We start from the raw sequence: 56,887 nt of genomic DNA, 5'->3' as shown, positions 1-56,887 counted from the left end.
CATCAAACTGAAACTGAAAGGTCTCAGCCCGATAAAGTACCGGGAGCAGGCCCAATCGGCCGCCTGACCCCGTCCAAGTCTCGGGGGTCACTTCATCCCTGGGGGCTTGGCCGCGGCATCCATGCCGCGGACACCCCCGCCCCGCCTACCCACCCGGCCTTGGACAAGTTCCTGTCTCCGTTCCACCACGGGAAGATCAAGAAAAAAAGCAAAAGCAAAAGCAAAAGCAAAAGCAAAAGCAACGGCGGTTGGCTGGCGGCCTCGGCTTTGCGAGCGAAGCGACCCGCTTTCGCTCTTGTTGTTGATTTCCCGTGGTGGTTCGGCGACCGGAATCTGTCAGGGGTCGGGCGGGTGGGATTGGCGGGGTATCCGCGCCATGGATGGCGCGGCTAAGCCTCCAGGGACGGATTCACGGCGTCCCCGCCAATCCCACCCGCCCGCCCCCCCCTCTGAAACCCAGCTTTCAGCGACCAACCCAACCCCACCACGGAGGGGCTCCGCCATTCGCCGATCGCCCGCCGCAGGCGGCTTTTCGCGCTGCAGCATGCCGGCAGGCAAACCTGCGCCATCATGGACACCCCGCCCCCGCCTGGACCGTCCCATGCAGCAGTACCTGCTTCTGATCTACATCGAGCCTGCCTTGCTGCAGGCGCTGCCCACCGAGGAATTCAACGCGCTGATGCGCGATTGCCTCGCCCACGCCGACAAGCTGCAGGCCGAGGGCACGCTATTGGCCGCGCAGAAACTGCAGCCGGTCGACACCGCGCAGACCCTGCGCGTGCGCGATGGCCACAGCCGCGTACTGGATGGCCCGTTCGCAGAAACCCGCGAACTGCTGGCCGGTTTCAACCTGATCGTCGCCCGCGACCGCGACGAAGCCATGCGCATCGCCCGCGACTTCCCGTGGGCGCGCTTCGGCAGCATCGAGGTGCGGCCACTGGAAGACATGGACGCCGAGCGCGAACGCTGCGGCGCCCCGGCTGCGGCTATGGCAGCAGCCGTACTCTGATCTCGCGCGGGCCCACGCCTTCGTTACCGCTGTAGTCGCGCACGCTGGCGCGCACGATGTACTCGCCCGGCGGCAGCGCCGCCGGCTGCCAGCGCCCGGTTTCCATCAGGCCATCACGCACGGTGTTGGTGGCCAGGTAACGGAACCGGGTCACCGCACTGCCATGCACCGTGATACCGCTGTCCGGTGCGTAGGCCACGCGCACCGCTTCCATCTGCGGCGGCATGCGGTTGAACACGATGTTCCAGCGCGGCTGCTCGTAACCCTGCAGCGGCTGTCCCCCAGCATCGAGGATCTGGTAGCCCACCTGGTACATGCCCAGCCGGCGCCGCGGCAGGTTGTTGTCGACCTGGTCCCAGGCCTCGACCACGATCTGCACGCCACGTCCCTGCCGCGCCAGCATCACCACGCCGTCGCTGCCCGCCGCCAGCGGCTGGTCGTTGTCGTCCAGCAGCGCCACATCGGTGATGCGCGGTGCGAAGTGGTCGGCGTAGTTATGGAAACCCAGCGCCACGGCGTTGGTTTCGAAGCCGCCGGTGCCCACCGCCAGGTGCACGTGCGCCTGGTTGTTGATGCTGCCCAGGCGATCGCCAACGTGGATGCGCGTGCCGCGACGCACGCGCATCCGCTCCAGCTTGCCCTGCTCGTCGTACAGCGCCTGCCAGCGCGCATCGAACGGCTGGTCACGCGGGGTGCGGCCGACCCGCATGTGGATGTACTTGAGGCGGTCCACTGCCAGGCCCTCGGCCTGCCCACCCAGGCTCCACGCCGCTACCGGGCTGCTGATCTTGCCATCGGCGATCGCCAACACGGTCTGGCCGACATCGCCGCGCACATCGAAACCACCGTGCAGGTGGTGGCGGCTCTCGCCCTTGAAGTTGCCGCGCACCTCGCCCAGCGTGCCCACCACTTCATGCCAGCCGTCCTGGGGTGCCAACGGCCAGCGCCCACCGGTGTCCGGCAACGCTGCATCGGCAGCGGGCCCGACCAGCGCCGGTGCCGGCAAATCACCCACCGGCAGCGGGCGCAGGCGGTGCAGGCGATAGCTGGCGGAATCGGCGACCAGCACGCTGCCATCGGCATCCATCGCCAGACCACTGGGGCGGGCCAGGCGTGGCAGGCGGCCGTTGCCCACCAGCGCGATCTGGTGGCCCTGCGGTGTTACCTGCACGATGCGGCCATCAAGGTCACCCACGTACAGCACGCCGTCGTGCGTGGTGGCCAGCGACAACGGCCCATTGATCACGCCGCCATCGCCCAGCAGCGTGCTGACCATGCCGTCGGCACCGACCCGACGCACCGCATTGTTGAACAGGCCGGCCACCAGCAGCGCGCCATGGGCATCGAAGGCCAGCGCCACCGGCGTATCGAAGCGCGCCGCGACGCCCAGGCCATCGGCCAGCCCCGGGCGCTCGCCGCCGGCCAGGGTACGCACGTTGCCGTCGGTGCCGATCACCCGGATGCGGTCGTTGAAGGTGTCGGCCACATAGACCTGGCCCTGCGCGTCCACCGCGATGCCCATCGGTGCATCGAAGCGCGCTTGCGCGGCCGGTCCATCGGCGTACCCCTGCTCGCCACCGGCCAGCGTGGTCACCTGGCCATCGGTGCCGATGCGGCGGATGGCATGGTTGCCGGTGTCGGCCACGTACAGGTTGCCCTGCGCATCGGCGGCGATGCCCGACGGCGTATTGAAGCTGGCCTGCAGCGCCGGGCCATCGATGCGCCCCTCGCCCTGCCCGGCCACGGTCTCGATGCGGCCATCCGGCTGGCGGCGGCGGATGCGGTTGTTGTCGCCGGCATCGGTGAAGTAGATGCTGCCATCGGCACTGCGCAGCAACGCATAGGGATCGGCGAAGCGGGCCTGCGCGGACGCACCATCGCGGTCACCGGGATGACCGTCGCCGGCCAGCATCTCGATCTGCGCGGTCCAGGCCAGTGGCGTGGGCGCCGGGCCTGCCGGTTCAGCCAAGGTCTGCAGCGGTGAATCCCACCAGGTCGCGGCCAATGCCACCGCCGTTGCCAACGCGACCCCTGCCGCCATCCATTGCCACCGTGCCATCGTGCTGCGTTGCCTCTGCCTGCAATCTGAAGAGGCACCGACGATAGACGCTGCGCGCGCGATCCGCCATGGCCAAACGTACTCCTGATCGCCAGAGTTCCATCCATCGCGCTTGTCCTCGCTGGCTGCAGCAGGTTCAATGCTCTTCCCACGGATGGAGAATCTCCATGCCCCGCGTTCTCCCCCTCACTGCCCTGCTGCTGGCCGCACTGGCGGGCAGCCCCGCCTCCGCCTCCATCGCGGTGGCACCACAGAAGCCGTCCGTCACCAGCGACGCGGTGCATACGGCCTATGCCACCCGTTGGGACGAAGCGATCCAGCAGTCACGCAGCGGTAACACGCTGGGCGCGTTGATCGCCATGGAACAGCTGATGGAAGATCCGCTGCTGGACGATTTCGATGCCGAGCATCGCGGTCGCGCCGCGCAGGTGGCGGGCTGGACCGCATTGATGCAGAAGAAGCCGGCGCAGGCCCGGCGCTATCTGCAGCGGGCGCAGGAGTCGTTGCCGGACGATGCACAGATCCTGCTGACCCTGGTGTCGCTGGAACTTTCCGAAAACCAGCCGGCTCCGGCTACCCGGTACCTGGTGCAGGCGCTGAAGCACGCCGAGGGCCCGCTGCCGATCGAGCGCCAGCCGATCAACTACCTGCAGTACCGCCTGCGCGACCAGCCACAACGACGCATGGAACTGCTGCAGGCGCTGTTCGACAACGGCTGGAAGGGCGGTGGCGTGGAGCCGACCGGGCTGTGGCTGGCGTTGGCCACGCTGCAGGCCGACAACGGCCGCGGCGACGACATCCCGACCACGCTGGCACGCATCAATGGCCCGGCCGAAATCATCCGCCTGCGCAGTGACAAGCGCTTTGATCGCTATGTCGACCGCGGCGATGCACGCTTCGATCCGGTGCAGGCCGCACAGAAGCATCTCGATGAGCTGCGTGTGTCTGGCCTGCTCGACCGCGCCCTGGACGCGCGCATGGCCGAGTTCAGCAATACGCTGCTGATGCTCGACCGCAACGAGGAAGTCCTGGCCCTGACCGATGGCATGGCCCGCGCAGCGGCCGAAGGCGAATCCCCGTCGGCGGCCGAAGCCGAATGGGTCGCGTGGCTGCTCAACAGCCGGCTCACCGCGCTGCGTCGGTTGGGGCGCACCGACGATGCGCTGGCCACCGCCAAGCTGGCTGCGCGCATCGGTGCGCTGGGCCCGGATGGCGCCGAGCACCAGTTCAACGTCGGCTTCGTGCTCAGTTCGCTGGGCCGCCTGCAGGACGCCACCGCAGCGGTGAATGACATGCAGGGCCTCGGCGGCTACGGCAAGGCAGCACAGGCGTTGCTGCAGTTTGCCGCCGCGCGCGAACGTGGCGATGCCAAGGCCATGGACGCTGCTCGCGCGGCGATCCTCGCCGAGGGCGACGACGCCCGCCTGTTCCATCGCGAAATGCTGCTGGACGAGGGCAATCTCGATGGCGCGGCCGCCGTGCTGATCGAGCAACTGCGCTCCCCCGTCGAGCGAGGCGAGACACTGGCCTCCCTGCAGGACATGCGTACCTATCCGTCGCTGCCCGGTGACGTGAAGATCGATGCGGCCTGGCGTGCGCTGAAGCAGCGCGCCGACGTGCAGGCAGAAGTCACCCGCGTTGGCCGCATCGAACGCTACGAACTGGTCGGCAGCGCGACCTCACGCTGAGCAGGCCCCCTGTAGAGCCGAGCCCATGCTCGGCTGCCGGCACCATGAGCCGAGCATGCGCTCGGCTCTACACGACACATCCAGCACCGCCAGCCTATCGCGCGGGCACTTCGGTACGGATGCCCATCGCTTCGCGGTAGCGCGCATACAGGGCCATCACCTTGTCCACGTAGGCCAGGGTCTCGGCATAGGGCGGCACGCCCTTGTAACGGGTGACCGCTCCGATGCCGGCGTTGTAGGCGGCGGCGGCCAGTGGCCGATCACCGTTGTAGCGGCGCAGCAGCGCGCGCATGTAGCGGGCGCCGCCATCGATGGACTGCTGCGGCGAGAACGGATCGCTCACCCCGTACTCCTGCGCGGTATCCGGCATCAGCTGCATCACGCCCTGTGCGCCCTTGGTCGAGACCGCCAGCGCGTCGAAATTGCTTTCGGCGTGGGCGATCGCGCGCAACCATGCGTCATCCACGCCGGTGGCCTTGGCCGCGGCCTTGAACTGCTTGGCATGCTGCGCCAGCTGCGGCTTGCCGACCTTGCCCAGGCCTTCGTGCGCGGGCTCACCCGGTGGCGTGGCCACGGTGAACTTCAGGAATACCCGCGATCCGGGCAGGTTGCGGGTGGAATAGACCAGCGCGCCGTCCTGCTCGCGTTCGTACAGCACGCCACTGAACACGCCCATGTTGCCCCACAGATTCGGGGCCTGGACGGCGTTGTCGTCGATCTCCTTCGGCGTGCAGCGCGAGCCGGGTTCGGGAGCGGTGGCCAGGCTGACAGTATTGCCCTGCACGCAGCGGTAGACCGTGCGCGCGGCGGCCAGCCCGGGCCACAGGCTGGGCAGCAGCAACAGCGCGAGCAGGAGGGGGTGGCGGGACATGGCGGCCGGATGATCCGGCCGCGCCCGCTAACACCAAGTGAATGGGGGATTTGGCAGGGCTGCGCCCTGCACCTGCAGAGGCCAGATCACACGCAACGGCAAAGGCCGATCTCCTGCGGGGAGGCGGGGTGGGTCCACTGGCGGGAGACGCCGTAAACCCATCCCTGGGGGCTTGGCCGCGGCATCCATGCCGCGGACACTCCCGCCAGCGGACCCACCCCGCCTTCGATAGTTCCCTGCGGCTGATAGCAGATCCACGCCATGCGTGGATGACACGTCTGGAGACGATGGATCAATCGATGGAACGAAGACGTTGGATCACTTCGCGGTCCTGCGTCGCACCCAGTACCCCACGCCCAGCAGCACGAACCACGCCGGGCTGGCGATCAGGGCTTGGCGGGTATCGGCCTGCAGGCTCAGGAGAACCAGCACGCCTGCGAAGAACACCAGGCACGCCCAGCACATGGCAACGCCACCGGGCATCTTGAAGATCGAGGCGGCGTGGCGCTCCGGGTAGCGGCGGCGGTAGACCATGTAGGCCACCAGGATCAGCGACCAGACGAAGATGAAGAGCACCGTCGCCAGCGTGGTGACCAGGGTGAAGGCGGTCACCAGGTTGGGGATCAGGTAGATCAGCAGCGTGCCGCCGAGCAGGCACAGGCAGGAGAACAGCAGGCCGCGTGCCGGCACTGCGGCGCGCGAGAGCTTCGACAACCCGCGCGGCGCGTGGCCCTCTTCGGCCAGGCCGTACAGCATGCGGCTGGTGGAGAAGATGCCGCTGTTGGCCGAGGAGGTGGCCGAGGTCAGCACCACGAAGTTGATCAGGCTGGCCGCGGCGGGGATACCGGCCAGCACGAACAGTTGCACGAACGGGCTCTTGTCCGGCACCACCTGGCGCCACGGGGTGACGGCCATGATCGCGATCAGCGCCAGCACGTAGAAGATGATGATGCGCACCGGGATCGAGTTGATCGCCTTGGGCAGGTTGCGCTCGGGGTTGGCGGTCTCGGCGGCGGTGGTGCCGACCAGCTCGATGCCGACGAAGGCGAACACCGCGATCTGGAAACCGGCGAAGAAGCCGACCAGGCCCATCGGGAACATGCCGCCGTCATTCCACAGGTTGGACAGCGCGGCGGTATGGCCGCTGGGCGAAGTGAAGCCCCACGCCACCAGGCCCGCACCGGTGATGATCAGCGCACAGATCGCCACGATCTTGATCAGCGCGAACCAGAATTCCATCTCACCGAACAGCTTCACCGTCACCAGGTTCAGCGCCAGCAACAGCATCACGCAGGCCAGTGCCGGTATCCAGGCATCCAGCCCCGGGAACCAGAACTGCGCATAGGCGGCGATGGCGATCACATCGGCGATGGCGGTGACGATCCAGCAGAACCAGTACGTCCATCCACAGAAGAAGCCGGCCCAGGGACCAAGCAGGTCGGTGGAAAAGTCGATGAAGGATTTGTACTGCAGGTTGGACAGCAGCAGCTCGCCCATCGCGCGCATCACGAAGAACAACATCGCACCGATGATCAGGTAGACGAAGACGATGGACGGACCGGCCAGGCTGATGGTCTTGCCCGAGCCCATGAACAGGCCGGTGCCGATGGCACCGCCGATGGCGATCAGCTGCAGGTGGCGGTTGGACAGGCTGCGGCGCAGGTGCTCGGGGGGCGTTGCGGGCTCGGTCATGGGCGTGCACTGAGGCGGGCGAAGCGTTCGACGTTAGTCCTCCCCGGCCCGGAGCGCCAGCGCCGGACGGCCCGATCACGTCAATCGCGGTCGCTTTCATCACATTGTGACCGAATACCGGATTCGTCCCATTCCGCCCGGCCCGGCGCCATGCTCAGATAGCCGCACCTGCCCAAGGACCGGCCCCGACCATGCGCCCTGACCTGCCTGCCCCGCCGGAGCTCCAGCCATGAGCCGCCTGCGCATCATCATTGGTGGCACCGCGCTGGCGCTGCTGGCCGCAGCGGTGCCGATCGCGGTGATGGCCTATGCCACCTGGGACCGTGCGGTCAGTGTCGAGCAGCAGCGCCTGCGCGACATCGCCGGCCGCGCGCTGCGCCGTTCCGACCAGTCCTACCATGACGCGCTGGCCGCGCTGAAGTCGGCGGAGGCGGGCGCCCATGTGCCGTGCAGCCCGGACCATATCCAGCGCATGCAGACCCTGGTGATGACCACGCCGTCGATCGACCAGATGGGCTATTTCGAAGGCGGCACGCTGCGGTGCACGTCGTGGGGCCCGTTCCTGGCCGATGTGAAGCAGCCCAAGGCCGACCATGTGACCAGCGAAGGGGCCGGCATCGCGGTGGACGTGCGCCCCGAAGCCAGCGGCCGCCGCCAGGTGCTGTCGATCCTGTACGGCGCCTACGACGTACTGGTCGACCCGCGCCGTTTCGTCGATGTCATCGCAGACCCCAACGTGCGCCTGGCCCTGGCCAGCCCGGACGGCCGCCTGCTGGCCAAGCAGGACGGCATGGATCCGGCGCTGCTGGAGACCCTGCTGCGCAACCCGGGCGAAGGGCTGGACCACAACACCCTCTACGCCACCGCCCGCAATGGCGAATGGCTGGCGATCGCCACCACGCCACGCACGGCACTGGCCGCCACCTTCCGCCAGCAGGCATGGCTGTACGTACCGCTCGGGTTGCTGATGGCTGCCGTGGGTGCCGGCCTGGTGATCTGGCTGTCGCGCCGCCGGCTGTCGCTGCGCGGCGAACTGGCCACGGCGATCCGCCGCCGCGAGCTGTACCTGCACTACCAGCCGATCATCGAACTGGATACCGGCATCTGCGTCGGCGCCGAAGCATTGATTCGCTGGCAGCGTCAGGATGGCACCCAGGTCCGCCCCGACCTGTTCATTCCCCTGGCCGAAGAGACCGGCATGATCGGCGCGATCACCGACCTGGTGATCGAGAACGTGGTGCGCGACATGCGCGAGCTGCTGGTGGCCGACCGCAGCGCGCACATCGCGATCAATCTCGCCGCCGAGGACATCAGCAGTGGTCGTGCATTGAAGTTGATCGCCAAGCACATGGCCGGCAGCGGCATCCTGCCGCAGCAGATCTGGATGGAAGCGACCGAGCACGGCTTCCTCGACCTGGACCGCGCACGCACGATGCTGGCGCAGGCTCGCCGGGCCGGCCACAGCGTGGCGATCGATGACTTCGGCGTGGGCTTTTCCAGCCTGCAGTACCTGGAGCAGCTGCCACTGGATGCACTGAAGATCGACAAGTCGTTCATCGATGCGATCGGCACCGAGAGCGCCACCAGCCCGGTCACGCCGCACATCATCGACATGGCCAAGGAGCTGGGCCTGTGGGTGGTCGCCGAGGGCGTGGAGACCGAGGCACAGCTGGCGTATCTGCATACCCGGAAGGTCGAGTTCGCGCAGGGTTGGCTGTTCTCGCGGCCGCTGCCCCGCGATGAGTTCGTGGTGTTTCATCAGAAACGGCAGCAGCGCTATGGCGCGGCGCGGGAGCACATGCAGAACCCGCGGAGCGTGCCGATCGAGCGTGAGGGGATCGAGTAGGACGGCCAACGGCGGAGCCCCTCGTGGTGGGTCGCACTCGGCGGAACCGTCGGGGTGGGCCGGGTGGGTGGGCTGCGCAGGGGGCGCTGCAAGTACGTCCATGTAAGCTCGGTCGCCGCATCCATGCGGCTCACGCCCCTGCGCAGCCCACCCACCCGGCCACGGACACATTGCGGTGGCGTCCCACCACGGAATCAACAGAAGAGAGCAAAAGCAAACGCGGGTCGCTGCGCTCGGTGGATCCACGCCATGCGTGGATGACGTGGACCACGGTAGTGCCGGCCGCTGGCCGGCACCTCGGTAACGTCTGGTCTGCGCCTACGCCCAGGCCTTCGGCCGTGCCAGCAGCCACGCCGCGCTCACCGCCAGCAACAGCAACGGCAGCCAGCCCAGCTGGCTCGGGCCGCTGGCCTGCAACAGCACGCCACCGGCGACGCCACCGCCGGCAATCGCCAGGTTCCAGCCGGTCACCAGCATCGACTGCGCCAGATCCGCGGCAGCACCCGCGCGACGTGCCAGTGCGGTCTGGAACAGGGTTGGCACGGCGCCGAACGCCACGCCCCACAGGATCGTCGCCAGCAGCAGCGCCGTTGCCTGTCCCGGCCACAGCAGCAGGGCCAGCACCGGCAGCAGGAAGCCGATCACCGCCGCCCACACCAGCGCACGCAAGTGGCGATCCACGCCCCAACCGGCAATGCCGATACCGACGATGGCAGCCACACCGAAGGCCAGCAGCAGGCGGTCCAGCCATGGGCCGGCTCCGGCGTCCACCGCCAGCGGTTCGATGTAGGTGTACAGCACGTTGTGCGCCAGCACGTACAGCACCATCACCAGCAACGCGCTGCGTACACCGGGCATGCGCCACACCGTGCCCAATGACGTGCGCTGGCCGGCACCGGCGGCGGGCAACGCCGGCAGTGTCCAGCGCGCGTACGCCAGCAGCCCGACACCCAGTACGCTCATCAACACGAACGCCCAGCGCCAGCCGATCTGTTGGCCCAGCAGCGTGCCCGCCGGTACGCCCAGCGACAGCGCCAGCGGTGAACCGACCATCGCCACTGCAATCGCGCGGCCCTGCAGTGACGGCACCACCATGCGTGCGGCGTAGCCGGCCACCAGCGACCACAGCAGGCCACCACAGACGCCAGCAAGGAAGCGCGCGGCAAGGATCAGCGGATAGCTGCTGCTCACGGCGGTCAGCGTGTTGACCACCACGAAGCCGGCAATGGCGGCCAGCAACAAGGGGCGCCGCGGCAGGCGCTGGGTCAGCGCGGTCATCGGCAGTGCGGCCATCACCGAACCCAGTGCATACACGCTGACCAGCTGGCCCACCCCCGCATCACTCACACCCAGGCTCTCGCCCATCGGTCGCAGCACACCGGCCGGCAGGGTCTCGGTCAGCAGGGTGATGAAGCCGCCACCCGCAAGCGCCAGCAGGCCGGCCCACGGCAGGCGTGTGGCTTCGCCGGCGGGACTCGCCGCATCAATGGCATGACCGCTCATCGCGCAGCCTCCAGATCAGCATAGACGGCGTCACGCAGTTCATCGACGAAGGCGCCATCCATGCCTTCGTACAGGGTGTTGGTCAGCGCCACCACGCTCAGCCCGCGCGCGGGATCAACGAACCAGCTGTGGCCATAGGCACCGCCCCAGCGCCAGCTGCCTTCGCTTTGTGGCGTGCCACTGGCGGCGGCATCGCGCAGCACCGCAAAGCCCAGCCCGAAGCCCCAGCCGGCCGGCTCCGGCGGCCCCTGCTCGCCCACCTGCGGAGTGGCCATCTCGGCCACCAGCGCGGGCGGCAACAGATTCGAGGCCTGTACGTCGCGCAGTGCTTCCAGCACCGCCATCACCTCGTCGGCGCTGCCAATCAGTCCAGCACCGGCCGAAGGGAAACGGCTGGCATCGGTAGCACGGGCGAGGCTGTATTCGATGCCGACCGTACCCTCGAACGGTGCGACCACTTCGCCTTCCTGCAGGCGATGCGGCTGCGGCGTGTCACTCACATACGGCGTGGCCAGCCGTGCAGCATCGGTGGTCGCGAATGCGGTGTCGCGCAGGCCCAAGCGTGCGGCCAGCAAGCGCTCGAACAGTGCCTGCAGCGTTTCACCGGTCGCGGCTTCGGCCACGGCACCGGCCACATCCACGCCCAACGAGTACAACCATTGGCTCCCCGGCTCGAACAGCAGCGGCGCCTGCGCGATGCGATGCACGTTGTCGGCCAATGTCAGCGGATTCGCATCCATGCCATCGCTGACGCCGGCCCGGGCGTACGGGCCATCCGCATCGGCTTCGAGGAAGCGGTAACCCAGCCCGCTGCTATGGCTGAGCAGTTGGCGCAGGCTGATCGGCGGCGTACTGCCATCGGCCAGCGCCGGGCGGAAGTCCGGTAACCAGCGCTGTACCGGCGCATCCAGGTCCAGCACGCTATCGGCCACCAGACGCAGGATCACCGTGGTCAGCAGCGGCTTGCTGACCGATGCCAGCCGGAACAACTGCTCGCGCTGCATCGCGGCGCCCGATTCACGATCGGCCAGGCCGGTGGCGCTGGCATGACGCAGCACGCCGTGCTCGCGCACCAGCACCACCGCGCCGACCAGGCGTTGCGGGTGGACCTGCTGCAGCAACCGCTGTACCGACGGCAGGGCCGGCGCGGGGTCAAGGGAAAGGGCGGCGTTCATCGCGGTGATCCGTGGGGAGAGGCCGCCACGTTAGGCAGCATGTCACCGTGCAAAAAGCCGGTTGCCGCTCCGGGCATCATGGACCGTGCAGTCCGCAATCGGCATGATGGCCGGAACTGCAAGGCCGCAACGGTCGCCGCATCGTCCCGCACCACAGTGTTGCGGTGGCGGCGCCTGCCTCCGCGATCGCCGCCACCTACCCTGCCGCTTTCATTACCCACACGCCCATGTCAGTCCTGGACAACCTCGCCAACCTGCAGACCTTCGTGCATGCCGCCGACACCCGCAGCTTCGTCGAGACGGGGCGCCTGCAGGGCATCTCGGCCTCGGCCGCCGGCAAGTGCGTTGCACGGTTGGAGCACGCACTCGGCGTGCGCCTGTTCCACCGCAGCACGCGCAGCATCACCCTCACCGCCGAGGGCCAGCTGTTCCTGGCACGCTGCCGGCGCATCCTCGACGAGCGCGATGCCGCGCGCACCGAGCTGGCGCAGCCGCATGCCGCACCGAGCGGCACGCTGCGCATCGGCCTGCCGCTGGTGGGTGATCTCACTCTGCCGCTGATGGCCGAGTTCATGGCCGCCTACCCGGACATCCGTCTGGACCTGGATTTCAGCGACCGGCTGGTCGATGTCATCGAGGAAGGCTTCGACGCTGTGCTACGCGTCGGCGAACCCAGCGACTCACGCATGAACGCCCGACGCCTGGGCGTGTTCCCGCGCCGCATCGTCGCCTCGCCGGCGTACCTGCAGCGCCGCGGCGTTCCGCGTGCGCCGGCCGATCTGCTGCAGCACACCCTGCTGCACTACCGCTTCCCCAGCACCGGCAAGCTGGAGCTGTGGCCGATCCAGTGGCCCGGCAATGAAGCACCGCAGGAACTACCCGTGCACATGGTGGCCAACACCATCGAAGCACGCGTGGCGCTGGCACTGCGCGATATTGGACTGGCCTTCGTGCCAGTGCACTCGGTACGCGATGCGCTGGCCGATGGCCGGCTGCTGACCGTGCTGGACGAACACGTGCACTCCTGCGGCATCTTCCACCTGCTGTGGCCCTCGGGCCGCCACGTGCTTCCGAAGCTTCGGGTGTTCATCGACTTTGTCAGCGCACGCCTGGAAACCGTGCCGTAGGCCGGTAGATCCGCGCTCGATGGCCGTGCCACGTAGAGTCGAGCTTGCTCGACTGCTCCTCAAAAGCAGTCGAGCAAGCTCGACTCTAAAATTCGCACGCCCTGCGGGCGGTATAATCTCCCCTCATTCCTCCCAGAGGCTCGCGACCAATGCGCCATTGATGCCGCCGTCTTCCCACTAGACGGCCTGACTCTTCCCGCCCCTGCGCGCAGGGGAGAACCCGGCATCCATGGAGGTCGCATGACCCCGCATTCCCTCACGCTCGATCGCGTGTCGTATCGATTGGCCGACGGCCGAGTGCTGTTTTCCGATCTGTCGTTTTCCTTCGAACCGGTCGCCACCGGCCTGGTCGGTGCCAATGGCACCGGCAAAAGCGTGCTCGCACGCCTGCTGGCCGGGCGGCTGTCGCCCGACAGTGGCCAGGTGCGTGGCAGTGACCGCGTGTTCCTGTTGCCCACACCGGGCTATCCACCAGCCGGCACCGTGGGCGAGTTGGCCGGTGTGGGTGAAGCGCTGTCCGCGCTGGCACGCATCGAAGCCGGCAGCGTCGATGAGGCCGACTTCACCTGCGTAGGCGAGCGCTGGGACCTGCGCGAACGCCTGCAGCAGCAATGGCAGGCGCTAGGACTGCCCGACGATCTCGATCACGCCCAGCCTGCCGCACGCCTCAGTGGCGGCCAGGCGATGCAGGTGGCGCTGTCCGGCGCGTGGGCCAGCGGCGCCGACTGGTTGATCCTGGACGAACCCAGCAATCACCTTGATGCGCGTCATCGCCAGCAGCTGTACAAGCAGTTGCAGCAATGGCGCGGCGGCCTGCTGGCAATCAGCCATGATCGCGAACTGCTGGGCCGCATGCAGCAGATTGTCGAACTTGATGCGCGTGGCCTGCATCGCTATGGCGGCGCGTGGCAGCACTATGCCGAAGTGCGCGCCGCCGAACGCGAAGCCGCCGCCGCCCAGCTCGACCATGCGCGCGCCCAGCACCGACAGCAGCAACGCAGCGCGCGCGAGCAGAACGAACGCCAGCAGCAACGTCAGGCACGTGGCAATCGCGAAGCAAAGCAGGCCAACCAGGCACCGATCCTGCTCGGCCGCCAGAAGCAGCGTGCCGAAGCCAGCCTTGGTCGCGCGCAGCAGGTGCAGTCAGAACGCCTGCAGGCCAGTGCAGAGCAGCTGCGTGCAGCGATATCCGCGGTTCACACCGCGCCGGAACTGGCGCTGTTTGCCGGTGCGGGGGAACGTGGCAGCACGCGCCTGCTGCAGGCCGAGGCCTTGGTGCTGCCGCATGGCTGCAGTGCCCCGTTGCAGCTGGAGATCCGTCGCGGCCAGCGCATCGCCGTGGTCGGTGACAACGGCAGTGGCAAATCCACCCTGCTGCGTGTGCTGGCCGGCCAGCTGCGAGCGCGCGATGGCACTGTGCAACGCCACGCGCCACTGGCGCTGCTTGACCAGCAACTGCTGGGATTGTCCGGCGAGCACAGCATCCTCGATAGCGTACAGGCCGCCAATCCGGGGGCGGACCCGGGCGAACTGCGCACTCGGCTCGCACTACTGGGTCTGGACGCACAGCGCATCCAGCGCCCCGCCAGCAGCCTCAGCGATGGCGAACGGGTGAAGGGGGCGTTGGCAAGCGTGCTCTACGCCGATCCCGCGCCGCAGCTGTTGCTGCTGGACGAGCCCGGCAATGCACTGGACCTAAGCGCATTGCAGGCACTGGAGGAACTGCTGGCGGCATGGCCGGGTGCCTTGATGATGGTCAGCCACGACCTGCATCTGCTGCAGGCATTGCGGCCGACGCAGGTATTGCAGGTCACCGCCAACAGCTGGCAATGGCGCGACAGTCTGTAGAGTCGAGCCATGCTCGACTCCGCCATGCATCCATCCACGCATGACGTATCAACCAGGGGTAGTGCCGGCCGCTGGCCGGCAACCCATGGATCATCAATGCACCGTCAACGCTTCCACACAGGGAACGCCTGCGGCAACTGGTGCCACAACAATGGCCCCGCACGCAGCTCCTGGTCGTTGAGAAGGCACGCATCCAGCTCCGCACGCACCGCGCGCTCGTCCATGTGCACACCAATCACCACTAGCTCCTGGCGGCGATCACCCCACAATGGGTGCCACAGCCGCTGCATCGCCGTGTGCGCGGCCGAATCCGGGAATTCCTCAAGCCCCGGCAGCGGCGCGCTCCAGCAATCGGCCTGCTGCCGCGCCCATCCCAGGTCGCTGTAAGGCAACGGCGTCGGCGGCAACAACGGTGTGGTGTCTTCCAGCCTAGCCCGCACGCGGTCGCGCGCGGCATACCAGAAACCCGCCGCCTGCGTCCGCGTCGCCGCGCCCACGGTGTTCAACTCGCCTACCCAATCCATGCGGTTGGCCAGCCAGAACCAGCCCTTGCTGCGGATCACGCCGGGCATGCCGGACTGCAGCGCGCGGGCGAATCGCGCGGGGTGGAACGGACGCCGCGAACGGTAGACGAAGCTGCCGATGCCGTACTCTTCGGTTTCCGGTGTGTGCTCGCCACGCAGCTCCTTCACCCAACCCGGCGCGCGTTGCGCACGCTCCATGTCGAAGCGACCGGTATCCAGCAGCTCGGCCAACGGCACATCACCGAAGCTGGACAGCAGCAGCTTCGCATCCCGGTTCAAGCCACGCAGTACCGCCAGCGTGTCCTGCAACACTTCGTCATCCACCTGGTCCACCTTGCTGACCACGATCACGTCGGCGAACTCGACCTGTTCGCACAGCAGGTCGACCACACCGCGATCATCGTCCGGCCCGGCCTGCTGGCCGCGCTCGGCCAGGCGCAGGGTCGAACCGAAGTCGGCAAGGAATGCGCTGCCGTCGACCACCGTCACCATCGTGTCCAGCCGCGCGATATCACTCAGGCTGAAACCGTGCTCGTCGCGCACCGCGAACGTGGCCGCCACCGGCATCGGTTCACCGATGCCCGTCGATTCGATCAGCAGGTAGTCGTAGCGATCCGCATCAGCCAGGCGCCGCACTTCCTGCAGCAGGTCGTCGCGTAGCGTGCAGCAGATGCAGCCGTTGCTGAACTCCACCAGCGTCTCTTCGGTGCGGCGCAGTTCGGCGCCACCCTCGCGCACCAGCTGCGCATCGATGTTGACCTCGCTCATGTCGTTGACGATGACCGCCACGCGCAGGCCCTCGCGGTTGCGCAGGATCTGGTTGAGCAGGGTGGTCTTGCCGGCCCCGAGGAAGCCGGACAGCACGGTGACCGGAAGGCGACGGTCGGCGCGGGAAACAGTGTTCATGTCGGAGCGGGTTGGCTGCGGAACGGAAATGTTACTGTATAACAATTGTTGCGCAAGGAACCTCCCCCGATGAAGTCGCCTTCTGCCGTCCTGCTTGATGCCGGCGCGGTCGCCCTGTCCAGCCTGTGCCTGCTGCACTGCCTGGCGCTGCCCCTGCTGGCCGCCGCGCTCCCCCTGTTCGGCGCGTGGGCCGAAGCGGAATGGGTGCACCTGCTGTTCGTGGCCATCGCCCTGCCGCTGACCGGCTACGCGCTGTGGCGGGCCGAGCGCCGTCACCCGCTGCCGGTACTGGCCTGGGCCACCGCCGGCGTGGGTCTTGGCCTGCTGCTGGCCGGCGCACTGGCGCTGCCGACGCATGCATGGGAAACACCGATGACCGTCACCGGCAGCCTGCTGCTGGCCGCCACGCATATCTGGAACGCGCGGCACCGGCACGCGGGGTAGTGCCGGCCGCTGCCCGGCAACCGCATGAGCTTCGGACGCCACGGGTAGTGCCGGCCGCTGGCCGGCAACCGCGTGAGCTTCGGACGCCACGGGTAGTGCCGGTCGCTGGCCGGCAACCGCATGAGCTTCGGACGCCGCGGGTAGTGCCGGCCGCTGGCCGGCAACCGCATGAGCTTCGGACGCCGCGGGTAGTGCCGGTCGCTGGCCGGCAACCGCATGAGCTTCGGACGCAACCTGCAGTTGCCGGCCAGCGGCCGGCACTACCCCTGCTATTTGCCGTAGCGGCGCAGCAGCTCCACCAGTACTTCGGCCTCAGCCGCCCGCTGCTGCGGGTCCTCGGCGCCGACCACGTGCTCCTGCAGATGTTCGTGCAGCAGCTCCATCAGCAGGCTGTGGGCCGCACCGCGCACGGCGGCCACCTGCACCAGCACGTCCGCGCAGTCGCCAGCCTCACCCTCGGGCCTGTCCAGCGCCTGCTCCAATGCCGCCACCTGACCCGCGATACGGCGCACCCGGGTCAGCAGCTGCTTTCGATTCTTGTGTACATGAGCCATGGCGCGATCATATACCCTATGGGGGTATCCACTCCAGCTCCCGCCCCCATGCAATTGGACGCCCTAGCCGCCGCCCGCCGCCACGAACACCGCTTCGACGACGGCAACCCGCTGGCCGAACGCAATACCCGCCGCGCCCTGTGGCTCACCGTCGCCATGATGCTGGTAGAGATCGTCGGCGGCTGGTGGTTCAACTCCATGGCCGTGCTCGCCGACGGCTGGCACATGAGTTCGCACGCGCTGGCGCTGGGCCTGTCGGTGTTCGCCTACCGCTGTGCGCGGCGCTATGCACACGATCCGCGCTTCGCCTTCGGCACCTGGAAGATCGAGATCCTTGCCGGCTATACCAGCGCCATCGCACTGCTTGGTGTTGCCGCGCTGATGGCCGTGCAATCACTGGAGCGGCTGTGGGTACCGGCGCCGATCCACTACAACGAAGCCATCGCCATCGCGGCGGTAGGGCTGGGCGTGAACCTGCTCTGCGCCTGGTGGCTGCACGACAGCCCGGGCCACGCGCATCACCATCATGGGCATGGGCACAACCATCACCATGGGCATGATCACGATCACCACGACCACAGCCATGCGCACGGTCACGACCTCAATCTGCGCTCGGCCTACGTGCACGTGCTGGCCGACGCCGCCACCTCGGTGCTGGCCATCGTCGCCCTGCTTGGCGGCAAGCTGCTGGGCCTGACCTGGCTGGACCCGGTGATGGGCCTCGTCGGCGCCGTGCTGGTGACGGTCTGGGCGATCGGCCTGCTGCGCGACAGCGGCCGCATCCTGCTCGACGCGCAGATGGATGCACCGGTGGTGGCCGAAGTGCGCGAAGTGATCGAACAGGGCCCGTGGCCGGCACGCCTGGCCGACCTGCACGTCTGGCAGGTGGGTCGCGGCAAGTACGCGGTCAGCGCTAGTGTGGTCACCAGCGACGCCAGTCTGGATGCCGATACCGTGCGCAACGCGCTGGCGATTCATGAGGAGCTGGTGCACGTGACGGTGGAGATTCACCGCAGCGCCTGACCCGCATCCGGTAGTGCCGGCCGCTGGCCGGCAACCCCATGAACGCCGCACACAACCTGCAGGTGCCGGCCAGCGGTCGGCACTACCGCTAGAGCTTCAACATCATCCGCAGCAGGTACATCAGCAGCGGCAGCGCGCTCAGCACTGCACCACCGATGCCGATCCACGGCCAGCGCTCGCCGCGCACGCGCGAAGCCACCGCCAGACCGCAGCCCACCAGCGCCGCGCCCAGCACCCCCACGCCCAATCCCGCAGCCATGCCATTGCCGCCTGCGGCCACCGCCGCCTGCGCAGCGAGGCTGCCCGCGCCCCAGCCCACCACGATCCCCAGCCAACTGGCCACGCCGCACCACGGTGCCTTGCCCTTCGCCATCCGAAAACCCCTGTGTCCTTGCCGAATTTCTGTACGGACCACGCCCGTGCGCTGCCTACACTAGCCGCACCTGCCCCGTCGGGACATCCCATGCGCACGCTCCGCCTGCTGCTGCCCGGTGCACTCCTGCTGCTCACCGCCTGCAGCGGTGATGCCGGGCTTCCTTTCAGCGCCGACCCATTGCAAGGCTGCTTCGCCACCGGCGCGCGCAAACCGGCCGACTTCCGCATCGAGAAGGAAGGCGGCCAGTACTTCGTCTCCTTCAGCCGTGGCGAGCAGTGGCAGCGCGAGCCGAATGCCCTGCACAAGGCCACCCGCAGCGAGATCAGCCGCTACTTCCGCGACGACGCCGAGCAGATCGACAGCGCCTTGATCCGCATGGCCGGTGGCTTCGGCATCTTCCACTTCAACAAGGGCGCGACGCTGAAGGGCAAGGCCAGCGACAGTGACTACATGGCGTTGATGCTGATCGGGGCCGGGCCGGTGTATGCGGTGAAGTGCCAATAGCGACAGACAGAATTGAGAAATGTTTGAAATCCGAAGAACTGCCTGATGCGCCCCAAAATGCAATGGGGCAAGTAATGAAGATGGAGCCTCACTCAGATCTGAGAGGCTCAAATGAAACTGCAGATAGCGATTCTCACGTTCATTGTCTCTGCATCCGTTCAGGCAGGAGACGGAGCTCCAGCTGATGGACAAATCGCTGACGAAGCAAAGACCCCATCAAGAATCGTCCGCAGCGCGGAATGGCCTGACTTCATTGGGGGAACGATCAGTGTGGAGCAGTCCCTCAATCGCAACTCGAAGGGACAGTATGTATATCGCTACGACGATCAAACGGAAGCGACGAAGCAGTATCACGAGGCTTCCTGCGCGGATATCGGGATGAACCCCGCCAAGGGCGAGTCCATCACAGTGGGGCCAGGAAGCGCCGCGTGGCATTGCTCAAGCATCGAGTCGAACAGTGCTAGCGACGCAAAGAGTACTGACTATGTAATCGCCTATGCACCCAATGGACAGGTATCAGCTGGCCAGAACTTCATTTCCTACGGAACCGTAAGATTCAACAGCTCAGTCAGCGGGAACATCCAGGGTAGCGCGCAAATAGACAACGGGAGGTGCCATACCTTCTATAACGAGTATTACCCACCAAACACAGTGGGTAGCCATACCGCAAGAGTACTCTGCTTCGCTCATGCCCCACAGACAATGAATACGTTGATGGAAGGCTGTGTACCGCGTGCCTGTGCAAGCAATCGCGGCTCCATCAGAGCCAACTGACATCCAAACCCTTTGACGAAGCAGTGAGGGTGACGAAGTCGCCCTCGTTGCTCAGGCTCATGATCCCATCCCGATGATCGCCGCCATCTTTCAATCCCTGACTTTCCTATCAGGATCGTGCCTTCCAGGCCAACTGAGTGCCGACTACAGTCTGTCCGGGACGCCTATCGTCATCCGTAGCACATCGGCCCCTGACAGTTCTGGAAACATGATATGCATGCAGCAACTTCTCATCAGAAATGAAGAAGGAATACTGACCTATCACTACGCTCTTCAACCCTCAGCGGCACGAGCCTTCCACGAAGAATTCTGCGCCGCCATGGGCATGACGCCCTCATTGGGTACTGCATCTCTACCAAGTCCCTCATCCGGTTGGGCCTGTACTACGGAATCTCAGTAACCCTGCCAAGCCCTGCGGTACCATGCCCTCCCCCGAACCGCCCCGGTACCCGCCGTGCCCCATTACACCGGCCCCCTGCTGACCCGCGACAGCGCTGACAACCTGCGCCGTGCCCATGACAAGGGCGCTGCTGAATGGCAGGGCTCGCTCGACCTGGGCCGGAGCCAGGACAGCGTGGCCCTGAACGCCGACGGCTTCCACTTCCGTGGCCAGGCCTACCCGTGGCCGGGCAAGCTGAAGGACCGCACGCTGTACTACTGGGACGGCGAGGACTTCGCACCGATCTCGCGCTACAGCGGCTCGCTGATCAAGCTGGTGCCGACCGAATGGGGCGCACCGACCTTCGAGATCGACGGCATCAAGATGCTGCCGACCTCCAAGCTGTCACCGTTCGAGGACGCGCGCCGCAAGGTCGAGCTGGTTGCCCCGGCCGGCAAGGTCATCCTCGATACCTGCGGTGGCCTGGGCTACTTCGCCGCCTGCGCGCTGGAAGCCGGTGTCGGCCAGATCCGCTCGTTCGAGAAGAACGCCGATGTGATGTGGCTGCGCACGCTCAACCCGTGGTCTCCAGATCCGGAATCGGCTGCGGCCGGTGGCCGCCTGCGGTTCAGCCACGGGGACGTCTCGCAGCAGATCGAACAGGTGGCCAGCAACAGTGTCGACGCGATCCTGCACGACCCGCCGCGCTTCGGCATCGCCGGCGAGCTGTACTCGCAGGTGTTCTACGACCACCTCGCCCGCGTCATCCGCAAGGGCGGACGCCTGTTCCATTACACCGGCGCGCCGAACAAGTTGACCAGCGGCCGCGACGTGCCGCGTGAAGTAGCCAAGCGCCTGGAAAAGGCCGGCTTCAAGGCCGAACTGGCGCTGGACGGTGTGCTGGCCGTCAAGCGCTGAGCCTCACTCCGAATCCACCTTGGCCAGCTTCATCACCCACGCCGGCACCACCGGTTCTCCGGCGTAGAAGTCTTTCGGCTTCTTCTCGGCCATCGCCCAGCGGTGCAGCCAGCTCGGGCCATAGCGTCCGCTGTAGCCCTCGGCACCACGCGCATAGGCCGGGTCACGCATCGCCTCGTCCAGTGAAATGAAGCGATAGCCGCGCCGCTTCGTCGCCGCCACCAGTTCGGCGAACGTGGCTGCATTGAGCTCGTTCGCGTGCATCAACCACACCTGCGGCAGCGTATAGCCCAGCAGCGCCTGCGACTGCTTCTCGTAGTAGTCCAGCTTGTTCAGCATGTAGGGCACATAGCCCTTGCGCAGCTGTGCCAGCGTCGCCTCGCGCTCGGGTGAGTCAGGCTGTTCGTTCATAACATTGGCATAGGCGAACGCCCACACCCACTCACTGTTGTCGACCGTCACCGGCGCCACGCGGTAGCCGTGCGCCTTGAAGAACACGTCCATCTCCGCGCGTTCTTCCGGCGTGCGCCCGGCACGCAGATAGGGATGGCGCATCCATTGCGGCTTCAGTCCGCGCTCGGCCAGCAAGGGCCGCAGCACCGTTTCACCACGCAGGAAATCCCGCTGGAACGCAGGCACGCCCTTGGCATTCAGATCCATGTGCGAATACGTGTGGTTGCCCAGCACGTAGCCGCCGTCCAGCCAGTCGCGCAGCATCTGCACCCGCGCCGGCTGCACCTGCCCGTCGATTTCGAGTTTGTTCTCGTTGACGAAGCCCACCACCGGCACACCCGCCTGGCGGAGTTGTGCCATCAGCGCCTCATGGCGTGCCTGCAGATCCGGCGGCACGATCTCATCCACCCGTGCCCAGGGCAGATCGTCGATGGTCACCGCAATCCGGCGGTCCACTTCGGCGGCATGTACCGCCAACGAACACAGCAGCAACGGCACAGCACGCAGCAACCAACGCATCAGCACTTCCTTGCAGGGGCGAGGCATGGACTGTAGCGCGATTGCGGGCCCATGGCAGGAAGAGTGCTCAGCCGGCAATGCACTGCGGCGGCACGTGCGCGATCAGCCATACGCCATTGGCCCAGCCAAGCCAGCTACGCCGCAGGCAACTCCGCCTCGCGTATCCGCACGATCGCCCGCCACAGCATGAATCCCGCAGTCATCGCCGTCAGCATCAGCGCGACCAGCACCAGGGCAAGATCATCGGGGTTGCGCAGCAGCGGCGCATGCTCATGGGTGAGGATCTCGAACACCACCTGCTGCGCCTGCGCCAGCGGCAACCTGCCCTGCTCGCCCAGTTCCACCAGGCACGCCGCAGGAGACAGCGTCGCCACGCTGGTCCACGCCGTGTCGTACAGACGCAGCGCCCAACTGGCCAATGCCAGTATCGCGCCATGCAGTGCCATCATTCCCCAGTTGGCCAAACGCAGTCTCCCCGGCAGGCGCCCGAGCCTATAGAGACTGATCGACATCGCGCCCAGCATGGCCAGTGTCACGCCGGCCAGCGGAATCCAATGCAACGGCTGCCAAGGCTCAAGCGCGAGCGAACGGGCCATCAACTGCTCCGCCACCTGCATGCGTGCCACCGGATCCGGGCCGCCGCAGGTTTCATCCACCGGCTCAAGCAGCAGATCCACGCGGTAGTGGAAGAAGCCGGCTGCCAGCGCCATCGACAGCAGCGCCACCACCTGCAGCACCATCAGGATCGGGCCGGGACCACAGATGCGGCAGAAGCGCGAAGCGGCAGAGACCATCGGTTCATCCATGACAACAAAGGACCATCCTAACCAAGCGCCCTGTGCTTGTCGGCTGGCGGATGCGACAACGAAACCCGCTCATCTGTTTCATCCTGCCTTCTCAGATCAGATAGCGCTCTTCGTGCGCCGATCAATGTCAGGAACGACCAGAAGCTCAGTGCACCCAATGCAATCAACGGGCCCGCAGCCACAATCCCCCTCTCCCCCCCTTTGTCGATAACCAATAGGCCCAGAACAACGAAACCAAAATAGACCAGAGGGAGCATCGCCAGCTCAACCCAGAGAAGAATCGGGTGGTTCCTGCTGGCGCCACGCCAGCGCAATGTAGGCAGGGAATTTCCCTGGAAGAATCGCCAGTTCATGACAAGATCCCTCATCATCGTTGTCGAATTACCTGCCTCTAGGCACGCTCGAACCAGATCCGCCGGGGGAGAACGCACGTTGTATCGATGGTTGATATATGACTCCAGCCAGAACGCATCATCTACCTTTGAGCGATCCCACAGCTCCAGACACTCCTTTCGCCCCTGACGAAGGTACGCGCATAGCGCCTGTACTACTTTCGCGCCGAGCACTACGCCACTGATCACCGCGACGACAGCTACGGGAAGCCCAGCATCCAACAACATCGCCACGTCACTCATATGATCTCCCGGTACGGCTCACAATCCCTATGCGGCATCCTACTGCCCGAACGTGGCAAGGCTCGATTCGGACGCAGGACAATCTCGCGAATGAAGCGGCAATCATGACGCTGGTTTGAAGTCACTGCGCTCAATTTGCGGACATCTGCCCGCCAGCGAGACTCACGTATCACGAATCCGGCCGGCGGGACATTGGAACGCCAAGGCTGGCGTCCCCTTGGTCCTACTGATGGGCCAAAGCTACTCAGTCTTGGGGACGTCGGATCCTGTCAAAGATATCGGTACCCTGCACATCAACAAGATCCAAGCTCTTCACGTCGAAGTTCAGATAGGTCCGTGAGTGCTTCTCCTGCAGCGCGGGAGTCCCATAGAGGAATACCACGCAGGGTGCTTCGCTTTCCGCGAAGCGCTGAAGACGCCTGGCATGCAGGGATTTCATCTCCGATGCCGCCAAGACGCTGTTCCACACCATCGCAGAGGGACGCAAAGGTTCCGCCAGCATTTCGCCGACAAGGGCCGTGATCGGTTCACAGAAAATGATCTTGAAGCCATCGTCTGTCTTCCGGATCCATGCCTTACTCCAGTACACGCGCGTGTTCCCAGAAAGGTAAGGACGCTTCTCGAAGAAATTCTCGAACAGCTCCCGATAGGTCATTGGTTCCTGTGTACCTGCGCTGACAATCATCGTGTCATCCATGTTGTCCTGCCTGGCCTTGAGCCAGCGCGATACCAGCGCGGCGAGCGAGTAGAACTGGGTGCGACGGCTGCGCGTTCCGCTTGCTTCCCCGCTGCCGCTGCGGCCGCCGGCACCAAAGTCAGTCTCACTCGCTGTACCCTGGCGAACATCGAAATGTCCCACAGGGCGCGTCAGAAGAAATCGGTCTGGCGCCGGCTGTCCCACTTCGCTGGGACGGCTTTCTCCGCTACATCCCCGCACGTCGAGCTCAGCGACGTGGGGGCAGCCCTCCATGTGCAGCTCGCTATCGTGCTGATTGCGGAAGTGGGGCACCTGCTTCAATTGAAGCTGCTCGGTATCCATGTTCGCGCAGGTGTACTTTGCTGGACAGCCACTCTCGTGCTCGGGGCAAAGAAACGCGCGCTTGTCCGTAATCACGTCCGCCCAGTACAGCTCGTAGGCGCGCTCTGCGTTGATGGTGTCGTTAAATTCAATGCTGAAAGCTAGTTCCGTTGCCATTTTCATCTCGCTGGAGTACCGGCAACGGTATCGACCCGAACGTATCAGTCTTCATTAACTCCAGCCAAATGTGATGAGAATTATCGATCCAGTCACAAAGATAATGGGAATCACGTCACTCAACGTAGGAAGTTCAGCAGTGCCAGATTGAAGTGATCAGCATGGCTGGTGTTGCAGCCATGCGGCGCACCGTCCAGGATCACCACTTCGCTGCCGACAATCGCCTGATGGGTGCGTTCGCCAGAGCGCTCGAAGGGCACGATGGCATCACTGTCGCCGTGCAGGATCAGGGTGGGCACGGTGGTCTTCTTCAGGTCTTCGCGGAAGTCGGTGGTGGCGAAGGAATGCATGCAGCCCAGCGCCGCAGTCTGATCAGACTGATGGCACAGCGCGATCGCCGCCTGACGCGTCTCTTCGGTCACCATCAACTGGCCATTGGCGCTGAAGAAGTCGCGGGTGAAGCCATCGAAGAAGGCCTCGCGATCCTTCTCCAGACCGCTGCGCATTTCATCGGCCTTTTCCTGGGTGAGCGGCCCTTCCGGATTGTCGTCACTGCGCAGCAGATACGGCGGCACCGCAGCAGCAAACACCACGCTGTGCAGGCGATCCTGCCCGTGATTGGCCACATAGCGCGCCACCTCACCGCCGCCCATCGAGAAGCCGACCAAGGTGACGTCACGCAGGTCACGCTCCTCGATCAACCCGGCCAGATCGGCCGCCAGCGTGTCGTAGTCATAGCCCTCGGCCGGCTTGTCGGAACGGCCGAAACCACGGCGGTCGTAGCTGATCACGCGGTACTGGGCATCGCGCAGGATCGACACCTGCGTCTTCCAGGCATCGGCGGACAGCGGCCAGCCGTGGATCAGGATGACCGGGCGACCGTCGCCACCGGTGTCTTCAACGTGCAGGCGGATGCGGGAAGCAGGCATGGGAGCTCCTGTGGAAGGGGAGGCTTTCAGGCTAGTGGCGGGCCCCTATCGCGACCGTGATGGAATCGCCGGTCGCCATGACATCGCCTGCACAGGCGACGCCGCCTGGGTCGGGCCGCCAATGCGGGCATTCGCTCCGCGGAAAGCTCGTTTCGTCGCAGGTCGGCTGCAGCGGCCCAGATGCCATGCGAGCCTGCGTGAACCATCCCCGGGAGTTTCGCCATGTTGCTGCTCACCCTGCCCCTGCTCGCCGCCGGTCTCGCTGCCGCACCGTCGCCCGCCGAAGACCTGCGCCAACAGATCCGCCAGGCCGACACCCAGCTGTTCGCCGTCGCCTTCGAGGCCTGCGATGCCGACCGGGCCGCCGCGATGACCACCGAAGACATGGAGTTCTTCCATGACAAGGACGGCAAGTCTGCCAGCAGCCGCGAGGACTTCCGCCGCAGCGTGGCCAACATGTGCAGCAATGCGCGCAAGGGCGGCTGGAGCCTGCGTCGTGAACTGGTGGAACCTTCGCTGCAGGTGTTCCCCTTGCACGACGAGCGGGCGCTGGAGATCGGCGACCACCGCTTCCATGAACGCGGCAAGGACGGCGTGGAGCGCTGGGTAGGCCAGGCCCGCTTCATCCAGGTCTGGCGCCGCGTAGACGGGCGCTGGTTGGCCGAACGGGTAATCAGCTACGACCATCGTGCGGCGGATTGACCCCTCGGGCGTGCTTCACGGGCCGGATCTATACTGACCGGGCCCACCACGACCCACCGCTACCGTTCGATCGCCATGGCAGACATCACCCCCAACCACCCCGAGTACGGCCTCAACCAGCAGATCCGTCAGGGCGTGGCCGCACTGGACGCCCAGCATGGCCGTCCGTTCGACCAGACCAGCGAGCGCCTGACCGCCAGCCTGACCGTTCTCGCCCGCGAACAGGGCCTGCAGCAGGTCGACCATGTGCTGGTCAGCAACGCCACGGGCAATCATCCAGCTGGGCACAACATCTTCGTGGTGCAGGGCGACCCGGCCAATCCCGCGCACCTGCGCGCGATGATGCCGACCGCTGTGGCGGCGCAGACGCCGGTGGAGCAATCGATGCAGAAGCTGGGCATTGCCCCGCAGCAGCCCGCCATGGGGCAGCTGCCCGAACAGCAGGCCCGTGAGCAGGAACAGCAGCAGAACCCGGCACACCGCCTGGGTTGAACCGCCTCCAGCGTTGCTGGCGGCCCAGCGCGAGAATGCCGGCTCGCCGTGGCGCTTGCCGCCCTAGGCCATACGCGGCCCGGACTGCTCCTGCACCTGGCGCTGCTGCAGCTCATCCTGCGTGCGCGACTGCGCAGACTGCGACAGCTGCTCGGCACGCTCGAACGAGGTTTCCGCCGGTGTCTGCGCGGCCACCGCAGTTGGCATGCTGGCGCGCAGCTGTGCCGGGTCGTCGCGCTCGCCCTGCACGATGAAGATGTTCTGCGCCACATCGGCCTGCGCCGTGCGATCGCTCACCAGCACGTGGTCGACCTGGGTCAGGCCGTTCGCTTTGGCCAGGGCGTACAGGCTGGCGCTGATGTTCTCGCTGGTGGCATCGAAGGCGCGGCCCCGCTCTGCATCGAGCAGGGCCACGCCCTGGTGGATCTGCGAGAGCAGCAAATCGTTGCCGTGCCTGGCGAGATGATCACCGCTTCGTTCGCCCACGCCCTCAGCGTCGCTCAGGATGCGTTGCTGGAAGCTGCGCGCGGGCAAGGGATTGGTTTTCTTCTGATTGAGCTCGCTGTCCGGAAACGGCGGATCAATGCTGTCCACACCATGGATGTTGCGCAGCGGTCGGAATCCATCCTTGCCTGCGCCCTTGCTCTCCAAGGGAATACGGACATCGGGAAGCAATTGGCCAATACCGCCTCCCAGCGCGTTCACGTCGATGCTTCTTTTCCGCTCGATGCCTGCATGGTTAAGCGCTTCCCAGGTGAAGTCCACGCAGTTGTGCCGCACGTCCTTGTATTGCAGATCGAAGCCGTACTTACTTGGGTACGTGCCGAACGCTTCAAGCTTCCTGTACTGCTCCTCGCTGATTTCGAGAGTGCGGCTGTAATGGGGGTCCTTGTAGATCGTCGCATCATCATTCATGACCTTGCCTTGGCCGTTCACGCTTCCGTGTTCTATGGGTGCAAACCCATAGCTCTGAGGCTGCTGACCGGGCGCACGAAGCACGTAGAACATGTGGCCTGGCCCGGAAGTCTGCGGCACCCCATCAATAACTTCCTGGCTACCGGTCTTCTTGTCTATCAACGGCGTACCGGGGGCGGCGATGATGATCTCGACGGCGTAACGTGGCTTGTCCATAAGAAGAATCCTTCAGTTCCCATCAGAGGTGTGACAGCGGCTATTTTCCAGAGAGAGGGTCGGCATGGACCCGCAGCTGAGCCGGGTAATGCTGGAGCGCGGCGGTGGGCTGCACCGTGCGCACTTCCAGTCGGTAGCGGGCACCCATTTCCATCGGTAGGGTGACGATGCTCAACCTATATCGGCTGGCGTCCATCGATACCTGCTGCGCGTAGCGCCAGCCTGCCGATGCATGCCATTCGGGCAGCGGCTCACCCAGATTGCTCGTCGTTGCTTGATGGACATCAGAGGTTGCGACGTCCTGCCAGGCACCTGCGACCCAGCGCTGCAGGTAAAGCTGGAAGGGAACATGAAGACTGTCCATGTCAGGCTCACTGTCAGGCGCGGGTCCGTGTCGCTGCACCTCAAGATCCAGCACATAGGGTCGACCCGGATGGAAGTTGCGGGCATTCGTCTCGAATTCGAACCGCACCTCCTGGCCGGGTTCGGCAACGTCGATCGGCTTGACCCGATCCAGTGGCTCTGGCGCATCCGGTATGCGGCTGTTGCAGGCGCCGAGTGCGCCCGCCAGCGTGAAGATCAGGCCGGCAAGCAACCAGCGATGGATACCCAGCATGATTCAGACCCTTTGGCTCCCTGCCATGAAGTTTCTACCCTGGCGAGCGAACAAGGGCGCCACAACCAAGCGATTGATTACTTTCCGGCGGGACGGGCGGCATGGATCCGCAAACGGGCCGAGTAATCCTGCAGTGCCGCGGTCCTCTGCACCGTACGCACGTCCACGCGGTAGCGGGAGTTAATTTCCATTGGCAGAGCAACCAAGCTCAGCGTGTACTGGCCGTCACTCCCCATGTGCGGCGACGTATACCGCCATTCGCTGGATGCATGCCATTCTGGAAGCGCTTCCCCCGCGTTGCGAGCCATTGCCTGGTAGCTGTCGTAGGTCGCAACGTCCTGCCAAGTACCTGCGGTCAACCGCTGCAGGGACACCTCAAAGGGGATCTGCATTGTGGCGATGCTGGGCTCGCGGGTGTCCTCCGGCCCCTGATGCTCAACTTCCAACTCGAGCGCATAGGTGCGACCCGGGTGGAAGTTGCGGGCATTCGTCTCGAACTCGAACCGCACCGCCTGACCGGGCTCGGCAACGATGATTGGCTTGACCAGATCCAGCGGCTCTGGCGCATCCGGTATGCGGCTGTTGCAGGCGCCGAGTGCGCCCGCCAGCGTGAAGATCAGGCCGGCACGCAGCCAGCGATGGATACCCATCATGATTCAGACCCTTTGGCTCCCTGCCATGGGCTTCAACCCTAGCGGGCGGCCTCCGGCACTGCAACCGGGCAAAGAAAAAGGCAGGGTCTGCACCCTGCCTTCTTCACGCGGCACGTCGGCGGGCGTGGCCCGGCGTCATCGCATTACAGCTGAATCCGCGCCACGCTCTCGTCAGCGCCCTTGTCGTCCTTCTCGCCGTTCTTGATGCTCACGAACAACACGTTGTTCTTCGCATCCAGCGCCAGGCTGTTCGGGTGGGTCGGCACGGTGTAGGTGGCCACCTTCTGGTAGCTGTCACTGTTGTAGGCGGTCACCGTGCCCGCTTCGCGGTTGGTCACGTACAGGCGCTTGCGCGGTGCATCCAGCAGGATGCCCAGCGGACCGGCATCGGTCGGGATGCTGGCCAGTTCCTTGCCGGTGCTGCGATCGAGCACCAGCACGCGCTGGCCCGGATGCTTGCTGACCAGGCCGCTGCTCTTGGTCTGGTAGCCACGCAGGAATTCCGAGCCCTGGTCGGTCACGAACAGGCGCTTGCCTGCCGGATCCAGAGCGATGTTCATCGGCTGCTCGGCGGCGATCTTGTGCTGTGCCACCACCTTGTTCGAATCGGTGCCCACCACCACCAGGTCGGCCAGCAGGTTGCTGGTGTAGACGCGCTTGTTGGCCGCATCCAGCGCCAGGCCCGGCGCCTTCGCATAGCCCAGGCCGTCGATGGTGTTGACCACCTTCAGCGTGGTGGTATCGATCACGAACAGCACGCTGCTCACGTCCGGCTGGCTGCTGTGGCCGGTCACGTACAGGCGGTTGGCGGCGCTGTCGACCACCAGCTCGCGCAGGTCGTGGGTGTAGGCGGCCTTGCCATCCTTGCCGGTCTTCTTCTCCATCAGCTGGATGGTGCCGACGGCCTTGTTCTGCGCGGTGTCGACCACCGTCACCGACAGGTCCACGGTGTTGCCCACGTACAGGCGGTTTTGGGTGTCATCCAGCACCACGCCGAACGCCTTGCGCTCCAGCGGGATGCGGGTTTCCACGGCCAGCGTGGTCGGGTTCAGGCGCAGCACCTGGGCCGGGCCGGCGTCATCGCCGAAGCCACCGGACGAGGCCACGAAGACGGTATTCTGCTTCGGGCTGTAGGCCAGCTCGTACAGCCCCTTGGCCACAGCCTGGCGCTGCACGGCGGCGGTGGCACTGGCGGTGGGGGCGTTGTCGGCGAACGCGGAGGGCACGCCGAGGCTGAGCGAAACGGCAACGGCCAGGGCGGCCGAGCGGAAGAGAGGATTACGGAACATGCGAGCGTCCTTGAATGGGCACGGGAGGGTGTCCTGGCTCGCTGGGCCGTTCTACGACGGCCCGACCTGCATCTGTCTGCGCGGGGTGGGCTGGCTGGGTAGCGGGGGAATGGTAGCAGGTGGGGGGCGTGGCGTGCGTCTGTGCGCGTATGGCAGGCGCGCGGATTACTGCTCTTTCAAGCGCAGCGAATCGGCCACATCGGTCTTGGCCGCCACCTCGGTGGCGATGCTGGCGCGGCGGTGCCCCGGGTCGTTGCGATCGCCCTGCACGATGAAGATGCTCTCGGCGGCATGGCTGCTTTTGGTCGGCTGGCTGAGCAGCACGTGGTCCACCCGCGAAAGATTGTTCTGCTTGGCCAGCACCAGCAGGCTGGCACTGATGCGCTGGCTGGCCGCATCGAACGGGCGGCCATGCGCGGCGTCCAGCTCGGCTACTTTCTGAATCAGCTGCGCGAACAGGCGATGGTCCGGATGCGAGGGGTCCAGCAGCGTGCCGGCCACTTCAATCGGCGTCGGCGGCGGCTCATCGCTGGCGCGGTCGCCCTGGCGATGGTGTTCGGCCTCGCGCTCGGGCATCGCATGGTGGGTTTCGGCATTCAGATCGCTGCCCGGGAACGGCGCGGCAATGCACTGGATTTCCGGCAGGTTGAACAACACCGCGAACTCGCCCAGATTGCTGCCGCCGTCCAGCGGCGCCGGCAGCGGATGCAGGCCGGCGTAGTGCAGCGCCGCCCAGACGAAATCGCTGCAACGGTTGATGGTGGCCGGGCGATCAACATCGAATTCGAACTCGGCCGGTTCCTCGGCGAAATCACGCAGGCAGCCGTAATGCTCCTCGGTGATTTCCAGGGTGCGGCTGTAATACGGGTCCAGATGCTCGTCGGCATCGTCGTGGCGCACCTGCGCGTACTGCACGTCGGTGCGGGTTTCGCCCGGCGCCTGGCGCGGCGGTGCGAAGCCGTAACTGTGGGCCTCGCCGCCCGCGGCTACCTGCAGGTACATGTGGCCGCGCGGTGAGATGCCCCCACTCTTAAGTGGGGTACCGGGGGCGGCCAGGTACAGCGTTGCCGTGTAGCGTGTTGCCTGCTCCATGCCTGTTCAGCCTTGATGGGTGCTGCGGTCCTGAGCGGATGATGGCATAGGTGGGATGGCGGGCAGGTGGAGAAGCACGGAGCCCGTAGTGGAGGCATGCTGAATGTGTGAACCAGCGAACGCTGAGGCACCGGATGCAGATATGGAGCGTGACCGGCTCTGTGGAATACGCCGCAGAACCTGTCCTATAGTGCCTCGTACACCTCAAGGAACGGCCGCATGAACCTGCCACCGCCGGGCCGCTGGTTGGCCCTGGCCATCGCCTTGGCAAGCAGCACGGCCTGCAGCAAGGCCCCCTCCAAGGAACCGGAGCACCGGGAGACCCCCATGACCGACACCGCACAGTCCCACACCGTGGACGGCTACACCTACACCACCGCCCCCGTGGAAGCCACGCTGGGCCCACACCGCTACGCCTTCCCCGCCAACCTGTACGACGACCAGATGGGTCCGGCGGTGGGCGGCGGCATCGGCCTCACCCTCCTGTGGCCCGACCTGCAGGCGGCACCGCCGGGCACGCGCGCCTCGCGCAGCATGTCCGACCACCACCGCGCCATCAGCCTGTCGCTGGATTACATCGACGCCCTCCCCATCGCCGAGCTGCTGCCGCGCAAGACCAGTACCGAAGCGACCACCGAGGACGGCTCGATCAACCGTGACGACCCGCGCCGCCGGCTGGACCTGCGCAACGCCGGTACGCCGCACTTCGGGCTCACCCCGTACGCCATCGACGAAGCCCGCATGACGCGGTTTTCCGAGGCGTATGCCGCGCAGCGCGGCACGCCGCCGGTGCGCACGCCCGAAACCGACCAGGAGTGGTACATCGCCCGCGACACACAGGGCGCGCTGGCCACCTTCATCACCTGCAATCCGCCGCAGGATGGGCGCGAGGGGCTGACCGTGCAGGGCACCACGCTGGTGGATGACCCCGATGTGCCGGTGGCCACCTGCACGCATACCTTCACCGACCCGCAGGATGGGCTGTCGGTGCGCGCGATCTACCCGCGCGTGCTGCTCAAGGACTGGAAGGCCGTGGAGGACGCCACGCGCGTCCTGCTGGCCCGCTACAAGCTGCGGTAACCGACCAGGGTTCAGGAGGAACGACACATGGGTGAATTGACCCGCAAGGATCTGGAGATCCTCAGGGAATACGCAGACAGCGGAAACCGCGAGCGCTACTGGAGCTACCTGGCGCACAAGGAACATTCCGATGGCTACGGTCTGCTGGCCCTGGGCGTGGTGCGCAACGACAACCTGCCGGGCCAGGTAGCCAACGCCTACGCGCAGTCGCAGGCCCGTGACCAGCACGACCGCAACCCGGCCCTGCAGAACCGCAACCTGACCGAGCGCGAATGGGAGGCCTTCGGCCAGACCCTGCTGCACCGCGACCTGGAACGCCGCGAGCACTGGATGGAGGCCAAGCGCCCCGATCTGGCCCTGAATCTGCCCGGCCGCGATGTGCAGCAGGCGCACGATGAAGCCTTCAAGCGCCACCACCTCGACCCCAACTGCTGGACCCCGCGTGTGCTGCTGGAAGCCACCCGCAAGGAACGCGGAGAGGGCAAGGCCGAGGAAGTCTGGAAGGAGATGCTCAACAACGACGTCGGTGGTACCCAGCGCGCGGCCAACACGCTGGGCAGCGCGTACCTGGCCATGCCCTTCTGGAGCGCCACCGGCTATGTCGGCCGGCTGGGCCTGTACGAAGGCTCGCTCATGGCTGAGGCACTGCCCAGCAGCGATCCCAATGTCATCGGCTCGCGCAGTTCGTACCACATGTATTCGGAAAAGGAGCAGGCCTGGTACCTGCAGGTGCCAGGCAGCATCCCACTGCGTGAGCACAACCCGAGGATCATCGCCTCGCTGGACGACGCCCGTGCCGTGCGCCTGGAGCGCGCGGAGAAGGCCACGCACTTCCACCCCGAGGACAGTTACCGCACCCGCCTTGAAACGCCCAAGGTGGTGATGAACGAGCCGCTGGAGCGCGATGGCCGCGAAACGCAGCTGGCCGCCAACCGCCCCGATCACGCCAACGACCCTGTGTACCAGCAGATCCGCGGCCAGGTGGCCAGCCTGCAGGCCGAGCACGGCCTGGTGCTGGGCAACAACCCTGATGGCGTGACCGCGCGCCTGGCGGTGCTGGCCAAGGAGAACAACCTCAGCCAGGTGGACCACGTGATGCTCGGCAAGGCCAACGGCCCTGGGGGTGCGGGGCAGAACCTGTTCCTGGTGCAGGGCGCGCTGGATGATCCGGCCCACCTGCGGGTGGCCATCTCCGCCGAACAGGCCGTGCAGGCGCCGGTCGAGCATAGCTACCGGCAGCTGGATGCGCTGGCGCAGCGGCAGGCGCAGGATGTGGAAAGCGCGCAGCAGGTGCAGCGGGACGCGATGCGGATGGCGTGAGCCATCCGTGGGCCAGGCAGGGGCCGCGCATGCGCCCTGCCCGGCCGACCCGGTCAGTCCGGCAGCAGTTCGATCCGCCAGGTGTCCAGCAATGCCTGGACATCCTCACCGCCTTCCGCACGCGCTTGCAGGTGCCCAAGAAGATCCTGCTGGCGGGGCTGCGCGAAGACCATACGATACAGCGCCAGGCTGCTCTTCAGCCGATCAAAGCGGTGCTTGTCCTGGCTCAGAGGAAAATGGAACACCTTTCGCTCAACCGCCACACCGCCCGGTGCCTCGCAGATCCAATATGGAATCAGGCCCGCCAATGGCGTTTCCTTGTGAGGCACCTCTGCATTGGTGAACAGTCCCGCCCATGGGTCACCGGCTGCCTGGTCGGGCACGAACCCGGCCAGCCGCGCAACGTTTCGGCGGACGGCCAGTCCTTTGTAGCGATGAACGCGCCCCTCCCGCTGCTCAAGATCCACCGGATTGCCAGGCAGGTTCCAGTGAACAATCGAGTGGCACCAGGAATGGAAGTCCAGCCCTTCCTGCCCCACCGAAGTGGATGCGAGCACGAAGGGACGGAAGGGCGAGTTGAATGCATGCTGCAACGCGTCCTTGCGGGCAACCACCTTGTCGTCCTCGGTGGCATTTCCGTAGCGCATCGCATACCGGCAACGCAATGACAGCGCATCGTCGCGCACGAGCTTTCCATCCAACAGCTTCACACCCTCAGGGTGAAGCTGGCTTGCGCGCACGTGGCCCGCATCACTCACGCCCTTCGCGATGGCCTGAGCATGGGTAGATTTCTCGTCCGCTGCGTTCTGCTCGTGCAGCAGATGCAGGTACTCATCAAGCAAAGCCTGCAAATTGCCTTCTGCGCAGTATGCCACCGCCCGCCGCCAATACACCCCACCTTCCTCGTGAGTGATGATGGCGACCGCTTCGGGCATATTCAGCTGTCGGCGGAACACGTCCGCAATTTTTATGGCGGCTTGGCGAAGGTCGGCCTCATTGTCTCCCGGCAGCAGGCGCAGCAATGCACGCAAAGCGCACACACCTGGTGCCGCCAATGCGAGATCAGCCAGTACCTCGGCAATGTCGTCGGGACGTGGCCCAAGCGTCTGCAGAGAGGGCTCGTCAAAACCGCGCCCCCATACCTGTCGCCAGTAAGCCACATGACGGGAGAACCCCTGCCCTGAAACGCTGGCGCCACCGTCTTCCTCATCCTCACCCGCACCAATCGTCAGGTCCTCCGAACCCCAGCACGGGTCCACATGCGATTGGACATGCGCACGCTCAAGCAGAAGCAGCGTCAACCAGTACCAGCGCACGTCAGGCGGCCCCGAGTGCCTGGACGCTGGCAGGTCAAGCGACTCCATCCTCTCCCTGATCCGACCGGCAGCCTCACGCCTGGCATCTGCCAAGTGCAGCGAGCCACCTGCAGCGACCGACATCGCCAAGGGATCGACCATTGTGGCCAGCGCGAGGGAAGGAACCAGCAGAGTGAGCGCGTTCATGTCCTCATGCCCGCTCTTGCCGCTGTTGAAGCGCAAGCGAGCACTCAGGCTCTTGCCAGGCGCGTCGTATCCGGGCTGGAGCGCATGCCCCGCCATGGCCAATTGCTCGGCATGGTAGGAAAGAAGGCCGGCAATCGCATCAGGAACCATGTTCCAGCTTGAGAACACCAGCGTCTTGCTGAAATGGGATACCTGCGCGTACGCACCCTCTCCTGCCCAGTAAGGCATGGAAGGAGGAACCCACAACAAGCGCCAGCTGCCCTGGTCCTCCATATCCTTGGCCAGCACGTCCATTCTCGGGTTTGCCGCCACCAACGGGCTGTACCGCTGCAGCGCATCCTGATCCAGCGTCCTGTACTGCGGATGCTGGGACAACGCCCGCCCCAGAGCCGCCTTGCCCTGTCGATCCATCATGCGGCGCTTGAAGGTGTATCCGTCCTCACGCATGAAGTTCAGCAGGTAGGGACTGGAGCGCCAGAACTCCATGACATCATTCGTCCCCGCCGCTCTTGCAAGCGCATCCACGCAGGCGTAGTCCGCCAGGTCCTCCGATGTCAGCGACAACGGAAGCGGGACATCCCTCACCATCGCATCGCGGCCCCGGGTTACACCCACGCGCTCGGTCCGGCACATCACCTTCTTGAGCCGACTCTCGATTGCACCCTTGAGCACACGTGCATCATCCTGCGATGCCCCCACGCCCACCAGCGATGCACGGAATGCGGCGAGGTCAGCGCGGAGCGCGGTCACCTCTTCCGGATCATTGAACAGGAATGACGCCGTTGCCAGGAAGTCGCGGTAGTGATCCTCCTGCTCCTGCTGGGCGACGAACATCTTGTAGGGCGTGGCCGAAAGCAGGAGCACGCGAGGCTTGTTCTCATGGTCGAACAACTCCTGCGCCAGCTTTGCAGCAGAAGATGCCGGGGCAGCCTCGTCATCGGAGTCAGGATCCTGCACGGCAAGAAGCTCGCGGAAGCGCTGGAACTCATCCAGCACCACCAGATCAGGCTTCAGTGCCTTCAGGCAACAGTGCGCCAGCGTGGTGCGCAGCCAGGACGTCAGCTCGAGGGCTTCGGCGCGCTCGTCACTGTCCAGTGCACGCGTCCGCCGACCGGCGTGCCTGTCACAGACTTCGACAAGCTGTCTCAATCGCTTCTTGTCCAACGACTTGACAAACGTACGGGTGATGGCCTCATCCGGTTCATCCACGCCGTCCTCGTGCTCAAAATGCTGCCGCCAGCCATCTCCCAGACCGCCACGCAGCACCCAGGCCAAGCCGTTGGCATTGAGCCTGGATACGCCCTGCAGCATGCGATGGATGAGCACGCGCTCGCGGGCCAGTCCTCCACGGCTGGTTGTTTCAAACGAAGTACCTGGTGTGAAACTGATGAAGTTCACACCGTCGCCTTCCAGACCGCCATCGGCAAGCGCCAGCGGCAGCAGGGTCAACCGGGTAGCGCGAACCGCTTTGGTCGAACGAAGCCGAAGACGCTCCAGGTTCTGCGACGCGATGGAAGCATTGGAGCAGATGTAGATGATGTCCATGCGCTCTTTGCTGGCTGCCTTATGGGCAACCACGCGCGCGATCAGACCTTTGGCCACCTGCGTCTTGCCCAGCCCCACCTCATCGGCGACCAGGAAACGCAGTGCCGGATCGTGATCTTCGTACATGCGTCGGAACGCATAGTTCACCGTCCTACGCTGGAAGCCCTTCAGCCGCTCAAGAACGGGGGTCGGATCCGAAAGATCTGTATTCCTGTTCATTACGCAGCCTCCTTGCCAATAGCGTTTCCCACAACTTCCCAGAGGGCCAGGAAATCATCGGGCAGACAGGGCTGCCCATCGAACTGCTTGTCCTTCAACCGCTTCACCATGCGATCAATCGCTTCAAGTCGTTCAGGCTCGCGGGAATAGATCCGCAGCAGCTGTTCAAACAGCGGGTAGTTCGCCATGAGGCCACTCGCATCCCTGCTGCCGCCGCCGCTGCCTTCGGATCGATTGCGCGCTCCACAGCCTGCGGCCTGGGGATCATCCAGCAGCAGCGCGAGATAGCGCAGGAACGCCGCGCGGTTACCCAGGAGTTGTGCCACCAGCGCGTCCGCGCGGTCGTCTGGAGCGCCCTCCAGTGAAACTTCCAGCGCGAAGCGCAACGGCGGGACGGCCAGCTCCTCGGCGCGGGTACTGTTGGGCGTGACCTGGAAGCCAACCAGCGAACTCACCTCATGGCCGGCAAAGGTTCCCAGATCAACCTGACCCGCCTGTACAGGACGGGCCCGCTCGGAAACCACCGCCAACGGCCACGCGTGCAGCGTGGCACCGTCAAGCGGAAGGCCCGGGCACGAAAGCGCGAGGTTCCATCCCGAGACCGGATGGGTTTCGCAGTGCAGCGTCCAGGCGGCAGCAGCAATCTGGCGACGGATGGCCTCCAGCTGGTCCTGCAGTTGGCGACGCTCTGCGCCCTCCGCATCTTCGCCCCCACCGGGCGTGTACGTGTCCAGCAAGGGCTGAAGATGCTCGTCAAGCCACTGCCTCGGCGCGGGAATCCTGCTCACCGGACCACTCAGCTCCGCAACCACTTCAACGTTGCTGCCGTTCTGCACAACCGCGTTGGTGTAATTGGCCGAACCGACTGCAACGTGCACCCGTTGGCCGCGCTGGAACACGGCCACCTTGGCGTGCAGGCCCTGCAGCGTATCGGCCTGTCCAGCCTCTTCACCTTCGGAGAGCAGCGTGTCGGGCTTCAACACGTAGGCACTGTCATCGGCCAGGCAGGCGCCGGCCGGAAGCCTATCCAGCTCATCGGCGCGACTCACCAGCATGAAGTCGCCGTTGCAGTGCTCGCGCAGCGTCTGCAGCGCGCCAGCGCGTACGAAGGGAGAGACGATCAACACATCCTGGGCCTTGCCACCGCCCTCGAGCGGACTCCACGGCACGGCCCGCTTTGCAGTACCCAGCACGTGGAACGCCAGCTGGGTGAAGCCCGGAGGCTTTTCCCAGTCAGCGCGCTCGATGTCCTTCGCCAACGATACGATCATCGCCTGCCGCTCCAGGTCCGGCGACGCCCCTTCGGTATTCAGCGGCAGCCAGCGCAGGAAGTCCGCCAGCGGCTTGTTGCTGGCCTCCTTGGCCTTTCCTGGCACACCATCCAGGCGCAGGCTCACGTCCCAACAGCGGTCCCAGGTCAGATTGCGGGTCAGCACCAGCAGACGTACGACGGTGGCAGGTTCGGCGGCCGCATCGATGGCCACATAGCGCAGCGCCCAGATCTTCGGGTGGAAGGCGCCGCCGTGTGGGGCGCAGACCTCATGCACCATGCCCTCAGCCAGCACCGCCAATGCGTTGCCTGCTGGCGGTGCTTCCATCCGTCCCCGTTCGCAGAACACCGCAAGCCTGCGGCTTGCCCGGCGCAGCCCTTCCACGAGGCGCAAAGGATCTTCTTCGGCGCTGTTGTCGTGGTCGCCGAGCAAAGCGAAATGTGCAGGCAATCCCAGCAACGCGCCCAGCGACAGGCTGTACGTAGTGGCGACGCCGGCATCAAACCGGTAGCCGCTGGGGGGCTGCAAGGCCTCGGTCAGAGTACTGCGTGCAGATGGATGGATCATGCGGCCTCCAGGCCGTGCAGGAGGTCGGCAAGGTGACGGCGCGTGATGCCCCACCGGTAATTGAGGATTCCGAGGCCGGACGCACCGCTCCAGCGATCGAGGTTTTCAGGATTGAAGCGCGAGAGATTGCCTTTCAGCGAGCGCTCCCGCTCACGCACGAGACTGCGTGACTGCGGGCTGTCGGCCTGGCCGGCCTTGACCAGCGCAAGCCAGCTGCTCACGAACTCGCGGGTGCGCGGATGAATCGGACGCCCCACCCGTTCCACCTGCTCCCAGAACTGCACCATGTCCCATTCGCCCAGCTGCGAAGCCGGAACGCCGTCGATCCAGGTCTTCAGTTCCTGGCCGTACTCCTCACGACGTTCATCGTTGGAAGACGCCTCCGCCAGGGCAAGGTTGTAGACCAGCGACGCACCGTTGGCGAGACGGGAGAACTGACGCGCGTGTTCCACGAGCTCACGCAGCGGCTGCGGAGCCTGGCGGATCTGTGGATGCAGCCATGGGAACCCGGCGTCGGCACAGTCGCCCAATCGCCCCTTGTCCTGCGCCAGCCACACCAGCAGGGTCTGCGGGTGATGAACCTTCCATTGCTCGCGGATGAACTCCGCCTCGTCCGCGGTCAGGGACAGCGATCCCTCTTCCAGTGCGGCCACCGGTACGAGCTTCTCCAGTGAGGGATGCCAGGTCTGTGCAATCAGCTCAGCGTCCTCCATCCCGTCGTCGCGTTGCTGCTTCCAGCTGCGCTCCCTGCGAATCTGCTCGATGGCCGAGAAGTAGTCCTGCTGGGAGCCCGATCGCGCGAAGATGCCCCAGGAGCGCATGCCCGCCCAGTAGACGGAGCTGGCAAGGCGCTTGAGCGTGTGGCCGGAATCACGACCGAACGCCCCGTCCTCCGCCGCCAGGCAATCATTGAGCTTCAGCTCATCCTGCCGCGCACGCTCTGCAAAATCCCTGGGGCGTACCGAAGAAGCCTCCAGGCCCATGAACATCCTCGGCAGCAGAAGCATGTATCGCAGCCGCGTCTGGATGACGGAGGTGCCGGGGAACAGCTGGTCGGACAACGCATCGCGGATACCGCCAAATCCGAGCTCGTCGCGGGTGCCGGGCTGGTCCAGAAGGGCCAGCAGCGTAGCGCTGCGTGCCTGTGCCGCAGCGTCATGGTCGAGCCATGTCAGGCTGGAAGGCATCTCAAATCCTCCCGCAGGCGCGTGCGCGCGTGGATGCACGGCGCGATACATGGCGCGTGCATTGGGTCTGCTGGTTCATCACTTTCCCCTGTTCCTGTTCCTGGTGTGGGTGACGCTTGTATCTGTGCTGCTCGATTGCTCTTGCATGTGCCGGCCAGCCATTCTTCCGATCAATGCGTCACTGGCTGTCGCGCCCTCAAAGAAGATGGACCAGCAGGACGCACCATGGGCAGGGATGCCCCCGCCATTCATACGGAGGCAAGCCGCCCATGTGGGGACGTACACAACGTTGGACCTATCACTGCCCAGCCTGCGGTTGGCTTCGTATCACCCCGCCAACGGGGGATGTGCGTCTGCCGGGGCTGACGCACTTCTCCCATTGCCCGCAGTGCAGGTCACCCGCCGTCTCTGGCCGCCCCACCCGCACCCTCGACCACCTTTGGGACGGTCTGCCTGAGGCCTGGCGGAAGGCAGACCCCAAGCCATAGCGACATTCAGGCAAAGACCGGTCATGCCAGGCCACACCCGCATCAAGCGGGCGTGAGCACCCGTCTTGCTGCATCGAGGAAAGCGGCATTGATCTGGTCCGCATCGACAAGAAGTCTGGACAGGGCGTCGAGGTTCATCGCCGCGTTGATGGTCTCCACGTTCTGGGTTGCCGAACGCATGGTTGCCGCATCCTGGACATCTCCCTGCATCAGGTCCAATGCAAGCGCACGCGCGGCCGAGCGGCAGGCCTTCGCCGTCGCGATGGATTCGGTGATGGCACTGCGATAAAGCTCGAACACCTCGTTGATCCGATCCTCGACATGCTCCATCGGCAGACGACCCTTGGGACGCTCACGCAGGAAGTCCTGCATGGATTTTCCACGGAATTCGTACTCCTTGCCGTACTTTGAGGAGTAAACACTGATGCCCTCAACCGTGATTCCATTCAGCTCGATTTCGTCCTCGATCTGCCCCAGGATCTCTTCAATCTGATCAGCTGATCGCAGATCGGCCTTGTTCAGAACCACGTAGACAGGGCGTCCCTCGAAACCAATCTCCTTCAGGAATTCGATATCCGAATCCGGAGTCGTACCGTTGGCGTCAATTCCGATGACCCAGAAGAGCACATCCGACTTCCGCGAGTGAGACACGGCTACCGCGCGGTCGCTCTGACTGAAACTACCCTCGGTACCCGGGTTGTAGCCGGGGGTATCCATCAGACAGATGTTGCCGGTGCGCTCGGTGTCCATGCTGGTACCGACGCTTACCAAGGGCATGATCCGCTTGAGGTCAAAGCTGAACTTCTCGACAAACGCACGGGACATTTCCTGGTAGAACCCGGCATCCAGATCAATGCAGCCGCCATTGAACGAATACGCCTGGATCTTCGTCTGCTGCGCGGGATACACGTAGCTGGGGATGACGGTTGCCGGCGTGACGCTGGAGAGCAGCTTGAAATCCTTGCCGAGGAAGCTGTTGATGAAGGCCGACTTTCCGCTGCTGAAGCCACCGACCACCCCCACGACCGTGCGGCGGAAGATGTCCGGATTGGCCGCCATCAGGTGCAGCTCCTGCTGGATGGACTGCAACAACCTCAGCGCCTTCGCTTCGTCAGCGAGGGACGCCTCGGCACTCGCAAAGCGCATGTAGTCATCATCGAGCAGCTTCTGGAAGGCTTCGATTCCCTCATTTCGCGGCGGCGGCACAGCAAGCAGGCGCGAAACGAGCGCAAAGCGGATCTGCGTTGCGGCATGTTCGGCCTGCAGAAGATCCAGGTCGCCACCCAATTGGCGGCTCTGCTCCTGCTCGCTTTCAAGCGCAGCCTGGGTTGCAGCATGCTGCATGGACTGCACCTTAAGGCGGTCCTGGGCATCCACCAGGCTCGTCGTCAGCTGCGCCCGGGCCATCTTCTCGGCGCCGTAGCGCTGGCTCAGGTCCAGTTCGCGCCTGCCCGCTTCCTGAAGCTCCTTCTGCAACTCCTGCGAGGCCTGCCTCTGGGCATCGAGTTCGCCAGCCAGTGCCTGCTCGCGGGTCTGTGCATCGTCACGCTCGCGACTACGGGTGGTCTCACTCTCGGCCAGGGCCTCGGACACATTCTTCAGCTCAGTTCCCCGCTCCGCCAGAGCCTCCGATGCGCGTTCAAGTTCGGTCTCGCGCTCCGCCAGAGCCCCGGATGCGTGTTTCAGTTCAGCTTCCCGCTCTGCCAAGGCAAGCGCGCGTTGCTCCGCCGTGATGTTGAGCCGTCGATGGTCCTCCACGATGGAGATCCAACGCTGGCTGGCTGCATCCATCTGCTCCTGGATGGCGGTCACGTGGAGCCGACGGCCCCACGGCTTCCACCCGGCGAGGTAGGTAAGGTGCTGCGCGCTGGTGCCTTCGAACAACGGCCTGCCATTGTCACCACTCACTGCATTGCCTCCAGCTCCGCATCCATCATGGTCAGTGTCGCCCGCGTCTTTTCAGCGTCTTCCATCAGCGCCTGCAGTGCATCGAACTGAGCTTGAATGTGCCCAATGAAGTCATCTGCAACAGACTTTGGAATTGCCCTCTTTACTGTCTCAACATACTCGTAGGCCGCGGCCTCAGCCGTTTCTCGCAGTGTCTCAATGGCGTGCTGCGCCTGCTCGAGGAACGTATCGGCCTCGCTACCCTTCAGCTTCATGGTGGATGCCTTCAGCACCGGTGCCCGAAGCGAAACCGGAGGAAACTCCACGCCATTGACGATGCTCTTCAGCGATGAATAAACCGCCTCGATGTCCAGCTCATCGTCCAACTGCCGTCGCGCCGTCTGGAGCAGTTCTGCAAACAGCCGCTTGCCAAATTTGGCCTGCAACTCAGTCGCTCTGCTGTCAAGATCTGTTCGCAGCCCACTAGCAAATGCCGATACGGCGGACTTCACAGCAGCAGGCAGGACGGTGCGGTTGTTCTCCTCATACTCCCGGTAGCCGCCATCCCAGAGTTTTCTTGCCACCCAATTGAAGGCGCCAGGAGACTCAGTGCGGCGGGTGGTTTTCTCGGTACCTACCGTCCTGCTCACCCCCGAATCGGCAGCGTCGTAGGCGCCATCGATGACCTCCTTCATGGCCTTCCTGAGGCCATTCACGAAACCAGTCTTGATACCCATGAGCTCATCATCCAGAGCCACCGTAAGGTTGAATTTGCGACGTTCCAACCCTCGCTTGTTCTTCTTCAGCTCCGTCAGCCCGGCCTCACCAATCTCCCCTCTGCGCAAAGACAACTGTCTGCGCAGCTCACGCAGCAGCTCGACCTGCTTCCGCTCCTTGGCATCCAGCAGGTCCTGGCGCCGAGCGGCCAGCACGCGCGCTTTCGCTAGACGGGTCTGTTCCACCACCTCATGCAGACCGGCCATGTTGGCCAACTGATCGAGATTGGTGCGTGACAGCCCTGGATTGTCATCCCTGAAGTAGTCCGGGTAGGTTTCCTTGAGGTTCTGCCACGCCGTCAGGCGGCCACCTTGCCAATCCGCCACGCTGTCGAACTCGACGGACATCGAATGGCACATGCCGGAACTGTGGATGATCGCATCCTCACCCTTGTCCACCAGGCTCTGGAATACATCTCCAACCTCGGGGTTGGAGAGCTTCAGCTTATCCAGCACCTTGCCCGCATGGCCCGCAAGCTCCCGCCGCAGACCGGTAAGCGAAGCATGCAGCTGTGCCTGCATTTCCGAACCATGCAGCGTGTTGTCCACCTGGCTGGCAACCAGCACCAGTTCGCGGATGCCCTCGGCAGCGGTGATCCGCGCCATCACGTCCAGATCTTCCTGACTCATGAACTGCGCTGCCGGGCTGACGACAAACACCACATCGCAGCACTTCAAGAGATCATGGGTGCGTGCCTCGCGCGATGCGACCGGGTCATTCAGCCCCGGCGTATCGATGATGCGCAGCCCGCGCAGCGCCTCCACCGGCATCTCGATGTCGACGCTCTTGGTTACAGGCATGTAGTGACCTTCCGCGGCAACGTAGTCCGCCAGCAACGCCGCCAGGCCCTCTACGTCGTCGGCCTCCAGCGGCTTGTCCTCCTTCAGGTGGGCCAGCGAAAGGCCGGACGCCGTGATCTTCGCCCACTGTTCGTGCGAGGCCTGCAAGGACGGCTGCTGGGTGGCCAGTGCCCGTCGGGCACCCCGCTCGGCCAGCTCCCTTCGGCGCTCAGGGTCCAGGCCCGCACGCCCTTCCGTGCGTCGCAGCTCTTCGATCAGCGACTTCTCAAGCAGGTCGCTGTACACAGCAGCAGCCTGCTCGATGTTGGCAAGATCCGCCTGGGAGTAGAAGCGCGCGGTCGCCTTGAACCGCTCGCCGTAGGTCAGCGTGGTCAGTGCTGCGGTCATCGGCGTCGCCGCCTGCGGCAGTACTGACTCCCCGTTGAAAACCAGCGCGTTGAGCAGCGTCGATTTGCCGGCCTTGACCCGGCCGACAATGCCAATGTCCATCAGGCGATTTTCGTCGTCCAGTCGCAACAACGCTTCCTTCAGGCTATCGATCGTGTCGATCTCCCACTGCGACGAAGCCCCGACGGCGCCATTGAGAATGTCGGCGTGTGCTGCAAGCCACGTGATCAACTTCTGCTGACGGTCCAGGATCACTTCAGCACTCATCGGGCGGACTCCAGCGCGACGACTTCGTTCGCAACGGAGGTCAGACCAGCTTCCGCAGCGTCAAGTGCTTTCACGCGTGCCGCGCGGGCAGGACTGCTCTGCTCGGCCACAACACTTTCCAGCAGCTGCCGTTTTTCCTCGATGGCCGTCTTGAACTCATGCACGGCCTGCTCGATCAGGCCATCAACCTGTGCCTGCAGCAGCTCGGGCAGCTTGGTCCGGAACTCGCGCTGCACCGACGGAATAACCTGGTTGTCGATGGTCTTGCGCAGCTCCTCCTCGCGGAGCTTGCGCGACACAAACCCGAGGATCTCCGGCAGGAAGATCACGACCAGCTCGATCGCCGGCGCCACGACGCTGGTGGTGACCGCCAGAACGGTGGTGATACTGCGGAAGGCGACTCGGGCTCTCTGGGTCTTCTCCCGATCATTCTCGTCATCACCGGCATAGGGACGCAGCAGCTTCTCGTCTTCACGCGCCTTCTGCAGGTTGCCCTGCCAGCGCTCGAGCGCTTGACCGGTCTGGGTCAGCGTCTCCTGCACGCGCGTCTGCATCTGTTGCGTCCAGTCCGGTCCGCCGACACTGCCAACCTCATCCACCTCGCGCTGAGACAGGGATTTGGCCAGATCACCAATCGCCTGCTGGCTCAGCCCTTCCATGCGTTCCTTGACCACACGACTCAAGCGCTGGCGGGAAATATCGCTGACGACCTGCGCAAACCGCGGGTTGTTGCCACCGGCAGCGGCCGCCTGCAGCTCACTGGAGGCCTCGCGAAGGGCCTGGCCTACTTCCTCAACGCACTGTTCGACCACCTGGCTCAGGCGGCTACGGCCCAGCTTGGCCACGAGGGCGTCGCGCTGGGCGTTCAGATCATCCAGGGCATCATTCAGCTGACGTACGCTGCGATCAATATCCGCATCGCTCTGATCCAAAGCCTTGCGTGCCATTTTCACCTGGGCACGAGCGTGGGCAAGCTGGCGCGAGATTCGCGGCAGGAAGCGGCCGATCCACAGATCACTTGCACTGATCTTGGGCAGCAGACTGGCCAGTCCATTGCCCTGCTTGCGGTCGTCGCGTGCCATGGCCGGCGCAACGCCCAGGCGCAATTCAAGCTGCTCCCGTACAGCCACTTCCACGGCATCCACTTCTTCGGCCGAACGCAGGTTCGCCTTGCTCAGCAGGATCGAGAATCCAGCCTCATAGGTCTGCATGGTTTCAAGCTGGCGCAGCGTCGACTCGGCCAGAGTACCGTCGGGCACGCTCACGGCCACGATGAAGTGCGCGCCACGCGGCAGATAATGGGCGATGGCCTTGTTGTGGCTGTCCAGCGAGGAGCCGAAGCCGGGCATGTCCACGAGAACCTGTGGATACAGCGCTTCCAGGCGCGGGTCGTCCAGATGCAGTTCCAGGTGCGTGTACGACGAGGCCCGCGGCTTGATGGACAGCAAGTCCTCCACGGCGAGCCGATCACTGCCACCATCGGCACGGTGCGCCAGAACGTGGGGATCCCGGCTGAAGCGCAACTCGGTGGCCAGCTCAGTCTCCGGGGTGATACCGACCGGGAGGATGTCCGCGCCCAGGAAGGTGTTGATCAGCGAGCTCTTTCCTGCACTGAACGCACCGATGATCGGTACCAACAGTTCGGCCCGCTGCATTTCTTCGGCGAGCGAGTGGTTTTCAGGCAGTTCGATCGCTGCGCTGTCAGCCAGCGTCGTAATCCGGTCCAACAGACCAAGGCATTGATTCTTAACAGCGAACATCTGTTTCCCCTGTGTGGCGTGTAGGTCGAAGGAGTAGCGCGGAAAGATTGTGTTGCGGGCGTGCGACATCCGGCGTCGCACCCACACGTCAGTAACGCTGTGCGGCGCTTCGGTGGCGAGCGGCGATATCATCGGCCAGTGCTGCGGGAGCCAGAACGCGTACCGATGCGCCCAGGCCGAGCAGCCACCAGCGCAGTTGGGCGGAGTCATCGACGGTGGCCCGCAGACGGGGAACAAGACCGTCCCCGACGTCCAGCTTCTGATCACGGGAGAGCGGTGTCTCCGCCAGGTGCTGGGCCAGGGCTTCATCAAGCTCCAGCTCAACGGACAGAGGTCCCTTGCTCTCGAAGCCTGCTGCAACCCGGCTCGCATAGTTTCCGAGTTCGAAGGACTCAGCACCTTCGGTGTCGGCGTCGAGCATTTCTGCACGCTGTACCCGGTGCAGCGACAGCGTAGTGGTCTCCGTGCGCCCATCAATCCGTCCAGCCAGGTAACTGGACGTTCCACGCTGGATCATCCCGTAGGGATGGAAGACGTACTCACTGGCATCGCTACGGCCACGGGCCACGTAATACAAGCGCAGCTGCTTCTCGTTGAAAAGCGCCTGGTGCACGTTGACCGCCACGTCGGTGTCCACCGCAGCCGGCAGCAGGGACTGGCTGGCTGGCACGACGGCGACCTTCTCGTGCCAGCGCCGCGTGGAACGCGTCGTGCGGACCGCCGCCAGCGTCTTCTCTGCCTGGTCAAAGAACGGCGTCAGTGCAGGCCAGTGATTGGCTGGCAACAGTCCCTGCAGGTTGCGCTGCGCGGTGAGCAGCACCACCGCCTGTGAGACGGACATGCCCGGCATGCTGAAGGCGGCCGCGCCGCGCATCCATGCCCAACCATAGGGTTTCTGAAGATCATTGCTCTCGATGGGGAACTGCAGCGACAGGGCGTTCAGATCCCGTTCGATGGTTCGAGTCCCCCCCTTGTAGCTCTCCGCCGCCAAGGTCTGGGCGAGCTCCTTCACGGTGCGGTAGTGCGGAGCAGGCTGCAGCAACTGCAGCAGACGCCACTGGCGCGCCAGCGAGGAGCGGTTATCGGTGTCCATGTTGCCAGTCCTTTGTATGTTTCCACGACATCCCAGCAGGGGACGAGCCGATTCAACCGAAAGCTGCGACATCTGATGTCGCAAGAAGCCACTTCGGCCAACAACGGGTTCCTTCCCTTGGTCTCGTGATTATCTTGAATCCGATCACGCTTTCACAGCAGACACAGGACGATCTGCGGGTGTGGATGTGGAACGATGTGTGTTCCGATGGAGGCTCAAGTAATCCAAACGCAAGCCGATAGCGGCCGGCTACGGATGCCAATGGCACGGCGCTCGGCGGGCATCGACGCAGCCTGCACGGGGCGCCTGTGGTGGATCGCTCTGCAGCAGAATCTATCGCCAACTCGCGCGCGATGTCTTTAGGAATGGTCCGAAATCCAATCGCGCCGCCACGATCCCGGGAGCGCCGAGTATCGGCCTGGGTGACGCGACACAGGTTGTCGCACCCCTCTGCAGAATGGACGCCGAAGGATCGGAACAGGGGCATTGGACGCCCCGCTACTACCCAGGAGGAGGGACTGCATGTTCAAGATTATCGGTGCCACGGTGGTTTACGGTTTCGCGCTGTATGGGCTGGGCCGCTGGCTGACGGACCAGCAGCTTGTCGGCGCAGATGACTGAGGCTCGGCAGAGCATGTGGGGACTGGCGCAAAAGTCGACCTACCATTGCCGAGACTGCGGCTGGAAGCGGACGTTGCCTTCGTCCGGGGATGCGCGTATCGAGGGACTGACCTGGTTCCGCACCTGCCCCGAGTGCCGCTCCACTGCGCTGGCGTGCGGCAGCGCAGCCACTCTGGATGCGCTTTGGCAGGGATTACCCGAGGCTTGGCGGAGTGCGCGACGTTCGGAGTAGTTTCCCAGCCGGAGGTGCCATGCATAATGGCAAATCTTACAGGGGGGAAAATGGATTCGACTGCTCTGAAGGAAGTGCATCGTCAGATTCGCGATGCACAGCCGGACTCGACGCGCGTGCGCCTACACCGCGCCATCAGCTGGCTCAACCGCGCCGAACAGGAAGACGAGGATACGGACGCGCGATTCCTGTTTCTGTGGATTGCGCTGAACGCAGCCTATGCCCAGGAGTTCGGATTCGAGAATGCCGAGCGCGAACAACTGCGCAGGTTCTTCGATGCTTTGCTGAGGCATGACAAGCAAGGAAGCCTGCAGGACATCCTGTTCAAACAGTTTCCCGGGCCTATCCGAACCCTTATCGGGAATCGCTTTGTCTATGCACGCTTCTGGAAGGCACTGCGGGAACATGACAGCAGCGACCAGTGGGCAGAGCGCTTTGCCAAGGACCAGCGCTCGGCGCTGCAGGCCGTGGTTGAGCGGCGTACTGAAGTCGTGCTCTCCATCGTGCTTGACCGGCTGTACGTACTGCGCAACCAGCTGGTACATGGCGGGGCCACGTGGGACAGCCATGCCAATCGTGAGCAGTTGCGAGATGGCGCCGCCATCCTGGGCCAACTGGTACCGGCTATCCTGCATCTGATGATGAGGGACGACGCGCCCGACCTGGGTGAAGTCGCCTACCCGATGATCCCCATCTGAACCACGGCACGGCCAGAGATTTCGGCAGGCCCGGCAACGCGGTTTAGGGACTGAGCGCATGGCTGGGACCCGCCCCAGCCATGCACGCTCCACGCCATCCCCTGACCCCAAGGAGATGATCATGCCCACGATCCTCGCCGGGCGACTGGAAGGTTTTACCCACGCGCTATCACCCGCCACTACAACGTCGGCATGGGCGCGGCCAGCCGCTCCAAGCGGGAGCCAGCCGGGGGATAGCCGCTATGCTGGCAGCGCACCGGAATGGATACCACGTATGCCCCGTTTGAACGCCGCCCTGGCACTGAACCTCGCCCTCATGCTGCTGAGCGCTACACATGCCATGGCCATGGCGGCAGACCTGCAGGTGTCCACCGAAGTGTTCGTAGAGGCCGGTGACAACCCCTCCTTCAAGCTGCGGCAGGCACCTGCCATTGAGTATTCAACGGCCCCTGCCACGCCGCCCGATACCTTCCTGCAGGCTCCCATGGCGGTGCTGCTGGTTGCTCAACTGGATGAGCTGGGCCACGTTTCCGACGTGATGGTGGCGCGGTCCAGCGGACTGCGGGAGTTTGATCGTGCGGCCCTTACCGCAGTGGACCAATGGCGCTTTGATCCAGTCGTGGTTGAGGGCGTCGCGCTGCATGCGCGGGTGCGGGTGCGTTTGAGCTTCGTGCCTTCGGCCGAGGCGCCTCCTGGTTGAACCGCTGCTCCAATCTGTCGCAATTGGTCCTACGCCATGGCCCTGGCTGCGGGCATTCCTGCGCTTGAGGCCAATAGCGCCAAGCGCTTCAAGAGCGTTGCGGCGCAATCGCTTGCTGGCTTAACACCGTGTGCGACAATGCTGAAAGCGTCAGGACTGGCAATCAACAGTCCTGTGGTTTCTTGGCATTTGGTTGCTGCACGGGTATCTCTTGGCGTGCCACCGGAAAAGGGTGGCGCGGGACTCGAAAACCCGTCTCTGTACCAGATGTATGCGCTTGCCGGCCGGCGTCACTTTTCTGTGGCGCCGGCTGGCAATCCGTTCGCGTTCCATGGCGGACGGTGCGTGGGGATCTTCGGATCCGCCGGTCTGGTACATACCGGTTTTCGAGCCCGCACCGTCCGCCACCTTTATTGGTGGCGCTGCTATCTGTCCTGTACGGAGCATTGCCATGAACACATCGGACTTCCGTTCCCTGCACGCGCAGTACGATCCGGACAACGCCGAACCCGAGCGCGAACCTTCCGTCGATCCCAACGCCTTCGTCGCCACGCTGCACCGCATCGAAACCGGTGCGGCTGCGGACGGCCAACCTTGGCCGGAGCGTCATCAACTGCCTGGGCGGTGCCTTCAGCTGGCGGACGCGGATTGCGCGCTAGCGGGGCTGCGTGTGGTGGCCGAGCTGATGCTGGCTGCGGAGCGGACTCGGCAGAACGGCGCGCCTGAGGAGTACCTGGGCGATCGGGTTATGGAGGGGTTGAAGATGGCTTGTGTAGCGTTGACTGCGCAGGCTATTGAGCGGCTGCAGGTTCGGGAGTAGAGCGCGCTTCGCTACGTACATCGAGTGCAATGCGCGGATCGTACGCACGGTCCCAAGCATTCGCCGCTGTCTGAGCCCTTTAGCCCCCAACACTGGCCTCATTATGCCGAGCCGGACTTTGCTTGCCCTGACAACGGCAGCGCTATTGGGATTGATCATTGGAGGGACGTACGCGCCAGCCACCACAATGAGTCTTGTGAACTACCCAAGACTCACCGACTCGGAGTTTGCCCTGTTTCGGGCCGATGCCGAGAGCTACGCCGAAGCATTGGCTTGCCAAGGCGTCATCATCGGAAAGCATGATTCCAGTAGACGCTTCTTTGATATGAGCGTACGCGGCGATGCCGTTCTGTTCGTGGACAACTCTGGGCCGAGTCTTCTGATAGTCACCATGTCTACGGTCGCAAGCGATGCAGTGGAGCTACAGCGTTGGAAAGATGGATGGGGCTCATCAGAGAGACGCAGGAGGAACTTGAGCGCACCTGAGAACAGCTGCTCTAGGTCTGCGTCCCAATAGCCCCAATCTGCACCCTGTCGAGACAGCCAAACGCGTCAACCAATGACACAAGGAACCTGGTTCTGGCTAGAATCCTGGGCAGTTAGCTTCTAGGACAGGGATCTAGGATGGAACTCCCATTCGAGGTGGGCGCGCTCTACAACCGTCAAAAGCAGATCCATGGTGTATTTGGCGGCCAACAGCAAGGCGGCATTTCGACGCCCAAGGAGCATCCGCTAGTCATCGCGTTCACTGGCGAGGCCGGCGTGTCTCACGGCTACCACGACTTTTGGGACGACGACGAAGTCTTTCATTACTTCGGCGAGGGTCAAGTCGGAGACATGAAGTACGTAGCGGGCAACCGAGCGATTGGTGAGCACGTCAGGGATGGCAAGACGCTCGTAGTGTTCCAGATGATGGGCAAGGGGCGGCCCTACCGGTACCTTGGTAGGTTCATCTGCCAGTCCTCCTACGTTCAACCTGGCACACTAGATCGAGAAGGGCAGCCACGATCTGCGATCGTTTTCCGCTTGAGATCATTGGAAGCCTCGCTGGGCCTTGCGGCGAGCGAGACGGACCAAGCAGAGATCGATGCCGCTATCGATGACGTCGGCGCGACCACTACAAGACGCGAAACCGAAGTGCGGACGAAGCAACGTCTCTTCCGCGAGCGCCTGATCGGCGTTGAGAAGGGTTGCCGGTTGACCGGCATTGAGGACCTCAGATTCCTCCGCGCGAGCCACATCAAGCCATGGGCTGATAGCACTCATAGCGAGCGTGTTGATGGGGAGAACGGCCTTCTGCTGGCCCCCCATGCGGACCTGCTGTTTGATCGGGGGTGGATTAGTTTCTCGTCGATCGGTCGCCTGCTAGTCTCGAGCGGCCTGCCGCCTGATGTGCAAGTTCGTCTTGGTCTGAAACTGGATGCTTCGCATCGTTGTGGAGTCTTCTCCGCAAAGCAACTTAGCTTCTTGGAATTTCACCGAGACGTTGTTTTTGATAGCTGCCGTCTCCCATCAGGTTGCCCAGAGCACTAACTCGAAAATTTTCTGTAATGATCCACCGATTTTTGCTCTCGGAAGGTCGCCGATGCGGTGCTCGCCATACCGATTTGCGACAAGTGCCATCCCAGCAAATGTCGCGTGCCGCAGTCGATCACTAACAACCTGCTGAGCCGGCCGTCCTTGCCACCCCAGAGCCGGCACAGATCCGTAGCCCATCACTGATCCTGCCCCTGGTCGCGAGAAGTCTTCGCTTCGATTCGCGGACGCTGACCAAGCGGGTGCTTCTTGCACCAACCCTTGAGCTGGAAGATCCGCTGCACGATTCACGCCCAGCAATGCAACCACAGTGCGGTAGCCGAACGATGGCTCCGCCTCGATCATATCTATGATTGGCTCGGCCAGCTTGGAATTGGCCTTGGCCGAACCCTTAGTCGGCTTGGAGTATGTCGACCGACGCGCGGCACCCGTGTCTTTCAGCCCCTGCTGGACCGAGAACATCAGCTCACGTCCTTTCCCCTCAGGACGGCCCGCTTCTTTCGGGCGCTGATCACCAGCATTGCCTCGCCGGAGGCCTCCTGAAGACCCTTCAGCCGCCGCTCGTACTACCTACGCATATCCTCAGGCTTGGCACGCCGGGCATTCTCTACGCCGCGCTTGCCGTCCTCGACCCAAATTTCGATCTCAGCGGGGGTCAGATCGAACCGCCGGCTGGCTGCGGCCGCAGCCGTCTCGCTCTGGGTGAACTCAAGGACCAGCGCCGACTGATGCCGGGCCTGCCATCGCCTAATTGTTTTCTACCAGCATTTCTCTCATCGACGTCTCCTTCGGGGAAAGTAACACCTGAGCAGAAAATCCGTGGTTCATTACAGTACGTCGCCAAAGTACGGCGAGTGAAGCATAGGTACAGTGCAATGCGCGAACTAGAAGATAAGCGTCCCCTGCCTATCCAGACGGGTCAAACCATGGATTCGAGACATGCCCTCGCGGAAGTCGGAGGTTCCCCCGTAGCTTGGGTGTCGCACCTGGTCAACCTCAACGCCCAGCTTGGATGCATAGATAGCCGCGTCCTGCCCAATGGCGACAATTCGCTCAATCCTCAAAATCCTAATCAATTGAATATTGAGCTCGCTCGCAACCGCAAACTCATGAGCGGTGAATTTTCTGTTTGTAAGCTCATCCCCATCCACATACGGATGAAATGGGAATACATTCCAAAGCATGGGCGGAGCGCTTATTTGACGCAAAACTGACCAGATCTCTGTAGCAGTCCGCTCCGCCACAACTGGCCCCACCGTTGATCGCTGCGGCTGTGCAAATCCATAAAGCGTACCCAGTTCGGACAAGTGCGCTTCATCAGTCAGGGCGACGCCGGTCCGTCGCCCTCCACGGTAGCCGAGGTCCCGCCCCATCCACATGACCCTAGAATCAATTTCCCTGACCGCATTTAGATAGTTGAGGAGGAGTGCCCTTCGAATCAGCGGACTCTCAACAGACTTATCATGTGTTACGCACACGTCTGCGTATGGGTTGAACACCCTTGGCAGGCTTACGCCTGCCAGTCGCTCTACGAACTTCTTTGTGCTCAGTAAGCTCATCTACTTCTTGAAGCCCTTTGTACGTGATTCTGCGCGCGTTGAGATCGGCGACGACATAACCGCCTCTCTTTTCCTTCAGAGTTCTGAAGACCTCGAACCCCATAAGGATAGCATTTGCCCACTCCCAGGGCTGGCACGCCTCGACCTCATACCCCTTAACAAGCGACTGAACCTGCTTCAGAACCGGGTAAGGAAATTTCTCTAAGCGCACCCCTGCAAAAAGATGCTCGCGCCCGATGTTAAACATCCATGTGGAAATAGCCTCCTCGATTATTATCGCTCGCGCGCCGTCCTCATTCTCATCAAGTGCTGGCGATGACTTTCTTTTTCGCTTAAGTAGGGCGCGAAGAACTGGCGACCAACCCAAGCAGGCAGCGTATGCCAGGTGAAACACATCATGAAACCGGTAGTCGTCTGCTTCGTGGCTATTGTCGGTCAATCGATCTCCAACGTTAATGCCATTGACCGAGATGAACGCGTACGGAACTGTGCGGACCTTTCGCTCTTCAAACCGTACCCAAAGTGTACGCGGGAGCTGCTCGTTCTGATCTGAAGCTGAGTCGAAGAGCTCCGATGGCGAAGGACTTGCACCCGGCCACCGCGCACGAACCTTATCAACATTATCTCTGGCGACCTGCTCCAGGTCGAGGTTCAAGGAGTGCGTCAGGAGCGCAAGATCCGCTAGCATTCCAGCCAGCGCAGGAAGTGCTGCACCGGGTGACGAGACCAGAGCACCGGCTCGCCCAACAGCACGCTGAAGGGCTTCGTTCTCTCCCATCTGAACCGAGCTCTTGCTAGCGTTAACAAAGCCCGTCAGACGCCGAAAACTTACATCGGCGTCCCTCCCCCCGAGCGGCTGCACGCGAAGAATGGCCGCAACTTCATTAATGGCCGATTTTAGCAAAGCCGACATCCTAAATTTCTGATGCTTAGCTATTGCAAACAGATACCAGAGAATGTCACCAATTTCCTCAGACGCGACACTTGCCTCTGCGTCCGTCAGCGCATCCCTCTTTGCTTTTTTGATCCCCGAGCAAAGCTCACCAACCTCACCTATTAGGCCGAGCTTATGCTTGAAAAGCTCATCATCTGTCCCCTGAAATTGATTTGAGCTCATGGCAGAGCTCAGATATTGGTCAAAACCGAAGACGCTCTTAAGGCGAGTCATGTTCAGAAGGCTCCCTTCCATTGCGCCGGCTGACCGTGGACTCCGGCAGCATGGCTAGACGTTAGCCAGGCAAGGAAGGAATCTTTGAGTGATTCCGGAATATTAACGATGTGGCCCCGGCCTGGGCGACATAAGTCATGCCTCCCCTGCTTCCTCGCAGACATCGGAACAGCCACTCTACGATCGCCGAAATAATAGAAATCATCCGCAACTAAAACCCTATCTGCGCTAACGTCACGCTTCATGTTTTCGAGATTGGCTCTACCGCCCGGGAAACTATGGTGGGAGTCCGACTGAATCCAAGCGCCCGCTTCCTTATGGTAGATATTGTCACCATAGGCGCGCTTTAAACTTCCATTGAGCACCGGCCGCTTTACTTCAAAACGTGGATCATTCCAATACTCATCGAAACTCAGCGCCTCGCCAACCTTCATAGCATAGATCAGGTCGCCTTGCCTTCCTGTTGAAACGGCACCAACTCCAATTATCCAGTCCCCTAGCGACGCATTCCCGCGTATCTTCGGCTTACAGGTAGCCAGAGTACATGATCCAGAGAATGGATTTGGCGCAAAACCGAAGTCCCTAACCACCACATAGCTATACAAGCGACTCATTGGCATTTGATCCTCTTGATCTCCCTATCCCCCATCTCAGATCCATCTGAGCACTCCCAACTATCTTTCCCCTCGATGGCTGAAATGATCCGCTCCGAATTCCACCCAACAACTGAATCGGCATACTTCACGAGGGATTCCGGGAGATCGCAACCGCCCTCCCCATGGACCCATATCCCTACAATCCGCTTCCCCAACGCGCTTGCACGCTCCACCTCCCAGTTCACCCAATCGCTGGTCCGGGTATCAGGAGTAATAAGCACGACAACCACCCCAGCCCACTCAATTTGAGGCGATATCACCTGGTACTTTATGTAATCCTCGCTCTGGGCATTATTTGGAGTCTGCGAGGTAATTGACGAGTCTTTGCACTGAAACCCCGATCGACTAAGCAGATCATAGAGCTTCTGAATGTGTGCCTCGTCCTCTTGTATATGGCTAACGAAAACATTCCTTGATTTCATACCCACCCCTGCTTGGTTAGATATCCTTTCTTGCCTCCCACTGAGTATGCTCCCTAGAGAAAGCATTCTCAGCGTCTCCGACGAAGAGGGAGAATTCCCGCTCACCCTTCACCTGCGCCAGCTGCTCCTCCACGACTCCAATCTCATGAGCGGTTAACGCATAGGAGGCGGCTAGTTCAGAGTATCGCTTTGACTGCAGGTAGGCCAGTGCCCCGGACGCGATTGCGACCAGGACCTCTGTCGGCCAGTACTGGAAATCTGAAAACTTTATCTTCAGGAGCGCAGAAGCGACGGCGGCGGTATTCGCGGCCACAACTACAGCGAAACATGTCCTACTGCGCGAAGAACTCTCCTTCGCCTTCGACGCGTACCATGCCCTTTGATTCGAGATTCGGTGGAGCCGATAAGTCGCAACGCGCATAGCTAGGTCATTGCTCCTGAGAAAGCGCATCTGCTCAGTGATCTGACGCGCCTCCAAGTCACTCTGGAAACGACCTGCTAGCTGTGTAAACCCACTACGTTGTTCAGCCGTACTCTTGAGATAGGTGGCTGGCCGCCGATCGCCATATGGGGACGGTGCCAGTTGTAGTGGT

49 protein-coding genes are annotated in these 56,887 nt (G+C 63.9%); 19 read left to right on the top strand and 30 right to left on the bottom strand.

Going from position 1 to position 56,887, the window contains the following annotated elements; translation table 11 throughout:
* Together AC0Z6F_RS20575 and AC0Z6F_RS20570 are read left to right on the top strand one after the other, a co-directional pair.
* The coding region (locus AC0Z6F_RS20575; RefSeq protein ID WP_485618280.1) for a hypothetical protein at positions 1-393 on the top strand (393 nt) is incomplete at its 5' end.
* A 208-nt stretch (positions 394-601) separates the two neighbouring features.
* Positions 602-1,009 carry a YciI family protein gene (locus AC0Z6F_RS20570; protein ID WP_005412102.1) on the top strand — a complete coding sequence of 136 codons (408 nt, stop codon included), beginning with the start codon at positions 602-604 and terminating at the stop codon, positions 1,007-1,009.
* Here AC0Z6F_RS20570 and AC0Z6F_RS20565 read toward each other — a convergent pair.
* Positions 987-3,068: a gluconolaconase gene (locus AC0Z6F_RS20565; protein WP_485618281.1), complete on the bottom strand. Its 2,082-nt coding sequence runs from the start codon at positions 3,066-3,068 to the stop codon at positions 987-989. The two genes, AC0Z6F_RS20570 and AC0Z6F_RS20565, sit on opposite strands and share 23 nt — an antisense overlap.
* Positions 3,069-3,235: 167 nt before the next feature.
* Here AC0Z6F_RS20565 and AC0Z6F_RS20560 point away from each other — a divergent pair, with 167 nt between their 5' ends.
* A complete protein-coding gene (locus AC0Z6F_RS20560) occupies positions 3,236-4,756 on the top strand; it encodes a tetratricopeptide repeat protein (RefSeq protein ID WP_012509910.1) in 1,521 nt (506 codons plus the stop codon).
* Between the two features lie 94 nt (positions 4,757-4,850).
* On the opposite strand, the gene AC0Z6F_RS20555 is transcribed toward AC0Z6F_RS20560, so the two are convergent.
* Both AC0Z6F_RS20555 and cycA read right to left on the bottom strand, forming a co-directional pair.
* The gene (locus AC0Z6F_RS20555) at positions 4,851-5,627 is read right to left on the bottom strand and encodes a lytic transglycosylase domain-containing protein (RefSeq protein WP_012509909.1); all 777 of its coding nucleotides are present in this window, start codon (positions 5,625-5,627) and stop codon (positions 4,851-4,853) included.
* Between the two features lie 318 nt (positions 5,628-5,945).
* Positions 5,946-7,319 (bottom strand): D-serine/D-alanine/glycine transporter, encoded by a 1,374-nt coding sequence (cycA, locus tag AC0Z6F_RS20550; RefSeq protein ID WP_004139828.1) that lies wholly within the window; start codon positions 7,317-7,319, stop codon positions 5,946-5,948.
* A gap of 229 nt (positions 7,320-7,548) precedes the next feature.
* On the opposite strand from cycA, the gene AC0Z6F_RS20545 reads away from it, so the two are divergent.
* Positions 7,549-9,165 carry an EAL domain-containing protein gene (locus AC0Z6F_RS20545; protein ID WP_004139826.1) on the top strand — a complete coding sequence of 539 codons (1,617 nt, stop codon included), beginning with the start codon at positions 7,549-7,551 and terminating at the stop codon, positions 9,163-9,165.
* Positions 9,166-9,483: 318 nt separating this feature from the next.
* Here AC0Z6F_RS20545 and AC0Z6F_RS20540 read toward each other — a convergent pair whose 3' ends face one another.
* The gene (locus tag AC0Z6F_RS20540) at positions 9,484-10,668 is read right to left on the bottom strand and encodes an MFS transporter (RefSeq protein WP_012509908.1); all 1,185 of its coding nucleotides are present in this window, start codon (positions 10,666-10,668) and stop codon (positions 9,484-9,486) included.
* Positions 10,665-11,843: a serine hydrolase domain-containing protein gene (locus AC0Z6F_RS20535; RefSeq protein ID WP_485618283.1), complete on the bottom strand. Its 1,179-nt coding sequence runs from the start codon at positions 11,841-11,843 to the stop codon at positions 10,665-10,667. Before AC0Z6F_RS20535 ends, AC0Z6F_RS20540 begins: the two co-directional genes overlap by 4 nt.
* A 227-nt stretch (positions 11,844-12,070) precedes the next feature.
* Here AC0Z6F_RS20535 and AC0Z6F_RS20530 point away from each other — a divergent pair, with 227 nt between their 5' ends.
* Both AC0Z6F_RS20530 and AC0Z6F_RS20525 read left to right on the top strand, forming a co-directional pair.
* Positions 12,071-12,970, top strand: a complete 900-nt coding sequence (locus AC0Z6F_RS20530) for a LysR family transcriptional regulator (RefSeq protein WP_012509906.1) — start codon at positions 12,071-12,073, stop codon at positions 12,968-12,970.
* A 240-nt stretch (positions 12,971-13,210) separates the two neighbouring features.
* Positions 13,211-14,818 (top strand): ABC-F family ATP-binding cassette domain-containing protein, encoded by a 1,608-nt coding sequence (locus tag AC0Z6F_RS20525; RefSeq protein WP_012509905.1) that lies wholly within the window; start codon positions 13,211-13,213, stop codon positions 14,816-14,818.
* Between the two features lie 104 nt (positions 14,819-14,922).
* Here AC0Z6F_RS20525 and AC0Z6F_RS20520 read toward each other — a convergent pair whose 3' ends face one another.
* A complete protein-coding gene (locus tag AC0Z6F_RS20520) occupies positions 14,923-16,248 on the bottom strand; it encodes a GTP-binding protein (RefSeq protein WP_012509904.1) in 1,326 nt (441 codons plus the stop codon).
* A 69-nt stretch (positions 16,249-16,317) separates the two neighbouring features.
* Between AC0Z6F_RS20520 and AC0Z6F_RS20515 the strand changes: the two genes are divergently transcribed.
* Positions 16,318-16,692 carry a MerC domain-containing protein gene (locus tag AC0Z6F_RS20515; RefSeq protein ID WP_012509903.1) on the top strand — a complete coding sequence of 125 codons (375 nt, stop codon included), beginning with the start codon at positions 16,318-16,320 and terminating at the stop codon, positions 16,690-16,692.
* Between the two features lie 269 nt (positions 16,693-16,961).
* Here AC0Z6F_RS20515 and AC0Z6F_RS20510 read toward each other — a convergent pair whose 3' ends face one another.
* Positions 16,962-17,246 carry a metal/formaldehyde-sensitive transcriptional repressor gene (locus tag AC0Z6F_RS20510; RefSeq protein WP_012509902.1) on the bottom strand — a complete coding sequence of 95 codons (285 nt, stop codon included), beginning with the start codon at positions 17,244-17,246 and terminating at the stop codon, positions 16,962-16,964.
* A gap of 48 nt (positions 17,247-17,294) precedes the next feature.
* On the opposite strand from AC0Z6F_RS20510, the gene dmeF reads away from it, so the two are divergent.
* A complete protein-coding gene (dmeF, locus tag AC0Z6F_RS20505; protein WP_012509901.1) occupies positions 17,295-18,269 on the top strand; it encodes a CDF family Co(II)/Ni(II) efflux transporter DmeF in 975 nt (324 codons plus the stop codon).
* An 88-nt stretch (positions 18,270-18,357) separates the two neighbouring features.
* Here dmeF and AC0Z6F_RS20500 read toward each other — a convergent pair whose 3' ends face one another.
* A complete protein-coding gene (locus tag AC0Z6F_RS20500) occupies positions 18,358-18,642 on the bottom strand; it encodes a hypothetical protein (RefSeq protein WP_004139696.1) in 285 nt (94 codons plus the stop codon).
* A 90-nt stretch (positions 18,643-18,732) separates the two neighbouring features.
* On the opposite strand from AC0Z6F_RS20500, the gene AC0Z6F_RS20495 reads away from it, so the two are divergent.
* Positions 18,733-19,149, top strand: coding sequence for a hypothetical protein (locus AC0Z6F_RS20495; RefSeq protein ID WP_485618287.1), 417 nt, complete (start codon positions 18,733-18,735; stop codon positions 19,147-19,149).
* Between the two features lie 1,228 nt (positions 19,150-20,377).
* A complete protein-coding gene (locus AC0Z6F_RS20490) occupies positions 20,378-21,220 on the top strand; it encodes a class I SAM-dependent methyltransferase (RefSeq protein WP_012509897.1) in 843 nt (280 codons plus the stop codon).
* 3 nt (positions 21,221-21,223) lie between these two features.
* On the opposite strand, the gene AC0Z6F_RS20485 is transcribed toward AC0Z6F_RS20490, so the two are convergent.
* The 5 genes from AC0Z6F_RS20485 to AC0Z6F_RS20465 form a co-directional block, all read right to left on the bottom strand.
* Positions 21,224-22,192, bottom strand: a complete 969-nt coding sequence (locus tag AC0Z6F_RS20485; RefSeq protein ID WP_012509896.1) for a polysaccharide deacetylase family protein — start codon at positions 22,190-22,192, stop codon at positions 21,224-21,226.
* Positions 22,193-22,326: 134 nt separating this feature from the next.
* Entirely contained in the window at positions 22,327-22,986 is a 660-nt protein-coding gene (locus tag AC0Z6F_RS20480; protein WP_012509895.1) for a hypothetical protein, read from the bottom strand.
* A gap of 29 nt (positions 22,987-23,015) precedes the next feature.
* Positions 23,016-23,633 carry a hypothetical protein gene (locus AC0Z6F_RS20475; protein WP_012509894.1) on the bottom strand — a complete coding sequence of 206 codons (618 nt, stop codon included), beginning with the start codon at positions 23,631-23,633 and terminating at the stop codon, positions 23,016-23,018.
* Between the two features lie 244 nt (positions 23,634-23,877).
* A complete protein-coding gene (locus AC0Z6F_RS20470) occupies positions 23,878-24,828 on the bottom strand; it encodes a hypothetical protein (protein ID WP_012509893.1) in 951 nt (316 codons plus the stop codon).
* Positions 24,829-24,947: 119 nt separating this feature from the next.
* A complete protein-coding gene (locus tag AC0Z6F_RS20465; protein WP_012509892.1) occupies positions 24,948-25,757 on the bottom strand; it encodes an alpha/beta fold hydrolase in 810 nt (269 codons plus the stop codon).
* Positions 25,758-25,979: 222 nt separating this feature from the next.
* Here AC0Z6F_RS20465 and AC0Z6F_RS20460 point away from each other — a divergent pair, with 222 nt between their 5' ends.
* Both AC0Z6F_RS20460 and AC0Z6F_RS20455 read left to right on the top strand, forming a co-directional pair.
* Positions 25,980-26,459, top strand: coding sequence for a nuclear transport factor 2 family protein (locus AC0Z6F_RS20460; protein WP_012509891.1), 480 nt, complete (start codon positions 25,980-25,982; stop codon positions 26,457-26,459).
* 75 nt (positions 26,460-26,534) lie between these two features.
* The gene (locus AC0Z6F_RS20455) at positions 26,535-26,951 is read left to right on the top strand and encodes an XVIPCD domain-containing protein (RefSeq protein ID WP_012509890.1); all 417 of its coding nucleotides are present in this window, start codon (positions 26,535-26,537) and stop codon (positions 26,949-26,951) included.
* Between the two features lie 63 nt (positions 26,952-27,014).
* On the opposite strand, the gene AC0Z6F_RS20450 is transcribed toward AC0Z6F_RS20455, so the two are convergent.
* The 5 genes from AC0Z6F_RS20450 to AC0Z6F_RS20430 all read right to left on the bottom strand — a co-directional run bounded on the left by AC0Z6F_RS20450 (position 27,015) and on the right by AC0Z6F_RS20430 (position 31,732).
* Positions 27,015-28,082: an XVIPCD domain-containing protein gene (locus AC0Z6F_RS20450; RefSeq protein ID WP_012509889.1), complete on the bottom strand. Its 1,068-nt coding sequence runs from the start codon at positions 28,080-28,082 to the stop codon at positions 27,015-27,017.
* Between the two features lie 40 nt (positions 28,083-28,122).
* Positions 28,123-28,698 (bottom strand): hypothetical protein, encoded by a 576-nt coding sequence (locus AC0Z6F_RS20445; protein ID WP_012509888.1) that lies wholly within the window; start codon positions 28,696-28,698, stop codon positions 28,123-28,125.
* Between the two features lie 77 nt (positions 28,699-28,775).
* A complete protein-coding gene (locus AC0Z6F_RS20440; protein ID WP_012509887.1) occupies positions 28,776-29,351 on the bottom strand; it encodes a hypothetical protein in 576 nt (191 codons plus the stop codon).
* A 143-nt stretch (positions 29,352-29,494) separates the two neighbouring features.
* Entirely contained in the window at positions 29,495-30,640 is a 1,146-nt protein-coding gene (locus AC0Z6F_RS20435) for a YncE family protein (RefSeq protein WP_485618293.1), read from the bottom strand.
* A gap of 165 nt (positions 30,641-30,805) precedes the next feature.
* Positions 30,806-31,732 (bottom strand): XVIPCD domain-containing protein, encoded by a 927-nt coding sequence (locus AC0Z6F_RS20430; RefSeq protein ID WP_012509885.1) that lies wholly within the window; start codon positions 31,730-31,732, stop codon positions 30,806-30,808.
* Between the two features lie 219 nt (positions 31,733-31,951).
* Between AC0Z6F_RS20430 and AC0Z6F_RS20425 the strand changes: the two genes are divergently transcribed.
* On the top strand, positions 31,952-32,812 hold the full coding sequence (locus AC0Z6F_RS20425; protein ID WP_004139637.1) for a hypothetical protein: 861 nt from the start codon (positions 31,952-31,954) through the stop codon (positions 32,810-32,812).
* Between the two features lie 27 nt (positions 32,813-32,839).
* Complete coding sequence (locus AC0Z6F_RS20420) at positions 32,840-34,132, top strand: XVIPCD domain-containing protein (protein WP_004139633.1); 1,293 nt, start codon at positions 32,840-32,842, stop codon at positions 34,130-34,132.
* Between the two features lie 53 nt (positions 34,133-34,185).
* On the opposite strand, the gene AC0Z6F_RS20415 is transcribed toward AC0Z6F_RS20420, so the two are convergent.
* The 7 genes from AC0Z6F_RS20415 to AC0Z6F_RS20385 form a co-directional block, all read right to left on the bottom strand.
* Complete coding sequence (locus AC0Z6F_RS20415; protein WP_100433942.1) at positions 34,186-37,398, bottom strand: helicase-related protein; 3,213 nt, start codon at positions 37,396-37,398, stop codon at positions 34,186-34,188.
* Positions 37,398-39,236 (bottom strand): phospholipase D family protein, encoded by a 1,839-nt coding sequence (locus AC0Z6F_RS20410; protein WP_004139631.1) that lies wholly within the window; start codon positions 39,234-39,236, stop codon positions 37,398-37,400. The genes AC0Z6F_RS20415 and AC0Z6F_RS20410 overlap by 1 nt, the downstream gene beginning before the upstream one ends.
* The gene (locus AC0Z6F_RS20405) at positions 39,233-40,423 is read right to left on the bottom strand and encodes a DUF6361 family protein (RefSeq protein WP_004139630.1); all 1,191 of its coding nucleotides are present in this window, start codon (positions 40,421-40,423) and stop codon (positions 39,233-39,235) included. Before AC0Z6F_RS20405 ends, AC0Z6F_RS20410 begins: the two co-directional genes overlap by 4 nt.
* 530 nt (positions 40,424-40,953) lie before the next feature.
* Positions 40,954-42,819, bottom strand: a complete 1,866-nt coding sequence (locus AC0Z6F_RS20400; protein ID WP_012509883.1) for a dynamin family protein — start codon at positions 42,817-42,819, stop codon at positions 40,954-40,956.
* Positions 42,816-45,029, bottom strand: a complete 2,214-nt coding sequence (locus AC0Z6F_RS20395) for a dynamin family protein (protein ID WP_485618297.1) — start codon at positions 45,027-45,029, stop codon at positions 42,816-42,818. Before AC0Z6F_RS20395 ends, AC0Z6F_RS20400 begins: the two co-directional genes overlap by 4 nt.
* Positions 45,026-46,921, bottom strand: a complete 1,896-nt coding sequence (locus tag AC0Z6F_RS20390) for a dynamin family protein (RefSeq protein WP_229298172.1) — start codon at positions 46,919-46,921, stop codon at positions 45,026-45,028. Before AC0Z6F_RS20390 ends, AC0Z6F_RS20395 begins: the two co-directional genes overlap by 4 nt.
* Complete coding sequence (locus AC0Z6F_RS20385) at positions 46,878-47,882, bottom strand: helix-turn-helix transcriptional regulator (RefSeq protein ID WP_004139622.1); 1,005 nt, start codon at positions 47,880-47,882, stop codon at positions 46,878-46,880. Before AC0Z6F_RS20385 ends, AC0Z6F_RS20390 begins: the two co-directional genes overlap by 44 nt.
* 903 nt (positions 47,883-48,785) lie before the next feature.
* Here AC0Z6F_RS20385 and AC0Z6F_RS20380 point away from each other — a divergent pair.
* From AC0Z6F_RS20380 to AC0Z6F_RS20365, 4 genes are all read left to right on the top strand, one after another.
* A complete protein-coding gene (locus tag AC0Z6F_RS20380; RefSeq protein WP_012509880.1) occupies positions 48,786-49,433 on the top strand; it encodes a HEPN domain-containing protein in 648 nt (215 codons plus the stop codon).
* Positions 49,434-49,554: 121 nt separating this feature from the next.
* Entirely contained in the window at positions 49,555-50,133 is a 579-nt protein-coding gene (locus AC0Z6F_RS20375; RefSeq protein ID WP_485618299.1) for an energy transducer TonB, read from the top strand.
* A gap of 451 nt (positions 50,134-50,584) precedes the next feature.
* A complete protein-coding gene (locus AC0Z6F_RS20370) occupies positions 50,585-50,953 on the top strand; it encodes a hypothetical protein (RefSeq protein WP_485618301.1) in 369 nt (122 codons plus the stop codon).
* A gap of 624 nt (positions 50,954-51,577) precedes the next feature.
* Positions 51,578-52,486: an HNH endonuclease gene (locus AC0Z6F_RS20365; protein WP_485618303.1), complete on the top strand. Its 909-nt coding sequence runs from the start codon at positions 51,578-51,580 to the stop codon at positions 52,484-52,486.
* On the opposite strand, the gene AC0Z6F_RS20360 is transcribed toward AC0Z6F_RS20365, so the two are convergent.
* Entirely contained in the window at positions 52,466-52,951 is a 486-nt protein-coding gene (locus AC0Z6F_RS20360; RefSeq protein ID WP_485618304.1) for a hypothetical protein, read from the bottom strand. The genes AC0Z6F_RS20365 and AC0Z6F_RS20360 overlap by 21 nt on opposite strands.
* Positions 52,952-53,364: 413 nt before the next feature.
* Here AC0Z6F_RS20360 and AC0Z6F_RS20355 point away from each other — a divergent pair, with 413 nt between their 5' ends.
* Positions 53,365-53,703, top strand: coding sequence for a hypothetical protein (locus tag AC0Z6F_RS20355; RefSeq protein ID WP_154344321.1), 339 nt, complete (start codon positions 53,365-53,367; stop codon positions 53,701-53,703).
* Positions 53,704-53,950: 247 nt separating this feature from the next.
* Here the strand turns inward: AC0Z6F_RS20355 and AC0Z6F_RS20350 are convergent, their stop codons facing one another.
* Genes AC0Z6F_RS20350 through AC0Z6F_RS20335 form a run of 4 tightly spaced genes read right to left on the bottom strand, consistent with a single transcriptional unit; the run spans position 53,951 to position 56,715 of the window.
* Positions 53,951-55,216 (bottom strand): MazG nucleotide pyrophosphohydrolase domain-containing protein, encoded by a 1,266-nt coding sequence (locus AC0Z6F_RS20350; protein ID WP_485618307.1) that lies wholly within the window; start codon positions 55,214-55,216, stop codon positions 53,951-53,953.
* 2 nt (positions 55,217-55,218) lie between these two features.
* Positions 55,219-55,830, bottom strand: coding sequence for an Nmad2 family putative nucleotide modification protein (locus AC0Z6F_RS20345; RefSeq protein ID WP_080354129.1), 612 nt, complete (start codon positions 55,828-55,830; stop codon positions 55,219-55,221).
* Positions 55,827-56,294, bottom strand: coding sequence for a TIR domain-containing protein (locus AC0Z6F_RS20340; protein WP_478465153.1), 468 nt, complete (start codon positions 56,292-56,294; stop codon positions 55,827-55,829). Before AC0Z6F_RS20340 ends, AC0Z6F_RS20345 begins: the two co-directional genes overlap by 4 nt.
* A gap of 16 nt (positions 56,295-56,310) precedes the next feature.
* Entirely contained in the window at positions 56,311-56,715 is a 405-nt protein-coding gene (locus tag AC0Z6F_RS20335) for an SLATT domain-containing protein (protein WP_485619593.1), read from the bottom strand.
* Positions 56,716-56,887: the final 172 nt, after the last annotated feature.

The organism is Stenotrophomonas sp. 1L-E-5-B-C3, from assembly GCF_057292075.1.
Note: the sequence above shows the minus strand (reverse complement) of the source record. Positions and strands in the feature narration are given on the sequence as shown.

Bases quoted from the DNA above. Each gene is read 5' to 3' on its own strand.
- AC0Z6F_RS20390 (WP_229298172.1), bottom strand. From the start codon at position 46,921: ATGATATCGCCGCTCGCCACCGAAGCGCCGCACAGCGTTACTGACGTG.
- AC0Z6F_RS20340 (WP_478465153.1), bottom strand. From the start codon at position 56,294: ATGAAATCAAGGAATGTTTTCGTTAGCCATATACAAGAGGACGAGGCA.
- AC0Z6F_RS20495 (WP_485618287.1), top strand. From the start codon at position 18,733: ATGCGCACGCTCCGCCTGCTGCTGCCCGGTGCACTCCTGCTGCTCACC.
- AC0Z6F_RS20485 (WP_012509896.1), bottom strand. From the start codon at position 22,192: ATGCGTTGGTTGCTGCGTGCTGTGCCGTTGCTGCTGTGTTCGTTGGCG.
- AC0Z6F_RS20405 (WP_004139630.1), bottom strand. From the start codon at position 40,423: ATGCCTTCCAGCCTGACATGGCTCGACCATGACGCTGCGGCACAGGCA.
- AC0Z6F_RS20570 (WP_005412102.1), top strand. From the start codon at position 602: ATGCAGCAGTACCTGCTTCTGATCTACATCGAGCCTGCCTTGCTGCAG.
- AC0Z6F_RS20365 (WP_485618303.1), top strand. From the start codon at position 51,578: ATGGAACTCCCATTCGAGGTGGGCGCGCTCTACAACCGTCAAAAGCAG.
- AC0Z6F_RS20345 (WP_080354129.1), bottom strand. From the start codon at position 55,830: ATGAGTCGCTTGTATAGCTATGTGGTGGTTAGGGACTTCGGTTTTGCG.
- AC0Z6F_RS20465 (WP_012509892.1), bottom strand. From the start codon at position 25,757: ATGCCTGCTTCCCGCATCCGCCTGCACGTTGAAGACACCGGTGGCGAC.
- AC0Z6F_RS20415 (WP_100433942.1), bottom strand. From the start codon at position 37,398: ATGAACAGGAATACAGATCTTTCGGATCCGACCCCCGTTCTTGAGCGG.
- AC0Z6F_RS20470 (WP_012509893.1), bottom strand. From the start codon at position 24,828: ATGGCAACGGAACTAGCTTTCAGCATTGAATTTAACGACACCATCAAC.
- AC0Z6F_RS20535 (WP_485618283.1), bottom strand. From the start codon at position 11,843: ATGAACGCCGCCCTTTCCCTTGACCCCGCGCCGGCCCTGCCGTCGGTA.
- AC0Z6F_RS20385 (WP_004139622.1), bottom strand. From the start codon at position 47,882: ATGGACACCGATAACCGCTCCTCGCTGGCGCGCCAGTGGCGTCTGCTG.
- AC0Z6F_RS20560 (WP_012509910.1), top strand. From the start codon at position 3,236: ATGCCCCGCGTTCTCCCCCTCACTGCCCTGCTGCTGGCCGCACTGGCG.
- AC0Z6F_RS20530 (WP_012509906.1), top strand. From the start codon at position 12,071: ATGTCAGTCCTGGACAACCTCGCCAACCTGCAGACCTTCGTGCATGCC.
- AC0Z6F_RS20380 (WP_012509880.1), top strand. From the start codon at position 48,786: ATGGATTCGACTGCTCTGAAGGAAGTGCATCGTCAGATTCGCGATGCA.
- AC0Z6F_RS20430 (WP_012509885.1), bottom strand. From the start codon at position 31,732: ATGGAGCAGGCAACACGCTACACGGCAACGCTGTACCTGGCCGCCCCC.
- AC0Z6F_RS20450 (WP_012509889.1), bottom strand. From the start codon at position 28,082: ATGGACAAGCCACGTTACGCCGTCGAGATCATCATCGCCGCCCCCGGT.
- AC0Z6F_RS20425 (WP_004139637.1), top strand. From the start codon at position 31,952: ATGAACCTGCCACCGCCGGGCCGCTGGTTGGCCCTGGCCATCGCCTTG.
- AC0Z6F_RS20360 (WP_485618304.1), bottom strand. From the start codon at position 52,951: ATGTTCTCGGTCCAGCAGGGGCTGAAAGACACGGGTGCCGCGCGTCGG.
- dmeF (WP_012509901.1), top strand. From the start codon at position 17,295: ATGCAATTGGACGCCCTAGCCGCCGCCCGCCGCCACGAACACCGCTTC.
- AC0Z6F_RS20565 (WP_485618281.1), bottom strand. From the start codon at position 3,068: ATGGCACGGTGGCAATGGATGGCGGCAGGGGTCGCGTTGGCAACGGCG.
- AC0Z6F_RS20350 (WP_485618307.1), bottom strand. From the start codon at position 55,216: ATGACTCGCCTTAAGAGCGTCTTCGGTTTTGACCAATATCTGAGCTCT.
- AC0Z6F_RS20480 (WP_012509895.1), bottom strand. From the start codon at position 22,986: ATGGTCTCTGCCGCTTCGCGCTTCTGCCGCATCTGTGGTCCCGGCCCG.
- AC0Z6F_RS20410 (WP_004139631.1), bottom strand. From the start codon at position 39,236: ATGATCCATCCATCTGCACGCAGTACTCTGACCGAGGCCTTGCAGCCC.
- AC0Z6F_RS20445 (WP_012509888.1), bottom strand. From the start codon at position 28,698: ATGCTGGGTATCCATCGCTGGTTGCTTGCCGGCCTGATCTTCACGCTG.
- AC0Z6F_RS20520 (WP_012509904.1), bottom strand. From the start codon at position 16,248: ATGAACACTGTTTCCCGCGCCGACCGTCGCCTTCCGGTCACCGTGCTG.
- AC0Z6F_RS20455 (WP_012509890.1), top strand. From the start codon at position 26,535: ATGGCAGACATCACCCCCAACCACCCCGAGTACGGCCTCAACCAGCAG.
- AC0Z6F_RS20545 (WP_004139826.1), top strand. From the start codon at position 7,549: ATGAGCCGCCTGCGCATCATCATTGGTGGCACCGCGCTGGCGCTGCTG.
- AC0Z6F_RS20500 (WP_004139696.1), bottom strand. From the start codon at position 18,642: ATGGCGAAGGGCAAGGCACCGTGGTGCGGCGTGGCCAGTTGGCTGGGG.
- AC0Z6F_RS20335 (WP_485619593.1), bottom strand. From the start codon at position 56,715: ATGCGCGTTGCGACTTATCGGCTCCACCGAATCTCGAATCAAAGGGCA.
- AC0Z6F_RS20555 (WP_012509909.1), bottom strand. From the start codon at position 5,627: ATGTCCCGCCACCCCCTCCTGCTCGCGCTGTTGCTGCTGCCCAGCCTG.
- AC0Z6F_RS20510 (WP_012509902.1), bottom strand. From the start codon at position 17,246: ATGGCTCATGTACACAAGAATCGAAAGCAGCTGCTGACCCGGGTGCGC.
- AC0Z6F_RS20515 (WP_012509903.1), top strand. From the start codon at position 16,318: ATGAAGTCGCCTTCTGCCGTCCTGCTTGATGCCGGCGCGGTCGCCCTG.
- AC0Z6F_RS20540 (WP_012509908.1), bottom strand. From the start codon at position 10,668: ATGAGCGGTCATGCCATTGATGCGGCGAGTCCCGCCGGCGAAGCCACA.
- AC0Z6F_RS20370 (WP_485618301.1), top strand. From the start codon at position 50,585: ATGAACACATCGGACTTCCGTTCCCTGCACGCGCAGTACGATCCGGAC.
- AC0Z6F_RS20395 (WP_485618297.1), bottom strand. From the start codon at position 45,029: ATGAGTGCTGAAGTGATCCTGGACCGTCAGCAGAAGTTGATCACGTGG.
- AC0Z6F_RS20375 (WP_485618299.1), top strand. From the start codon at position 49,555: ATGCCCACGATCCTCGCCGGGCGACTGGAAGGTTTTACCCACGCGCTA.
- AC0Z6F_RS20525 (WP_012509905.1), top strand. From the start codon at position 13,211: ATGACCCCGCATTCCCTCACGCTCGATCGCGTGTCGTATCGATTGGCC.
- AC0Z6F_RS20435 (WP_485618293.1), bottom strand. From the start codon at position 30,640: ATGTTCCGTAATCCTCTCTTCCGCTCGGCCGCCCTGGCCGTTGCCGTT.
- AC0Z6F_RS20475 (WP_012509894.1), bottom strand. From the start codon at position 23,633: ATGAGTGACGTGGCGATGTTGTTGGATGCTGGGCTTCCCGTAGCTGTC.
- AC0Z6F_RS20420 (WP_004139633.1), top strand. From the start codon at position 32,840: ATGGGTGAATTGACCCGCAAGGATCTGGAGATCCTCAGGGAATACGCA.
- AC0Z6F_RS20460 (WP_012509891.1), top strand. From the start codon at position 25,980: ATGTTGCTGCTCACCCTGCCCCTGCTCGCCGCCGGTCTCGCTGCCGCA.
- AC0Z6F_RS20440 (WP_012509887.1), bottom strand. From the start codon at position 29,351: ATGATGGGTATCCATCGCTGGCTGCGTGCCGGCCTGATCTTCACGCTG.
- cycA (WP_004139828.1), bottom strand. From the start codon at position 7,319: ATGACCGAGCCCGCAACGCCCCCCGAGCACCTGCGCCGCAGCCTGTCC.
- AC0Z6F_RS20355 (WP_154344321.1), top strand. From the start codon at position 53,365: ATGCGCGAACTAGAAGATAAGCGTCCCCTGCCTATCCAGACGGGTCAA.